At 55.2% G+C, this 57,003-nt stretch carries 54 protein-coding genes, 2 tRNA genes and 1 pseudogene (2 of these 57 running past the window's edge); 31 read left to right on the top strand and 26 right to left on the bottom strand.

The features are described 5' to 3' along the window. Positions 1 to 608 carry the 3' portion of a GntR family transcriptional regulator gene (locus INT32_RS03795; protein WP_193087395.1) on the top strand. Its footprint begins 43 nt before the window's first position, so the window shows 608 of its 651 coding nt (coding positions 44–651); the start codon falls outside the window, past its left edge; the stop codon is at positions 606 to 608. A gap of 173 nt (positions 609 to 781) precedes the next feature. Here the strand turns inward: INT32_RS03795 and icd are convergent, their stop codons facing one another. After that, positions 782 to 2,038 carry an NADP-dependent isocitrate dehydrogenase gene (icd, locus tag INT32_RS03790; RefSeq protein ID WP_193087394.1) on the bottom strand — a complete coding sequence of 419 codons (1,257 nt, stop codon included), beginning with the start codon at positions 2,036 to 2,038 and terminating at the stop codon, positions 782 to 784. A 416-nt stretch (positions 2,039 to 2,454) separates the two neighbouring features. Between icd and INT32_RS03785 the strand changes: the two genes are divergently transcribed. Further along, complete coding sequence (locus INT32_RS03785; protein WP_193087393.1) at positions 2,455 to 2,883, top strand: DUF1841 family protein; 429 nt, start codon at positions 2,455 to 2,457, stop codon at positions 2,881 to 2,883. Positions 2,884 to 3,207: 324 nt separating this feature from the next. Here INT32_RS03785 and INT32_RS03780 read toward each other — a convergent pair whose 3' ends face one another. Further along, positions 3,208 to 3,576 (bottom strand): c-type cytochrome, encoded by a 369-nt coding sequence (locus INT32_RS03780; protein WP_193087392.1) that lies wholly within the window; start codon positions 3,574 to 3,576, stop codon positions 3,208 to 3,210. 13 nt (positions 3,577 to 3,589) lie between these two features. Beyond that, positions 3,590 to 3,943, bottom strand: a complete 354-nt coding sequence (locus INT32_RS03775; protein WP_128394934.1) for a cytochrome c — start codon at positions 3,941 to 3,943, stop codon at positions 3,590 to 3,592. A gap of 163 nt (positions 3,944 to 4,106) precedes the next feature. Between INT32_RS03775 and INT32_RS03770 the strand changes: the two genes are divergently transcribed. Both INT32_RS03770 and INT32_RS03765 read left to right on the top strand, forming a co-directional pair. Continuing rightward, positions 4,107 to 4,979 carry a MoxR family ATPase gene (locus INT32_RS03770; RefSeq protein ID WP_193087391.1) on the top strand — a complete coding sequence of 291 codons (873 nt, stop codon included), beginning with the start codon at positions 4,107 to 4,109 and terminating at the stop codon, positions 4,977 to 4,979. A gap of 34 nt (positions 4,980 to 5,013) precedes the next feature. Next, positions 5,014 to 6,186 (top strand): VWA domain-containing protein, encoded by a 1,173-nt coding sequence (locus INT32_RS03765; protein ID WP_193087390.1) that lies wholly within the window; start codon positions 5,014 to 5,016, stop codon positions 6,184 to 6,186. A 112-nt stretch (positions 6,187 to 6,298) separates the two neighbouring features. Here the strand turns inward: INT32_RS03765 and INT32_RS03760 are convergent, their stop codons facing one another. The 11 genes from INT32_RS03760 to hrcA all read right to left on the bottom strand — a co-directional run bounded on the left by INT32_RS03760 (position 6,299) and on the right by hrcA (position 17,975). Next, positions 6,299 to 7,168, bottom strand: a complete 870-nt coding sequence (locus INT32_RS03760) for a TOBE domain-containing protein (protein ID WP_193087389.1) — start codon at positions 7,166 to 7,168, stop codon at positions 6,299 to 6,301. Further along, on the bottom strand, positions 7,165 to 7,863 hold the full coding sequence (locus tag INT32_RS03755) for a sulfate/molybdate ABC transporter ATP-binding protein (protein ID WP_226816518.1): 699 nt from the start codon (positions 7,861 to 7,863) through the stop codon (positions 7,165 to 7,167). Before INT32_RS03755 ends, INT32_RS03760 begins: the two co-directional genes overlap by 4 nt. A gap of 62 nt (positions 7,864 to 7,925) precedes the next feature. Beyond that, positions 7,926 to 8,597, bottom strand: coding sequence for a molybdate ABC transporter permease subunit (modB, locus tag INT32_RS03750; RefSeq protein ID WP_193087388.1), 672 nt, complete (start codon positions 8,595 to 8,597; stop codon positions 7,926 to 7,928). A gap of 12 nt (positions 8,598 to 8,609) precedes the next feature. After that, positions 8,610 to 9,386, bottom strand: coding sequence for a molybdate ABC transporter substrate-binding protein (gene modA, locus INT32_RS03745; protein WP_193087387.1), 777 nt, complete (start codon positions 9,384 to 9,386; stop codon positions 8,610 to 8,612). Positions 9,387 to 9,646: 260 nt separating this feature from the next. Beyond that, positions 9,647 to 10,537 (bottom strand): methylglyoxal synthase, encoded by an 891-nt coding sequence (locus tag INT32_RS03740; protein ID WP_193087386.1) that lies wholly within the window; start codon positions 10,535 to 10,537, stop codon positions 9,647 to 9,649. 115 nt (positions 10,538 to 10,652) lie between these two features. Then, positions 10,653 to 11,783, bottom strand: coding sequence for a molecular chaperone DnaJ (dnaJ, locus tag INT32_RS03735; protein WP_193087385.1), 1,131 nt, complete (start codon positions 11,781 to 11,783; stop codon positions 10,653 to 10,655). 98 nt (positions 11,784 to 11,881) lie between these two features. Continuing rightward, positions 11,882 to 13,810 (bottom strand): molecular chaperone DnaK, encoded by a 1,929-nt coding sequence (gene dnaK / locus INT32_RS03730; protein WP_193087384.1) that lies wholly within the window; start codon positions 13,808 to 13,810, stop codon positions 11,882 to 11,884. A gap of 226 nt (positions 13,811 to 14,036) precedes the next feature. After that, positions 14,037 to 14,618, bottom strand: coding sequence for a nucleotide exchange factor GrpE (gene grpE / locus INT32_RS03725; protein ID WP_193087383.1), 582 nt, complete (start codon positions 14,616 to 14,618; stop codon positions 14,037 to 14,039). A gap of 232 nt (positions 14,619 to 14,850) precedes the next feature. Beyond that, entirely contained in the window at positions 14,851 to 15,726 is an 876-nt protein-coding gene (locus tag INT32_RS03720; RefSeq protein WP_193087382.1) for an MOSC domain-containing protein, read from the bottom strand. Between the two features lie 37 nt (positions 15,727 to 15,763). Next, the gene (hemH, locus tag INT32_RS03715) at positions 15,764 to 16,756 is read right to left on the bottom strand and encodes a ferrochelatase (RefSeq protein WP_193087381.1); all 993 of its coding nucleotides are present in this window, start codon (positions 16,754 to 16,756) and stop codon (positions 15,764 to 15,766) included. 217 nt (positions 16,757 to 16,973) lie between these two features. After that, a complete protein-coding gene (hrcA, locus tag INT32_RS03710; RefSeq protein ID WP_193087380.1) occupies positions 16,974 to 17,975 on the bottom strand; it encodes a heat-inducible transcriptional repressor HrcA in 1,002 nt (333 codons plus the stop codon). 164 nt (positions 17,976 to 18,139) lie between these two features. Here hrcA and INT32_RS03705 point away from each other — a divergent pair, with 164 nt between their 5' ends. Together INT32_RS03705 and recN are read left to right on the top strand one after the other, a co-directional pair. After that, entirely contained in the window at positions 18,140 to 19,027 is an 888-nt protein-coding gene (locus INT32_RS03705) for an NAD kinase (RefSeq protein ID WP_193087379.1), read from the top strand. A gap of 66 nt (positions 19,028 to 19,093) precedes the next feature. Then, a complete protein-coding gene (gene recN / locus INT32_RS03700; protein WP_193087378.1) occupies positions 19,094 to 20,746 on the top strand; it encodes a DNA repair protein RecN in 1,653 nt (550 codons plus the stop codon). A 141-nt stretch (positions 20,747 to 20,887) separates the two neighbouring features. Here recN and fur read toward each other — a convergent pair whose 3' ends face one another. Continuing rightward, on the bottom strand, positions 20,888 to 21,322 hold the full coding sequence (gene fur / locus INT32_RS03695; protein WP_255509662.1) for a ferric iron uptake transcriptional regulator: 435 nt from the start codon (positions 21,320 to 21,322) through the stop codon (positions 20,888 to 20,890). Positions 21,323 to 21,477: 155 nt separating this feature from the next. On the opposite strand from fur, the gene INT32_RS03690 reads away from it, so the two are divergent. Further along, positions 21,478 to 22,068: an outer membrane protein assembly factor BamE gene (locus INT32_RS03690; RefSeq protein WP_193087377.1), complete on the top strand. Its 591-nt coding sequence runs from the start codon at positions 21,478 to 21,480 to the stop codon at positions 22,066 to 22,068. 137 nt (positions 22,069 to 22,205) lie between these two features. Next, positions 22,206 to 22,997, top strand: coding sequence for a 4-hydroxy-tetrahydrodipicolinate reductase (gene dapB, locus INT32_RS03685; protein WP_193087376.1), 792 nt, complete (start codon positions 22,206 to 22,208; stop codon positions 22,995 to 22,997). A 108-nt stretch (positions 22,998 to 23,105) separates the two neighbouring features. Here dapB and murB read toward each other — a convergent pair whose 3' ends face one another. Next, positions 23,106 to 24,119: a UDP-N-acetylmuramate dehydrogenase gene (gene murB, locus INT32_RS03680; protein ID WP_193087375.1), complete on the bottom strand. Its 1,014-nt coding sequence runs from the start codon at positions 24,117 to 24,119 to the stop codon at positions 23,106 to 23,108. A gap of 299 nt (positions 24,120 to 24,418) precedes the next feature. Between murB and INT32_RS03675 the strand changes: the two genes are divergently transcribed. Beyond that, a tRNA-Gly gene (locus INT32_RS03675) sits at positions 24,419 to 24,494 on the top strand. Between the two features lie 172 nt (positions 24,495 to 24,666). On the opposite strand, the gene INT32_RS03670 is transcribed toward INT32_RS03675, so the two are convergent. Both INT32_RS03670 and INT32_RS03665 read right to left on the bottom strand, forming a co-directional pair. Next, positions 24,667 to 25,077, bottom strand: coding sequence for a carboxymuconolactone decarboxylase family protein (locus INT32_RS03670; RefSeq protein WP_193087374.1), 411 nt, complete (start codon positions 25,075 to 25,077; stop codon positions 24,667 to 24,669). Further along, entirely contained in the window at positions 25,074 to 26,057 is a 984-nt protein-coding gene (locus INT32_RS03665) for an aldo/keto reductase (protein WP_193087373.1), read from the bottom strand. The genes INT32_RS03670 and INT32_RS03665 overlap by 4 nt, the downstream gene beginning before the upstream one ends. A 105-nt stretch (positions 26,058 to 26,162) precedes the next feature. Here INT32_RS03665 and INT32_RS03660 point away from each other — a divergent pair, with 105 nt between their 5' ends. Then, a complete protein-coding gene (locus INT32_RS03660) occupies positions 26,163 to 27,056 on the top strand; it encodes a LysR family transcriptional regulator (RefSeq protein WP_193087372.1) in 894 nt (297 codons plus the stop codon). 353 nt (positions 27,057 to 27,409) lie between these two features. Next, positions 27,410 to 28,375, top strand: a complete 966-nt coding sequence (locus tag INT32_RS03655; RefSeq protein WP_193087371.1) for a glycosyltransferase family 9 protein — start codon at positions 27,410 to 27,412, stop codon at positions 28,373 to 28,375. 194 nt (positions 28,376 to 28,569) lie between these two features. Here INT32_RS03655 and INT32_RS03650 read toward each other — a convergent pair whose 3' ends face one another. Continuing rightward, complete coding sequence (locus INT32_RS03650; protein WP_193087370.1) at positions 28,570 to 29,421, bottom strand: alpha/beta fold hydrolase; 852 nt, start codon at positions 29,419 to 29,421, stop codon at positions 28,570 to 28,572. Between the two features lie 598 nt (positions 29,422 to 30,019). Between INT32_RS03650 and INT32_RS03645 the strand changes: the two genes are divergently transcribed. After that, a complete protein-coding gene (locus tag INT32_RS03645; protein WP_193087369.1) occupies positions 30,020 to 30,289 on the top strand; it encodes a type II toxin-antitoxin system Phd/YefM family antitoxin in 270 nt (89 codons plus the stop codon). Further along, on the top strand, positions 30,286 to 30,696 hold the full coding sequence (locus INT32_RS03640; RefSeq protein WP_193087368.1) for a PIN domain-containing protein: 411 nt from the start codon (positions 30,286 to 30,288) through the stop codon (positions 30,694 to 30,696). The genes INT32_RS03645 and INT32_RS03640 overlap by 4 nt, the downstream gene beginning before the upstream one ends. Positions 30,697 to 30,829: 133 nt before the next feature. On the opposite strand, the gene INT32_RS03635 is transcribed toward INT32_RS03640, so the two are convergent. The 3 genes from INT32_RS03635 to INT32_RS03625 all read right to left on the bottom strand — a co-directional run bounded on the left by INT32_RS03635 (position 30,830) and on the right by INT32_RS03625 (position 33,420). After that, positions 30,830 to 32,185 carry a type II toxin-antitoxin system HipA family toxin gene (locus INT32_RS03635; RefSeq protein ID WP_193087367.1) on the bottom strand — a complete coding sequence of 452 codons (1,356 nt, stop codon included), beginning with the start codon at positions 32,183 to 32,185 and terminating at the stop codon, positions 30,830 to 30,832. Positions 32,186 to 32,189: 4 nt separating this feature from the next. Continuing rightward, positions 32,190 to 32,450 carry a helix-turn-helix domain-containing protein gene (locus INT32_RS03630; protein ID WP_193087366.1) on the bottom strand — a complete coding sequence of 87 codons (261 nt, stop codon included), beginning with the start codon at positions 32,448 to 32,450 and terminating at the stop codon, positions 32,190 to 32,192. A 187-nt stretch (positions 32,451 to 32,637) separates the two neighbouring features. Beyond that, positions 32,638 to 33,420 (bottom strand): DeoR/GlpR family DNA-binding transcription regulator, encoded by a 783-nt coding sequence (locus INT32_RS03625; RefSeq protein WP_226816471.1) that lies wholly within the window; start codon positions 33,418 to 33,420, stop codon positions 32,638 to 32,640. Positions 33,421 to 33,520: 100 nt separating this feature from the next. Here INT32_RS03625 and INT32_RS03620 point away from each other — a divergent pair, with 100 nt between their 5' ends. The 11 genes and pseudogenes from INT32_RS03620 (at position 33,521) to INT32_RS03575 (ending at position 44,793) form a co-directional block, all read left to right on the top strand. Continuing rightward, a complete protein-coding gene (locus INT32_RS03620; RefSeq protein ID WP_193087365.1) occupies positions 33,521 to 34,243 on the top strand; it encodes an HAD family hydrolase in 723 nt (240 codons plus the stop codon). After that, positions 34,236 to 35,372, top strand: a complete 1,137-nt coding sequence (locus INT32_RS03615) for an ABC transporter ATP-binding protein (RefSeq protein WP_193087364.1) — start codon at positions 34,236 to 34,238, stop codon at positions 35,370 to 35,372. Before INT32_RS03620 ends, INT32_RS03615 begins: the two co-directional genes overlap by 8 nt. A gap of 9 nt (positions 35,373 to 35,381) precedes the next feature. Continuing rightward, entirely contained in the window at positions 35,382 to 36,254 is an 873-nt protein-coding gene (locus tag INT32_RS03610; RefSeq protein WP_193087363.1) for a carbohydrate ABC transporter permease, read from the top strand. Then, positions 36,251 to 37,093 (top strand): carbohydrate ABC transporter permease, encoded by an 843-nt coding sequence (locus INT32_RS03605; protein ID WP_193087362.1) that lies wholly within the window; start codon positions 36,251 to 36,253, stop codon positions 37,091 to 37,093. Before INT32_RS03610 ends, INT32_RS03605 begins: the two co-directional genes overlap by 4 nt. Before the next feature lie 15 nt (positions 37,094 to 37,108). Further along, the gene (locus tag INT32_RS03600; protein ID WP_193087361.1) at positions 37,109 to 38,368 is read left to right on the top strand and encodes an ABC transporter substrate-binding protein; all 1,260 of its coding nucleotides are present in this window, start codon (positions 37,109 to 37,111) and stop codon (positions 38,366 to 38,368) included. Continuing rightward, a pseudogene (locus INT32_RS22080) lies at positions 38,268 to 38,681 on the top strand (metallophosphoesterase); the annotation flags it as partial. The gene INT32_RS03600 and the pseudogene INT32_RS22080, both read left to right, overlap by 101 nt. Positions 38,682 to 38,713: 32 nt before the next feature. Next, entirely contained in the window at positions 38,714 to 39,196 is a 483-nt protein-coding gene (locus tag INT32_RS22075; protein WP_226816524.1) for a hypothetical protein, read from the top strand. Between the two features lie 590 nt (positions 39,197 to 39,786). Next, positions 39,787 to 40,914, top strand: a complete 1,128-nt coding sequence (locus INT32_RS03590) for a metallophosphoesterase (protein WP_193087360.1) — start codon at positions 39,787 to 39,789, stop codon at positions 40,912 to 40,914. A gap of 645 nt (positions 40,915 to 41,559) precedes the next feature. Beyond that, positions 41,560 to 42,933 (top strand): APC family permease, encoded by a 1,374-nt coding sequence (locus INT32_RS03585; protein ID WP_193087359.1) that lies wholly within the window; start codon positions 41,560 to 41,562, stop codon positions 42,931 to 42,933. A gap of 22 nt (positions 42,934 to 42,955) precedes the next feature. Further along, on the top strand, positions 42,956 to 43,804 hold the full coding sequence (locus tag INT32_RS03580; protein WP_193087358.1) for a cyclopropane-fatty-acyl-phospholipid synthase family protein: 849 nt from the start codon (positions 42,956 to 42,958) through the stop codon (positions 43,802 to 43,804). 152 nt (positions 43,805 to 43,956) lie between these two features. Next, on the top strand, positions 43,957 to 44,793 hold the full coding sequence (locus INT32_RS03575; RefSeq protein WP_193087357.1) for an oxaloacetate decarboxylase: 837 nt from the start codon (positions 43,957 to 43,959) through the stop codon (positions 44,791 to 44,793). Between the two features lie 128 nt (positions 44,794 to 44,921). Here INT32_RS03575 and INT32_RS03570 read toward each other — a convergent pair whose 3' ends face one another. Both INT32_RS03570 and INT32_RS03565 read right to left on the bottom strand, forming a co-directional pair. Beyond that, positions 44,922 to 45,884 (bottom strand): succinylglutamate desuccinylase/aspartoacylase family protein, encoded by a 963-nt coding sequence (locus tag INT32_RS03570; RefSeq protein WP_193087356.1) that lies wholly within the window; start codon positions 45,882 to 45,884, stop codon positions 44,922 to 44,924. Continuing rightward, complete coding sequence (locus INT32_RS03565) at positions 45,881 to 46,885, bottom strand: tripartite tricarboxylate transporter substrate binding protein (protein WP_193087355.1); 1,005 nt, start codon at positions 46,883 to 46,885, stop codon at positions 45,881 to 45,883. The genes INT32_RS03570 and INT32_RS03565 overlap by 4 nt, the downstream gene beginning before the upstream one ends. 174 nt (positions 46,886 to 47,059) lie before the next feature. Here INT32_RS03565 and INT32_RS03560 point away from each other — a divergent pair, with 174 nt between their 5' ends. Next, complete coding sequence (locus INT32_RS03560) at positions 47,060 to 47,965, top strand: LysR family transcriptional regulator (RefSeq protein WP_193087354.1); 906 nt, start codon at positions 47,060 to 47,062, stop codon at positions 47,963 to 47,965. A 5-nt stretch (positions 47,966 to 47,970) separates the two neighbouring features. Here the strand turns inward: INT32_RS03560 and INT32_RS03555 are convergent, their stop codons facing one another. Together INT32_RS03555 and ada are read right to left on the bottom strand one after the other, a co-directional pair. Further along, positions 47,971 to 49,629, bottom strand: coding sequence for a 3-(methylthio)propionyl-CoA ligase (locus INT32_RS03555; protein WP_226816469.1), 1,659 nt, complete (start codon positions 49,627 to 49,629; stop codon positions 47,971 to 47,973). Between the two features lie 281 nt (positions 49,630 to 49,910). Beyond that, the gene (gene ada, locus INT32_RS03550; RefSeq protein WP_193087353.1) at positions 49,911 to 50,990 is read right to left on the bottom strand and encodes a bifunctional DNA-binding transcriptional regulator/O6-methylguanine-DNA methyltransferase Ada; all 1,080 of its coding nucleotides are present in this window, start codon (positions 50,988 to 50,990) and stop codon (positions 49,911 to 49,913) included. Between the two features lie 271 nt (positions 50,991 to 51,261). Here ada and araD point away from each other — a divergent pair, with 271 nt between their 5' ends. From araD to INT32_RS03520, 6 genes are all read left to right on the top strand, one after another. After that, on the top strand, positions 51,262 to 52,995 hold the full coding sequence (araD, locus tag INT32_RS03545) for an L-arabinonate dehydratase (RefSeq protein WP_193087352.1): 1,734 nt from the start codon (positions 51,262 to 51,264) through the stop codon (positions 52,993 to 52,995). A 13-nt stretch (positions 52,996 to 53,008) separates the two neighbouring features. After that, entirely contained in the window at positions 53,009 to 53,725 is a 717-nt protein-coding gene (locus INT32_RS03540) for a ribonuclease activity regulator RraA (RefSeq protein ID WP_193087351.1), read from the top strand. Positions 53,726 to 53,907: 182 nt separating this feature from the next. Next, positions 53,908 to 54,627, top strand: a complete 720-nt coding sequence (locus tag INT32_RS03535; RefSeq protein ID WP_193087350.1) for a GntR family transcriptional regulator — start codon at positions 53,908 to 53,910, stop codon at positions 54,625 to 54,627. Positions 54,628 to 54,784: 157 nt separating this feature from the next. After that, positions 54,785 to 54,858, top strand: a tRNA-Cys gene (locus INT32_RS03530). A 589-nt stretch (positions 54,859 to 55,447) separates the two neighbouring features. Next, positions 55,448 to 56,674 (top strand): YeeE/YedE family protein, encoded by a 1,227-nt coding sequence (locus INT32_RS03525; protein WP_193087349.1) that lies wholly within the window; start codon positions 55,448 to 55,450, stop codon positions 56,672 to 56,674. Between the two features lie 297 nt (positions 56,675 to 56,971). Then, positions 56,972 to 57,003 carry the 5' portion of a hypothetical protein gene (locus INT32_RS03520; RefSeq protein ID WP_193087348.1) on the top strand. Its footprint extends 469 nt past the window's final position, so 32 of the gene's 501 nt are visible here — the first part of the coding sequence; its start codon is at positions 56,972 to 56,974; its stop codon lies beyond the right edge, outside the window.

The following is a 57,003-nucleotide window of genomic DNA, read 5'->3' as shown; positions in this document are numbered from 1 at the left end:
AAATCATGCAGGGGCGATGGTCGCCGGGGGCCCGCCTCACCGAACGAGCATTGTGTGATTTCACCGGCGCAAGCCGTTCATCGGTCAGGGAAGCCCTGCAATTGCTGCGTCAGGAAGGCTATATTGACATCCGACCCAATCAGGGCGTACGTGTGACCACACTGGACGCCCGGGAAGCCGCGGATATTTATCAGGTGCGATCGGTGCTGGAAGGCCTGGCAGCCCGCAATTTCATCAATATGGCAACGGCAGCCCAGCGCGCTGCGCTGCAAGAGGCACTGACGCAATTGGAAAGCGCCATCGAACGGGAAGATGTGGCAAGCCAGCTCAAATCCATTGAAGACTTTTACGGCGCCTTACTAGACGGTTGCTATAACAGTGTCCTGAAGAGTAGCCTGGAAGAGCTGCATGGAAAAATATCACGATTGCGGGCAACCTCGATCCTAAGCCCGGGCCGCATCCGCAATACGCTTAAAGAAATGCGTCGCATCGGCATCGCCATTGAGCAAAACAATGAGACTGAAGCCTGGCAGGCTTGCGTTGACCACATGCAGCATACATCGGCCGTTGCCATTCGCATGATTGATCATCTGAAAGAGCAGCAGTAATCTGCCCGCCGATACCGGAAAACAAAGCCAGCACATGCAAAACCGAATGAATCTGCACATAGAGAATCTGCATTTTTAAAATCTGCGTATTGAAAATACGAAAAACCACAAACAAAAAACCCGCATGATATAAACCATGCGGGTTTCAGAACGACGTAATACGTCAGTCGATATTACATATTTTCGATCATGACCTGGCCAAAGCCGGAGCAGCTCACTTGCGTTGCGCCTTCGAGCAGACGGGCAAAGTCATAAGTGACTTTTTTGGACAGAATGGATTTTTCCATTGAAGAGATGATCAGATCAGCCGCTTCAGTCCAGCCCATGTGACGCAGCATCATTTCTGCAGACAGGATTTCTGAACCTGGGTTCACGTAGTCTTTGCCGGCATATTTGGGGGCTGTGCCATGAGTCGCTTCGAACATGGCAACGGAGTCGGACAGGTTTGCGCCGGGGGCGATGCCAATACCACCAACCTGGGCGGCCAGCGCGTCGGACACGTAGTCGCCGTTAAGGTTCAATGTGGCGATCACAGAGTACTCGGCAGGACGCAACAGGATCTGTTGCAGGAAGGCATCGGCGATGGAATCCTTGATAATGATTTCCTTGCCTGTCCGTGGATTCTTAATTTTGCTCCATGGGCCGCCATCGATCAGCTCGGCGCCGAATTCTTTCTGTGCCAGTTCGTAGGCCCAGTCACGGAAGCCACCTTCGGTGAACTTCATGATGTTGCCTTTGTGAACAATGGTCACGCTTGGCTTGTCATTGTCGATCGCGTACTGGATTGCCTTGCGCACCAGACGCTCAGTACCCTCGCGTGATACGGGCTTCACGCCGATACCGGAAGTCTGTGGGAAACGGATTTTATTGACGCCCAGTTCGTTCTGCAGGAACGCAATCAGTTTCTTGGCCTGATCAGATTCAGCTTCGAATTCGATACCGGCATAGATGTCTTCGGAGTTCTCACGGAAAATGACCATATCGGTTTTTTCCGGCTCACGTACAGGTGAAGGCACACCCTTGAAGTAACGCACCGGACGCAGGCAGACATACAGGTCCAGCTGCTGGCGCAGTGCCACGTTCAGCGAACGGATGCCGCCGCCAACTGGCGTGGTCAACGGACCCTTGATGGAAACAACGTAATCCTTGACCACTTCCAGTGTTTCTTCGGGCAACCAGACGTCGGAACCATATACTTTTGTGGATTTCTCACCAGCGTAGATTTCCATCCAGTGAATTTTGCGTTTACCGCTGTAAGCTTTCTCGACCGCAGCGTCCACAACCTTGAGCATCACAGGCGTGATATCGGCACCGGTGCCGTCGCCTTCGATGAATGGGATGATCGGCTGGTCAGGGACATTCAGTGAAAAGTCGGCGTTGACCGTGATTTTTTCGCCCGATGAAGGGACTTTGATGTGCTGGTAAGACATGCTGGCTCCGTAACCCACAAGTAAAAAACATAAAGACAATCGTTGGATAAACGAGTCTTATATAAGACATAGTAGTTTAACTGAAAAATGGCTGTTTTGCGGCGGGAGTCCCCCATATTTAAACAAAATATGGTAAGCCTGCCATCCCGTTAATTTAGCGCGCTTATCCGGCCAGCACATCAAGTGCGCATGTTATGATGGCAACAATGTGACCGAATGACTCACCGTGATGCAACCGAATGGCCCACGGTGCGTGCGCAGCAACGAGCCTGACAAGGGATTCGCAAGGACCGCAACAGATGCTGTTGGCGCCCTTATGTCGGCATTTAGCCATTACATCTGGCCCTCACATTTCACACGATCAACCTGTGCGATGCGGGCTTGAAGATTATCTCGTTATTTTATTCCCTATTTTTATGTTCAATCCATCCCGCGATCAGGTTCGCCAGTTTTTTACGGAAACCTGGGCCAAACATCGTCAGAATAAAATCCTCACGCCAATGGAGTCCATGGCGCTGACCTGGATTTTGCAACATCCGGAGTACCACACTGCGCTGGAGAACCCGGATGCCGCTCAGCAGGAGTTCTCGGTAGAAAAGGGACAGGTCAATCCGTTTTTGCACTTGTCCATGCATCTGGCCATCAATGAACAGGTATCCATTGACCATCCGCCAGGCATTCGCGGCATCTATGAGCAATTGGCTGCCCGCAGCGATGAACATCACGCCATGCACGAAATCATGGAATGCCTGGGCCAGGTTATCTGGGAATCACAGCGACTGGGCAAGCCGCTGGACACCGATCATTACCTGGAACTGCTGCGCCAGCATTCAACCAGGCATTGAAATCGCCGATGTGGGGCCAACAGACCTCATCCCTCTTCTACCATCGCACTTGCGCATAACGCACGAAAACAACCAGACCTGCACCCCGGCCGCTTTCCGGCCGAAGTCGAGTGCATTGCGGACTCGTTCATCGAACGCTTTGCGCGATGGGAGATGCGGTCAACGCACCAGACCTCTCGGCCTGTGCACCTGTCGCTCTGGCCAAGACAAAAAAAACCGGAACATATCTATTCCGGTTTTTTTCTGTCTGGCGTTCATGCATGTAATGAATGACGACACCTTTATGCAGCTGCAATATTCCGATCGTGATAACCGGAAGCCAGCTTATTTGCGGTTGTGTGTCAGTGGACCTTCCTGTGCAGAAAGCCATGCTGCGATGTTGACAATATCGGCTGAACCCAATTTCTTGATTTCGTTGCCCATGATCGGATTCTTGCGAATATTGGCAGAATTGGGCGCATTGCTGACGCCACGCTGGTATGCAGTCAATGCATGGACCAGATAGTCGTCATGCTGGCCAGCCAGAATGGGGTACATCGGTGCAATGGTTTTGTCGCCGGCGGCGCCGTGACAGGCCACACAACCGTTCTTTTCAAATGCGGCCTTGCCGGCAGCCAGATCAGCCGCCTGGGCAGATGCCACACCCACAAGTGCGCATATGGCACCTGACAATAAAATAGAGACGCGTTTCATATCAGTTCCCGGATTATTTTACTTGAGAAAAATAGGCTGCGATATCCAGCATATCCTGATCAGACAGGCTTTTTGCGATAGCGACCATGGAAGGGAAAGTCCGGGCACCGGATTTGTATTCTTTCAATGCAGCAACAATGTAGTCCGCATTCTGGCCCGAAATCATGGGAACCCGATAGACTTCGGGAAAGCTGGCACGGTATTCAGGAATGCCGTGACAACCAATACACATGGAGATTTTGCCTTTGGCAGCTTCGATGTCCCCTTTGGGAGCAGCAGCCTGCTGGGCAAATGCCTGACTAAAGAAGGCACAGGGAACCACAATGGCGAGCGCAGCAACTGAGCGCTTGAAAGCGGATAACTTCATATTTTGCTCTTTTGTTAGCGAATTTCGAGATTGAACGTACCGCGAGACTGCCAGCGGGTCGGATCAGCTTTAAAGCTTGAGATTGTACGACATAATTGATCTAGATTAGGGTAGTATTGGGGGTCAGATGCTCAAATCATCCCTATTTTGTTGCAGAATTGAAATGAAACCTAGCCAATCTCCACCGAATCCAAGCCGCTTTGCCGGCACTGAACGTTACGTTGCCACCGACGACCTCAAGCTGGCTGTCAATGCCGCCCTTACACTGCAGCGGCCCCTGTTGATCAAGGGCGAGCCGGGTACAGGCAAAACCATGCTGGCCGAAGAAGTAGCCGGGGCCTTGGGCTATCCACTACTGCAATGGCATGTGAAATCCACCACCAAAGCGCATCAGGGCTTATATGAATACGATGCCGTCTCGCGCCTGCGCGACTCGCAGCTGGGTGACGAACGGGTTCGCGACATTGCCAATTACATCCGCAAAGGCGTGCTGTGGCAGGCCTTCGAATCCGATGTGCCTACTGTAGTGCTGATCGATGAGATCGACAAGGCCGATATCGAATTTCCCAACGACCTGCTGCGCGAACTGGACCAGATGGAATTTCATGTGTATGAAACCGGCCAGACCATTCGTGCCAAACACCGTCCGCTGGTCATTATCACCTCCAACAATGAAAAGGAACTGCCCGACGCCTTTTTACGCCGTTGCTTTTTCCATTACATCCAGTTCCCCGACCGCGATACGCTGCGCGAAATTGTCAAAGTGCACTACCCGGAAGTTAAAACCGATATTCTGCGCGCCGCGATGGATCATTTCTTCATGCTGCGCGATGCGCCGGGCCTGAAGAAAAAACCGTCCACGTCCGAATTCCTGGACTGGCTGGCCCTGTTGCTGGCCGAAGACATCGACGCAGCCCGCATTGATGCGCATGCGGCGACCTCGGTTCCAGTCATGGCCGGCGCGCTGCTCAAGAACGAGCAGGACATCAGCCTGCTGGAACGCCTGTCGGGTCTGTCCCGTCAGACACGGCGCTAATCAAGCGCACTGGTTTCGGGGTGACAAGCAAACTATGTTTATCGACTTCTTCTATCACCTGAAAAATCACAAGATTCCGGTCTCGGTCAAGGAATACCTGACCCTGCTCGAAGTCCTGCGCGAGCGCGTCATGCCGCCGTCACTCGATGACTTCTATCATCTTGCGCGCCTGACGCTGGTCAAGGACGAAACGCTTTTTGACCGCTTTGACCAGGCCTTTGCCCTGTATGTCAAGAAACTGCCCGCCTCCCTGCCCGCAGGCCCCGACATTCCGCTGGACTGGCTGATCAGCCAGATGCAGAAGAACCTGACGCCCGAAGAGAAAGCAGCGCTTGAAAAGCACGGCTGGGACAAGCTCATGGAGATGTTCAAGGAACGCCTGAACGAGCAGAAAGAGCGCCATGCCGGGGGCAGCAAATGGGTGGGCACCGGCGGTACATCACCGTTTGGCAATAGCGGCTATCACCCGGAAGGCATCCGCGTTGGCGGCCCGTCTGCAGGTAACCGAACTGCAGTCAAGGTGTGGGAGGAGCGCCGTTTTCGGGAATATGACGATCAACAGGAACTGGGTACACGCAATTTCAAGGTTGCCCTGCGGCGCCTGCGCCGCTTTGCCCGTGAAGGCGCTGCAGAAGAGCTGGATCTGGATGACACCATTCGCAGCACGGCGCGCAACGCCGGCTTTCTTGATGTCAAAATGGTGCCGGAACGGCACAATGCGGTCAATGTGCTGATGCTTCTGGATGTCGGTGGCAGCATGGATGATCATATCGCGCGCGTCGAGGAATTGTTTTCGGCCTCGCGCACTGAGTTTCGTAATCTGGAAGTCTGGTACTTTCACAATTGTCCCTATGAGCGTTTCTGGCGTTATGACGCTGGCGGACGCCGGGTGTATACCGACACCTGGGAGCTGCTGCGAACTTACAACACCAACTGGCGTGTTATTTTCGTGGGCGACGCCACCATGAGTCCATACGAAATTGTCCACCCCGGTGGTTCGGTGGAACACTACAACAAGGAGGCTGGCGCCGTCTGGCTGACCCGCATCCTGGACGCCTGGCCCAAGACCATCTGGCTCAATCCCGAACCACAAGCCTACTGGCAATATCGGCAGTCAATTGATGTCATCCGCAATATCATGCAGAACCACATGTATCCGGTTACCATGACGGGTATCGAAGCGGCCATGCGGCAGTTGTCGAAATAATCTTTTTCAGTACCATCGGCGTGGCCTGGCATTTTTATATCTGACAACAACATCATTAATCAGCTCGTCCCTGACGGACGAATAAAAAAACACCGGTGCTGTACGCACCCTTTCAATCGACGCCCAGAATTACCGTATCGGGATCGATATGAACCCAGATCCGCTCTCCCTTGCGCAAGGACTGTGCCTGGTCCTGCCCCGCAACAGTGATCAGATGAACATCGGGTGCAATCTGCACCTCGAGTTCCTGCTGATCCTGCACCCGCCGGGTACTGCGGATAAGCCCGCAAAATACATTCTGCTGCATGTGGTGGTGTCGAGCGAACCGGATTGCCGGCGCTTTGATGAGCAGATAGACGGCCACGCCCTTTTTCAGACCCAGCGCCTGCGTGCTGGCGTGCGTAATATTGACGCTCACATGCACCGAGTCGTGCAGCCTGACGCTGATTGCGTCGCGCATGCCATCGCGCTCAATGGCCGCGACCACGCCCTGCAAATGGTTACGCGCACTGGTTTTGCGCAGGGGCAAGGGGCGTGCTGCCAGGCCGCCTACTGCATCGAGTTCAATATCGGGCTCAACGGCATGATCCTGTTGTTTTCGCAGTTGTTCATAATACTGCAGCAGCGCCTGCCCTTTTTCACTGAGCAGTGTTCTTCCGCCGCCGCGCCCGCCCTTGGCGGCAATCACAACAGCATGACCAAGACGGGTCTGCAGATTGCGCAACCTATCCCAGGCCGTCTTGTAAGTCACGCCCGCGGCCTGGGCCGCGCGGGTGATGGAACCCAGGCGATGCACATGACCGAGCAGTTGCAGATCGCGCTCGTCCGCCAGCACGTGGTGCTCCAGCCCGAAACCGATGGCCGTGCGCACATTCAGTCGTGGCTGCGGGCTTTCAGCGACCGTGTCCGTGCTCGCCGAAGAACGGGTTGCAGGCTCAGGGACGCTGGCAGATTCCTCAACAGGTGCTTGCCGCCGTATCATGCTGCCCCCCGCTCACGAATACTGCCATTGTGAGCATGCAGCAGCAGATCTCCAAAAACAGCCACATCGACAGGGTCGTGTGTGACCAGAATCAAAGGCAATTGCAGTTGTGATTGCAATTGGCTGATCTCCTGGCGCAAGTGTTGCCGCAAATTGGTGTCCAGCGCGGCGAAAGGCTCGTCAAGCAACAGCAGGCGCGGATGGCTGGCCAGCGCCCGCGCCAGCGCCACCCTTTGCTTTTGTCCGCCGGAAAGCTGTTCCGGATAGCGATCGGCATAGGCTTGCATATGCATCTTGTCCAGCCAGTAATCCGTTTCTTCGCGCCAGGCATTGCGCGTCGGGTTCAACAAACCGTGCGTAAGGCTGAAGGCCACGTTTTGCCGCACTGTCAAATGGGGAAACAGCGCATAGTCCTGGAAAAGGTAGGATATTTGCCGTTGCCGGGGTGTTCTGGCAATGCCCGCAGCAGAATCGAACAAGACATCCTGGTTCAGCACAACCCGGCCGCTGTCCGGCCTCATCAACCCGGCCAGGGCACGCAATGTCATGCTTTTGCCGGCGCCAGACGGCCCCTGGATCACGATGCGCCGGGTACGTGCAGAAAAGTCGACATCCAGTGTGAAACCATGCCGCGCGGCCGGCAATTGGCGGCGAATGGACACATCCAGCTGAAACGGCGTATGGGGTTCATTCATAACAGAATCTGCACCCAGTCGGCTCTGGTCGGGCGTCATTGCAGCCTCTCTCATTGTGGCTCTCATTGCTGCTCCAAACGGCGCGGCGCCAGATATCTTGCGGAAAACAGAATGATAATGCATACAATGGATATGACCGTCACAATGAAATTGGCCTGCGCATCGGCCCCCGCTTGCACGGCTTCATACACCGCAATGGAAAGCGTCTGGGTTTTCCCCGGAATATTGCCGGCAATCATCAGTGTGGCGCCGAATTCGCCCAACGCACGCGCAAACGCCAAAAGCAACCCTGCAAGAATGCCGCGCCAGGCCAATGGCAATGTGACGCGCAAAAACAGCGCCATCTCATTTAGTCCCAGCACCCGGGCGGCATCTTCATAATTGCTGTCGACACTCTCGAAGGCGGCGCGCGCCGGCTTAAATACCAGCGGAAACGAGACCACGACCGCGGCCACGACCGCGCCCTGCCAGGTAAAGATCAACTGTATGCCAAACCATTGATCCAGATAGCGCCCCAGCCAGCCATAGCGTCCCAGAAGCACAATCAGATAGTAGCCAAGAATGGTTGGCGGCAGCACCATCGGCAGGGTCAAAATGGTATCGAGCAGGTCCCGGCCGGGAAAGGCGCGGCGCGCCAGTAACCAGCCCGTGCCAATGCCCAGCACAAGATTGATCAGGATTGCAAAACCGGCAACCTTCAGGGAAATCAACAAGGGGATCCAGACGGGTTCCATAACTTATTGACGTCAGGGCTTTTTGAAACCGGCGTTGGCAAAGATGGCCTGTGCCTGTTCAGAATCAAGAAACTGCACGAACGAACGGGCTTGCGCCGCGTGGGCCGAAGACTTGATGACTGCAACCGGGTAGCTAACGAGCGTATCGATCGGCAAGGCCTGGACCACGCTGACCTCGTCGCTACGCACGGCAGCATCGGTGGCATAGACAAATCCTGCCTGCACTTCACCGCGGGAGACATAATCCAGCACCTGACGTACGTTCTCGGCCCAAATGAATTTGGGCGCGAGCTTACCCCACTGACCGCTTTTTTCCAGACCTTCCCGGGTGTAACGGCCGACAGGCACGCTGGCCACGTTGCCCACGGCGATTCTCTTGACTGCCGAGGCCTCCAGGCTCTGCAGATCCCTGGCTGAGTCATTGGAGGAAGCCGGGACGATCAGCACCACTTCATTACGTACGAAATTTTTTCGCGATGCCTCATCAAGCAGCCCGCCTTTAGCCGCGTCATCCATGCTTTTCTGGTCGGCAGAAGCGAATACATCCACCGGCGCACCCTGGCGGATCTGCTGCACCAGCGCCCCCGAGGCGGCAAAGTTATACTGAATTTGGGTATCTGGATGGGCTTTGCTGTATGCCGCTGCCACTTCCTTAAAGACATTGGTCAGGCTGGAAGCGGCCGACACTGTGAGCGTGTCGGCGCCAGCCGCAAGGGATGTGACCGAAAAAACAAGGCCGACGGCCAGTGCATGCACCTGGCGATACCTGCGAATATTTTTTTGTTTCATGGCTTCCTGCACAAAATAAACATTGAGGAGGTATCGGGTCCCAGCGCCTGAAACGTTCACGACAGCTGGCATAACCCGATATATAGTCAATTATATATCGAAATTTGCTTGCGTCCGATTTTAACGCAGAGCGTGCCCGCCAAACCCAGGCCCGGTTGCTGCTATCGAACTTGCCGGGTGACTCTGCCTGCTGACGCCCTGCCTCATTCCGCCGCGATCAGCGCTCAGTGCACACGGCTATGTAGTCTTGGCACACGTGCCTATACTGCATTGGCGCGTTGCACGGAATCCGCCCATTTGCGGGCTACCTGCCTTGCGGTTGCACAGGTCGCGTCGTGCGTAGCCACACGCACCGCCCGTTCCAACAACTGAATATCTGCTTCATGCTGTCTGGCAACATGCGGGTCTTCAAAAAAGATCACCCGCTGGCATTTTCTGTCCAGAACCAGATCGGCGATCTGTGCATCACCCCCCAATGGGCCGCTCAGATAACGATCCACCCAGGGTTTGTCTGCCGGCCAGCCCTTGGACCAGGCCAGTTCGTTCAGCAGGCCGCCGGTTGTGCCCGTGGCAACACGACGTTCGAACATCGACAGTATCTCGAAATACTGCGAGGCATAGGCGACCATCTCCGCTTTAAGCGCATCATGGGAAATCAGCGCCATGGTCTGTCCACGAATCACGTCGGACGACAGGCAGTCAGACAGGGGCTCCAGCCCTGCCAATACACGCTCAACTTCCATCCATTCGATGGCGCCAGCCACAGTCGAAATAAATGGCTTGCCGTGGGTAATGCACTGCCGCTTGAGCGCTAATGCCTCGGGGAAAATCGACGAGGGGTCCACCGGATCAATAAGATAAATGGCACCATCCAGTGTAATAGGCGTTGCTTCGTGGACGGTTACGCGAGATACCAGCTTCATCAGCCCCCCTTCCCGCCCATATGGATAACGGATATTTTTCCGGTAACCCGACAAAAAGCCTTCGCGTTGGAGGGCGTCATACGTACGGCCGACGGTATGCAGCTCTATATCCAGTTCGCGAATCGTCTCGGATGAAGCCTTAAGCCAGGTAAACAGACCCGCATCAGGTGTTGCATGGTGCAGGCGATTGGCTGCAAGCGCAAAACGAAGACTGCTTGTTGATGACATATGACATACTCCCCGATATTGAACGTAGCGAACACAAATTCATGCAAAAAAAAATGCACGTAGTGATACGTGCATTCTAAATAGGAACCGCAGCCTGGACAGGCATGTTCAGTGATCAGCTGAAAAAATCTTTCACTCTGTCGGTCCAGGATTTATTCTTTGGGGAATGGCGATCGCCTCCATCGTTAAGCGAGGTCTCGAACTGCCGCAACAGCGCCTTCTGTTCGTCGCTCAACCGAATTGGTGTTTCGACAACGACATGGCAATACAGGTCACCTGGATAGGAAGCCCGAATACCCTTGATGCCCTTGCCACGCAAACGGAAAACTTTGCCGCTCTGCGTGCCTTCAGGAACTGTAATTTCGCCTTTGCCACCCAATGTGGGCACTTCCAGATCACCCCCCAGGGTTGCAGTCACAAACGGCAGCGGCACTTCACAGTGCAGATCGTCGCCATCACGTTTGAAAATACTGTGTTCCTTGATGGAAATTTCGACATACAGGTCACCCGCAGGACCACCATTGACGCCTGGTTCGCCGTTACTTCCCGAGCGAATACGCATCCCGTCATCGATTCCGGCTGGAATCTTAACCTGCAGGGTTTTATTCTTGCGCTTGCGGCCTACGCCGTCACATGCCGTGCACGGATCCTTGATTTCCTTGCCTGTGCCATGGCAGGTCGGGCAAGTTTGCTGAACGCTGAAAAAGCCCTGCTGCATACGCACTGCACCCGCGCCATGGCAGGTGTGGCAGGTCGTAGGCTCGGTGCCGGGTTTGGCACCGGAGCCATGGCAGACATCACAATTTTCCCAACTTGGTACGCGAATCTCGGTTTCCATCCCCTTGGCAGCCTGCTCAAGGGTAATATCCAGCCGATAGCGCAGATCGGCGCCGCGGAATACCTGCGGGCCACCGCCACGCCGTCCACCACCGCCACCGCCACCGCCGAAGATGTCGCCGAAGATGTCACCAAAGACATCCCCAAAGCCGGCACCACCGGCGCCGCCCATGCCTGCATTGGGATCCACGCCCGCATGACCATAGCGGTCATAGGCATCGCGTTTCTGCGGATCGGACAGAATCTCGTAGGCTTCCTTGGCTTCCTTGAATTTTTCTTCTGCCTCATGACTGTCCGGGTTGCGATCCGGGTGATACTTCATGGCGAGTTTGCGATACGCCTTCTTGATGTCCTCGTCCGAAGCGTTTTTGGCCAGACCCAGGGCTTCGTAGTAATCACGTTTTGCCATCGTTATACGCCTTTAGATTTCTTCTTCAATATATAAAAAACAATACCCGGCCCTGTCATTTTTCAGACCGGCCGGGTTTTCTAATCAGACAACCTGCATTATTTGTCGTCGCGTTTCACTTCTTTGAAATCGGCGTCAACGACATTGTCGTCTGCTGCCTGGGCCTGTTCAGCACCAGGCTCGCCCTGGGCTTGCGCCTGGGCCTGCATGTCCGCATACATTTTTTCACCCAGTTTCTGGGATGCGGTTGTCAGCACTTCGACTTTGGCATCGATCGCAGCCTTGTCACCCTCTTTGAGCACTTCTTCGAGCTCTTTGAGGGCCGCTTCGATCGCGTCCTTGTCGGCCGCTTCCAGCTTGTCGCCATATTCAGTCAGTGACTTGCGGGTTGAGTGAACCAGTGCATCGGCCTGATTACGAGTCTGGGCCAGCTCGGCGACACGGTGATCTTCGTCAGCGTGTGCTTCGGCGTCCTTGACCATGCGTTGAATCTCGTCTTCGGTCAGACCGGAGTTTGCCTTGATCGTGATTTTGTTTTCCTTGCCGGTGCCTTTGTCTTTTGCGGAAACGTGCAAAATACCGTTGGCATCGATGTCAAACGTCACCTCGATTTGCGGCAAGCCGCGTGCTGCAGGTGGAATACCCTCCAGGTTGAACTCGCCCAGCCCCTTGTTACCGGCAGCCACTTCACGCTCACCCTGGAAGACCTTGATGGTCACGGCAGGCTGATTGTCATCTGCAGTAGAGAATGTCTGCGTAAAGCGGGTTGGGATCGTGGTGTTTTTCTGGATCATTTTGGTCATGACGCCACCCAGGGTTTCAATACCCAGGGACAATGGTGTCACGTCCAGCAGCAGCACGTCTTTACGGTCACCAGACAGCACCGAGCCCTGAATGGCGGCACCGGCAGCCACTGCTTCGTCAGGGTTCACGTCTTTACGTGGGTCCTTGCCGAAGAACTCTTTTACCTTTTCCTGCACTTTTGGCATGCGGGTCATACCACCGACCAGGATCACGTCGTCGATATCTGACACTTTGACACCGGCGTCAGTGACCGCTGTGCGGCAAGGCGCAATGGTACGTTCAATCAAATCTTCAACCAACGCTTCCAGTTTGGCACGGGTAATCTTCAGGGTCAGGTGTTTCGGACCAGATGCATCAGCAGTGATGTATGGCAAGTTGACTTCAGTCTGCGTTGCGGAAGACAGCTCGATTTTGGCCTTTTCAGCCGCTTCCTTCAGGCGTTGCAGCGCCAGCACGTCTTTGCTCAGATCAACGCCCTGTTCCTTTTTGAACTCGGCAATGATGTAGTCGATAATGCGCTGGTCAAAGTCTTCACCACCCAGGAAGGTGTCACCATTGGTAGACAGCACTTCGAACTGTTTCTCGCCGTCAACGTCGGCAATTTCGATAATGGATACGTCAAAGGTACCACCGCCCAGGTCATAAACTGCGATCTTGCGGTCGCCTTTTTCGGTCTTGTCCAAACCAAATGCCAGCGCAGCCGCTGTTGGCTCGTTGATGATCCGTTTGACTTCCAGACCGGCAATGCGGCCTGCATCTTTGGTTGCCTGGCGCTGACTGTCGTTGAAGTAGGCAGGCACCGTAATAACGGCTTCGGTCACTTCTTCGCCCAGATAGTCTTCGGCAGTCTTTTTCATTTTTCGCAGCACTTCAGCGGAAACCTGTGGAGGCGCCATTTTCTTGCCACGTGCTTCGACCCATGCGTCACCGTTGTCGGCCTTGACAATCGTGTAAGGCATCAGATCAATGTCTTTCTGGACCGCTTTTTCTTCGAATTTGCGGCCTATCAGGCGTTTGACTGCATAGAGCGTATTTGTCGGATTGGTCACTGCCTGGCGTTTGGCCGGTGCACCGACCAGGGTTTCGCCATCTTCCATGTAGGCAATAATGGAAGGAGTCGTGCGTGCACCTTCGGCATTTTCCAGAATTTTGACCTTATCGCCGTCCAGCACTGATACACAGCTGTTGGTGGTACCCAAGTCAATACCAATGATTTTTCCCATTTGAGTCTACCCTATTATCAAATAATTCAAAATAATGGATCCTGCTTGCACATGTTCGCGACACAGGATCTTTCGTTGTCTAGTACGTGGGGCTGGCCGTTTGCGATTTCAAGAGAAAAAAACCGTTTTTTTGTGTTTTTTTTCATTTCTGGCACGTTTTTTGATCACAAACAGCCATTTGGACAGAAAAATGGCCGGTAGACCTGAATCTGCCGGTGCATTATATTTACCCCTGGCCCGCCGAGACGGTCACCAACGCAGGACGCAGGACCCGCTCGGCAATGGTATAGCCCTTTTGCAAGGTATTGGCAACGGTGCCGGATGGCACGTCGGCAGGAACGGTGGAAATGGCCTGATGCACATGCGGATCAAACTTGTCCCCTGCTGCGGGAGCCACTTCTTTCAGATTATTGCGGTCAAATGCCGCTGTCAGTTGACGCAAGGTGGTTTCAAGCCCATCCCTGAGCGATTCGAGCGACTGGTTTTCAATCGCCAGCGCAGCTTCCAGGCTGTCCCGAACAGGAACCAGGCTTTCTGCAAAAGACTCAGTGCCAAATTTTCGTGCCTTGGAGACATCATCCTGGGCGCGACGACGCACATTTTCCATTTCGGCATGAGCACGCAGCAACTGATCATGATACTGGCTGACTTTGGCTTCAAGTTCGGTATATTTGGCTTCCAGATCGTCAGTCGGCGTATTTACCGCGTCCTGGTCAGGCTGTTCAGTGTCGGCAACCTCAGCCTGAGTGGTTTCTTCGTTATCAGCCTTGGGGGCCTGGTTCTTGTTTGGATCAAATTCCTGTGTCATTTCTACTCCTGCATCAAATCAATATAGTTATCCCCCACTTGGGGGCGGCGAAGATAAATTCAAGGGTGAATCTGTGCCCGTGTTGGCGGCGCCCTACCCTCCCGTAATTGGGCCGTTACATCACCGGGGCGGGGGCACGAACGCTGCGGCCTGCTCAATGGGCGAGCGCGGCAAAACCAGGCGCTAATGCGACCGGCAGCCGCAATAACAACGGACTTGCCGTCGTATGGACTTAGAAATCGTATTCTGGCTGCACTTGCTGGCCGATATGCAGTACATCGCTGATTTTGTCGGTCAACACGGCGTTTACGCCAAACAGCACCCCCAGGTCAGCACTGCGGGTTTGCATCAACGTAATACCCGGTTCGTCTGCGATTGCGGCCGATGCCGGGTCAACATTCGGGATCGTGCAGCGGGTACACGGTTTGACGAAGGCAAAATTGAGTTTTCCTGCGGCGAGCCCGAAAACGTAATCCTCTTCGTATTCGGGCAAACCATCCAGCACGATGTTGGGCCGGAAACGGATCATGTGCACCGGCGCCTGCTGCTTGCCGGCAAGCGTTGCATTGAGCGCATCCAGTGAAGCGGTGCTGGCAAACAAAAACGGAAAGCCGTCGGCGAAGCCGAAGGTCTGGTCCTGAGCGTTTAAAGGCTTCCAGTCGCGGTGGCGCTGTTGCCAGCTCTCGGGAAAATCGGGCAGGACGCGTCGTTGCGATTCAGGATGCAGGCGTAGCAGGCGGCAGGGCTGGCCCAGCACCTTGCTGAACCATTGGTCAGCCTGGGCACTGACGGACATGCCTTGCGGCTGGCCGCCCCACACCCTGACGGCAATCGCTTTGTCATCCGCCTGCGGGGCCAGCAGCGAGATCGTGAGTGTCGAGGCACCGGGCGCCTGCAAGAGCAACTGGTTCAGCGCAAGATCAAGTGCCGGCTGGATCAACACCATGCGCGGCACCGTGCGCTGGGTCAGCATCGCGCCGGCGGCATCAACCAGAATAAACTGTCGGTCCCATTGGACCCCTGCCGCGCTGATTTGTGCACGATCGAGCGCGATGCCGGCGCAGGACTTGATGGGATACACATACAGACCACTAATGGTGACGGCCATGATGACTCTCTAAAAGACAAATAAATAAAAGGTTCGGTCAGACCGCATCCAGGTCGGGCCAGCCGGCAATATGTTGCCGGATCAGGCCCGTCATGGCATTGATCCATGCCGGGTGGTCATTCAGACAGGGAATATAGCGAAACTGCTCGCCTCCTGCCTGACTGAACGCACGAGCACACTCAATTCGGATTTCCTCAAGCGTTTCCAGACAATCGGCTACAAAGCCAGGGCACAGCACGTCGACGTGACGAATATTGTCTCCCGGATAGGCCTGCAGTACCGACAGCGTAGAAGGGCCGAGCCATTCGGCCCGGCCGAACCGGCTTTGAAAGGCGATGTCGATCGGCACCCCTTCTGCGGCCAGACGCAGCTGCAGCGCCTCGGCCGTTGCCGTACAATCACGCAGATAGGGATCGCCCTGCTCCACCGAGCGTTTGGGCAAGCCATGGAAACTGAGCAGCAGTTGCTGGGGCTTACCGTGCTCGCGCCAATAGTCGCGCACATTTTGCGCCAGCGTATCAAGATAACCGGGCATCTGATGAAACCGCTTGACGAAACGCAACTCGGGCAAATCACGCGCATCGCGAAACAGCGCCAGCGTTTGCTCGAAAATGGTTGCGGTTGTGCTGGCGGCAAATTGCGGATACAACGGCACGATCAGAATGCGCTCGCAGCCTGCTTCACGCAATTGTGTAAAGGCCTGCTGCATCGACGGTCGTCCATAGCGCATAGCCAGCACCACGGTGGCGGCAATCTGCTCGCGATCCAGCTGCGCCTGCACGCCCTGGGCCAGGCGCTTGCCATACACAAGCAACGGCGAACCATCCTCCATCCAGATCTCACGGTATTTTGGCACCAGTTTGGACGGCCGCAGCGGCAGGACCGCAAGATTGAGAATTGGTTTCCAGACGGCGGGCGCAATTTCAACCACGCGCGGATCGGACAGAAACTCCGCCAGATAGGCCCTGATTGCGCCTGCATCTGGACTGGCCGGGGTGCCCAGGTTAATCAGTACAACTCCTGTATTCATGCTTTCCTGTAGGTTGCGGATACGGTGCCGCCCATCAGACTGTGCGCCAGACACGAACAGCGCGGCAACTCAAAAAAAGCGCCATGTATGGCGGCTTTTACAAATGCATTATCGACATGGGATTGTACCCGGATTGCGCACCGGCCATGGGCCGCAGCACCTGCAACCGCCACAATGGACCGCCCCACGCTGCCTGCACCAGTGGGGCGTGCTGCCCTTACTGATGACTGAGCGCGTTGGACAACAGCCTGGCCGTCAGATCCACAATAGGAATGACTCGATTGTAGGACATACGGCTTGGGCCGATCACACCCAGCGTACCCACGATTTTCCCGTCAACGCCATAGGGCGCAGTGATAACCGAGACATCTTCCATGGGCACCAGGCGTGAATCACCGCCAATGTAGATCTTCACGCCCTGTGATCGGTCTGTCACATCGAGCAGTTGCATCAGATCGGTTTTCTGCTCGAACAGCGAGAACATCTTGCGCAAGCGATCCATATCGGTGGCAAAATCCGTGATTTCCAGCAGCCGACGCTCACCGGAAATAACCACGGACGACTCCTGATCATCGTCATTGCCTGCGTCCACCGCGGCTTGCATCAACAAGGATATTTCCTCTTTGAGTCGATTCAGCTCGGTTCCGAGCTGCTCGCGCACTTGCTCAAAGGATTTCCCGGCGAAATTATGATTGAAATAATTTGCGGCTTCGATGAGCTGAGCTTCGGTGTAGTCGTGCACGGGGGACAGAATCCGATTCTGCACATCGCCATCGGGCGTCACGATAATGAGCAGGATACGCCGCTGCGACAACCGGATAAATTCAATCTGGCGAAATACCTGCGAGCGCTTGGGTGTGAGCACCACGCCGGCAAACTGGGTCAGGTTGGACACCAGCGATGCGGCCACGCTAAGCGCCTTGCTGGGCGCCGTGTTGGAAAAAATATCATGCAGCTCGGGGGGCTCTTCCAGTTCATAGGGCTTGATCACCAGCAGATTATCCACAAACAGGCGATATCCTCGGGGCGTGGGAATGCGACCTGCGGAGGTATGCGGGCTGTGAATCAGGCCCAGATCTTCCAAGTCCGCCATCACATTGCGGATGGTGGCCGGCGAGAGCTCGAACAGCTTGGACAGCGTCCTGGAGCCTACCGGCTGTCCGTCATCAATATACCGCTCGATCAGAGCTTTCAAAAGTGCGTTTGCGCGATCATCCATGGTGGGTCTGTTGTGGTTTGTACCAGAGGATATTTTACGGGCACGTTAATTGTTAAACCTGCAGTCAATGTAGAATAACGTATTATGACGGTTGCCGTAGGTTTCATTTCCGGTACTTCTAGTTACTTTTCATTGTCGTTTCGTTTATTGTATATGGTTTCATTATGCATTTTTCAACCATAGCGCTGGTCGGCAGATATCACGACTCCGGTCTTGATGCCCCATTACGTGCGCTGGCTGGTGTGCTGCACGCAGCAGGCCGACAGGTTCTGATTGAAAAGGAAACGTCCGAGAATACCGGAGTGACCGAATATCCCACGGCAACGACTGCCGAAATCGGCAACCAGGCTGACCTGGTTATTGTCATGGGCGGCGATGGCACCATGCTGGGCGTCGGCCGCAAGCTGGCCCAGTACGATGTCCCGCTGTTGGGCATCAACCACGGGCGGCTCGGCTTTATCACCGACATTCCCGTGCAGAACGCCCTGGAGGCCATCGAATCGGTTCTTGACGGCCAGTACGATATTGAACACCGCTCGCTGCTGCAGGCCTCTGTCGTGCGCGACGGTCAAACCCTGACCTGTGCCCTGGCACTGAATGATGTGGTGCTGAACCGGGCAAGTCGCGGCGGCATGATCGAAATCTGCGTGGAATACAATGAAACGCTCATGTATCGGCAGCGTGCCGACGGGCTGATCGTTGCCACCCCGACCGGCTCTACCGCGTATTCGCTTAGCGCCAGCGGCCCGATCCTGCATCCGGCAGTCAATGCGTTTTTGCTGGTCCCGGTTGCCCCCCAGACCCTGTCGAACCGCCCCATTGCGGTGCCCGACACCGGTATGCTCACCCTGACCCTGACCGAAGTGGGTCGGGTAGAAACAGGCGCCAGCGTGCATTTCGACATGCAAACCTGGTCCGATCTGCAATTGGGCGACAAAATCGTGGTTACCAAGGCAGACCACCAGATCCGTTTTCTGCATCCCAAAGGTTACAGCTTTTTCTCTACCCTGCGCCAGAAGTTGCATTGGAATATCATGCCCGAAGCCGCTTAGCAATCCGCGCCAGGGCCCCAGACCCACACAACCCAGCAATCCCATTCATCACAGAAGTACGTATTCATGCTCCGTTCCCTGCATATCCGTGATTTTGTCATTGTTGAACAGACCGAACTGCACTTCGACGCCGGCTTCTCGGTCTTTACCGGGGAAACCGGTGCGGGCAAATCCATCCTTATCGATGCACTGGCGCTCACGCTGGGCGCCCGCGGCGACAGCGGCGCCATCCGCGAAGGCGCCGACAAGGCCGACATCAGCGCCATCTTTGACGTGCCTGGCTCGCTGCGCGCGCTGCTGGCAGAACAGGAGCTGGAACCAGAAGACGACCAACTGGTGCTGCGTCGGGTCATAGACCGGGCCGGCAAATCCCGGGCGTTCATCAACGGCGTGCCCGGCACGCTCGGCCAGCTCAAGACCATAGGCTCGCACTTGCTGGATATTCATGGCCAGCACGCCCATCAGAAGCTGCTGCAACGCCATGAACAGCGCATCCTGCTTGATGCCCACGGACAACATGAAGCGTTGGCCAAACAGGTTCGCTCCCAGTGGACCGATTGGCAGCAGGCCCAGCAGAAACTGGAGCGCGCCCGTAGCAGCCAGCGTGATGCACAAGCCGAAAGGGAACGGCTGGAATGGCAATTGAATGAAATCAGCCAGATCAATCCGGGCAAGGATGAATGGGCGAGCGTCAACGCCGACTACAATCGGCTGGCCAATGCTTCTGCGCTGCTTGAAGGCGCTTCCGGCGCACTCAACCTGCTCGATGGCGAGCAGACTTCTGCACTGGCAATACTGAACGCCGCACTGCACCACATCGAGCCCTTATTGCGCAATGACGAGCGTCTGCAGGGTGTGCACGATGCCATTGAATCGGCCCGTATCGCCGTCACTGAGGCATCATCCGATCTTGCCAGTTACCTGGACAAGGCCGAACTGGATCCGGACCGCCTGGCCGAAACCGAGGCACGCATGGGCGCCATGTTCGCCACCGCGCGCAAATTCCGGCTCGAACCCGAAAAACTGTACGATCGCCTGCAGGAACTGACTCAGGCCCTGGAAGCCCTTAACAGCGAATCAGACTTGGAAGGACTGGAACAACAGGTAGCCAGACATGAAGTGGCGTATCGCGAGGCCGCCGAAAAACTGACCAAGGCGCGCCAGGCCACAGCAGGCACGCTGTCCAAAGAAGTCAGCAAAGCGCTGCAGACCCTTGCCATGAAAGGCAGCACATTTGAAATAACGATCCAGCCGGCCGAACCCGGCGCCTCGGGCATGGATAATGTGCTGTTTAATGTGGCAGCTCACACTGGCAGTGAACCACGCCCACTGGCCAAAGTGGCCTCTGGCGGTGAACTGGCCCGGATATCGCTGGCCCTGTCGGTCATGGCCAATCGCGCACACCAGGTGCCTACCCTGATTTACGACGAAGTGGATACCGGCATTGGCGGCGCGGTTGCCGAAGTGGTCGGCAAGTTACTGCGCGATCTGGGACGACATCATCAGGTTCTTTGCGTAACTCACCTACCGCAGGTGGCCGCTTGCGCGCATCACCATTTCGAAGTGCAGAAAAAACAGGGAAAAAAAGAAACCGTATCGCGCATTGATCTGTTGGATGACCATGCCCGTACCGAAGAGATTGCCCGCATGCTCGGGGGCGTCAAAATAACCGAAACCACGCGCCAGCATGCCCGCGAAATGCTGACTCACAGCGATTGAGCGCGGCAAACCCACCGGGCAATAAAAAAGGCAGATCGCAATCTGCCTTTTTTTGACAACACCCTACTGAACGGCCATGCCGCCTGACGGATGGTGAGTCGAACCGAAGGGCCTGCGGATTGCCGGCCCTATGCCGCCTGTCTAGCGACGGTGCTTGGATTCGCAGTCACCGCAAATGCCGTAAAGAACCATGGCGTGGCTTTCCAGCACAAAATTGTTGTCTTTGGCAACTTTTGACTGGCGTCTTTCAATTTCCGGATCGGAAAACTCAACAACTTTTCCGCAGACAGAACATACCAGGTGGTCATGGTGTGCGCCATCATCCAGTTCATAGACGGCCTTGCCATTATCAAACTGGCTTCTGGACAGAATTCCGGCCTGCTCGAACTGCGTGAGCACCCGGTAGACAGTAGCAAGGCCAATATCGACGTTTTCGGAAATAAGCAGCCGATAGACATCCTCGGCACTCAAGTGACGAATTTCTGCCTTACGGAAGATGTCCAGGATCTTGAGCCTCGGGAAAGTGGCTTTAAGACCCATGCTTTTGAGTTCACTGGGATCGTGTAATTCGTTCAAGGCGCGCTCGCTGATAAATGGGAGGTGGATAAGATATTGCGGAAAACACGCTTCCGACTAATTTTTGAGATTACCTGGCTAAACAATCCTATTGATTGCCCAGAACTATTATCATAACGCTTTTACGAGTCCAAATACAGGAACGTCGCCAAGTCATGAACCAAACTCGCCTTTTCCCCCGTATCCGGTATGGTCTGGTCGCCTCCCTCACAGCACTTACCGTGCTGGGTGGTTGCGCCTCAGGAGAATGGGGTTTCCCATACAGGCCTTCTGTTCAACAAGGTAACTGGATCACCGCCGAAGATGTCGCTCTCCTGCAAAAAGGCATGACAGAGGATCAGGTGCGCTATGCACTGGGCTCGCCGACGCTCAAAGACATGTTCCACCCCGATCGCTGGGATTACCCATATTATTTCAAACCGGGCTATGGTGATGCCGTACAGCGCAAATTCTCGGTCTGGTTTGTCAATGGTCGGGTAGACCGCTGGGAAGGCGATGAACAGCCGTCCTTCCAGCCCTTCGAGCAAGAAGCGCGCCTGTATCGACCCGGCGACAAAGCACCCGAAACGGAAGTGACCGATCCACAGGCACTGCAGGCAGCGCCGGCAGGCACTGACAGCAACGCGGTCACGACTTATCCGATGGATGATGGCAGCACCCAGGGGGCCGCGGGTTCTGCCCCTGCTGCGCCATCGAATGAACCGATCAACATCGAACCGGCTCCCGGCGCAACCCGCACCCAGTAAAGCGCTCCAATATCCTGTACCCGGGCCAATGGTTCGGGCAGGATAATGCATTACCACGGGCTGCATTCCCGATTTGACTCCCTATTCATTTGCATGCCCGCACCGGGCTGCAACCTTCTTCAGGAAATATCTCCACCATGCGTATTGCCATTTCCGGAGCCAGCGGCCGTATGGGCCGCATGCTTATCGAAGCCGTCCTGGCGCACCCCGAACTCACGCTCGCTGTGGCACTGGATCATGCCGGCAGCGGCCATCTTGGGGAAGACGCCGGCGCCTTCCTGGGCAAAAATACCGGCGTGCAACTGGGCAGTGATCTGGCTGCGCTCAAAGACTGCGATTGTCTGATTGATTTCACCCGTCCTGACGGCACCCTGGCGCACGTCCAGGCTTGCGTACAGCACAATGTAAAAATGGTCATCGGCACAACAGGTATTGACGCCGCAGGCCAGGCAGCGATCGCGTCAGCCGCCCAGAACATTGCCATCGTGTTTGCGCCGAATATGAGTATTGGCGTCAACGCGACGCTACGACTGCTCGAGGCGGCGGCAAAAATGCTCAACAGCGGTTATGACGTGGAAGTATACGAGGCCCATCATAAGCACAAAGTGGACGCGCCTTCCGGCACAGCGCTGATCATGGGCGAAACCGTCGCCAATGCCTGGGGCAAAAAACTGGAAGACATTGCAGACTGGAGCCGCCACGGCCACACCGGCGCACGCAAGGAAGGTCAGATCGGCTTTTCCGTGGTGCGTGGCGGTGATGTCATTGGCGATCATACCGTGATGTTTCTGGGCACCGGAGAGCGTATCGAAATTACGCACAAGTCCTCCAACCGCAGCACCTATGCCCAGGGCAGTGTCCGGGCCGCGCTGTTTTTGCAGGACAAGCCTTCGGGCCTGTTTTCCATGCAAGAGGTGATTGGCGGCTAATGCCCATGAAGGACTGACACCTCAGTGAGATAAGATTTGCGGCTGCCATCAGGCAGCCGTTTTTGCATTTATGATAATGACAGTCATGATAACAACAGGTCCGATGGATCAGTCGAACAGAACCGGCTCGCGCTCCAGCGTAACATCGAATTTCTGCTGCGTGGATGCTATTACCGCATCGGCCAGCGCCAGTACATCTGTTGCCGTTGCACCACCATGATTGACAAGCACCAGCGCCTGGCGTTGATGCATGCCCACAGGCCCGAGCGAGCGCCCCTTCCAGCCGCATTGCTCGATCATCCAGCCGGCCGCGAGCTTATAGCTGCCGTCAGCTTGGGGATAAGAGACGAGCGCCGGGTAGTCTGTTTTCAATTGTGCTTGCTTTGCCGCAGATACGATCGGGTTCTTGAAAAAAGAGCCGGCGTTGCCGATTTTGGCGGGATCAGGCAACTTGGCCTGCCGGATCCTGCAAACCGCGTCAAAAATCTTTTGTGGCGTGGCGTCCTGTGCCAGTTCAGGAACGTTTTTGAGATCTGGATACGAGATGACCGGCGCCCACTGTTTGGGCAGACGAAAGCGCACCGCCGTAATCAGATAGCCCTGTCCTGCCGGTTTCTTAAAGAGACTGTCGCGATAAGAAAACGCACATTCCTGCGTATTGAACAAACGGGGCTGGCCTTGCGCCAGATCCCAGGCGTACACACTGTCGATCCGATCCATGACCTCGACCCCATAGGCGCCGATATTCTGCACAGGGCAAGCGCCCACCGTACCGGGAATCAGTGCCAGATTCTCCAACCCGTACCAGCCATTACGAATACACGCACCGACAAAGTCGTGCCACCCTTCACCGCCCGCCGCTTCCACAACAAAGGCTTCGGGGGTTTCTTCGATCAGCCGGATTCCCTTGAGCAAATTATGCACCACAGGACGGGACAGATGCTCCCGCAGTATCAGGTTGCTGCCGCCACCCAGCACATAGATCAGTCCGTCCGCGGCCTGCCGCCATTGCGTGACCATGGGCAACTGCTGTTCGCTGTCGAGCCGAAAATAATGCGCGGCATGCGAGACCAGTCCCAAGGTATTGAGACCCGTAAGATCCTGAGTTGTATCATCCCGCATCAAAAAGCACCCGCTCGTGTGAAATTAATTTGACATTATAATTAATTTACTGCTATAGTTTCGCCTCTTCGCAAAGAGATTCATGTGGCAGCAGCGATTGTTCCGTTATGGCGACGGAATCACCCCGGTGATGCATAAAAAACACAGAATTGGATTTTTGAAGAACGCAGCAAGAAAATGTGTTGCAAATCTCAAATAGCTTGTATATAATTTATGGCTTAGTTGATCGAGATTGCAAACGCAGTTACCGGATAATTAAACACTATTCGATTAAATGCAAAGTAATTTTCAGCTGAATTGCGGGAATAGCTCAGTTGGTAGAGCGCAACCTTGCCAAGGTTGAGGTCGCGAGTTCGAGCCTCGTTTCCCGCTCCAGAATTTATAAAAAGCCCAAACTTCGGTTTGGGCTTTTTTGCATCTTGCCTATCTATTCAAAGATATCCCGTCTATCACTTGTTCCTGTAACGGCTGAATGCCCAGAAGCATACCCTTCACAATACACATCATTTGCCCCCCGTCCGTACGGACACCCCATCAATAGGCGCCGTCATGTCGCAGCAGCCTCGCAAGACTGAACATAAGCATCAAACGCAAGCTCTGTCGCAGTGATCCCGTTCATACACGCAGGCACGCCGGCATAAACAGCTATTTGCAGAAGAATTTCTATCACTTCTTCACGTGTCACTCCTACATTCAGCGCCGCGCGGATATGAAATTCCAACTGCGATGATGCTGTACCCATTGCCATTAACGCTGCTACGGTCAGCATCTGTCTTGTTTTCAGATCAATGCATGGTCTGGATACAATATCCGCAAACGCAAAGCCCAAAATCAATTCTGCAAAGTCTGGAGACAATCGATCAAGTCTGGCAGCGACCTTGTCAGGCGCTTCGGGATCGAGTGTCTTCAACAGTTCAAGAGCGCGTTGACGCCGATCCGAGAGGTTCGTCGATTTCATACAGCAACCCCCTTCATACCTTCCTCTGTATACCGATCACCTGCAACATGAAGGCTGGATACACTGGATCTCAATAGATCTCTTTCCTGCGCTGTAAGCGTTATAGACGCTGCCGCCATATTGTCTTGCAGGTGTCGCAATGAGTTGGTACCCGGAATGGGCACAATCTTATCTCCTTGCGCCAATACCCATGCCAGGGCAATTTGTGCCGGTGTCGCTCCCTTGTCGCGTGCAAGCTCGGCGAGAATCGTGACATACGATTTATTTTTCTCTACATTTTCCTCCTGAAAACGTGGTAGTTTCGCCCTGAAGTCATCCTGACCTATGTCGTCAGCACTCTGGAAACGGCCGGTTAAAAATCCCCGTCCCAAAGGTGCATACGCAACAAAACCAATACCCAGCTCTGCGCATGTCGGCAATACCGCCTCTTCGACATCCCTGGTCCAAAGAGAGTATTCGCTTTGAACTGCCGTAATCGGATGGACTGCATGCGCGCGCCGGAGCGTGGCAGCACTTACTTCGCTTAACCCGATATGCGCAATCTTGCCCGCTTCTTTCAGCTTGACTAACCCCAGCATGGTTTCTTCTATCGGTCGTTCTTTGTCAACTCGATGGACGTAGTAAAGGTCAATTTGCTCAATACCCAGGCGCCTCAAGGACGCTTCACATGAACGGCGCGCATACTCCGGACTGTTGTCGATCGTTCGACTGTAATGCGTCCCGTTACGCACAATACCGAATTTGGTCGCAATTTTGATATCCGGACGTCGTGTAGCGATGAACTTACCAATGAGTTCTTCATTGTGATACGGGCCATACATATCAGCCGTATCGAACATTGAAACGCCCAAATCAACGGCTCGGTCCATAACGCCCATCGCGGTCACATCATCACGGGGGCCGTAGAACTCACTCATACCCATGCAACCCAGACCGACCGGCGAGACAGTTAAACCATTTCCCAGAACACGATGCTTCATCAGTTTCTCCTTGTGTATAAATCAGATATATACGTAGTATCATGTCCCGATAATGTTCTATCAATCTATATTTACGGCAAACTATTTACCAAAAACGGGACATGAATGACCAATCATCTGCATTGGGACGATGCCAGGGTATTTCTTGCCCTGGCCAGAGCGGGCACGCTGACACGCGCAGCCAAGCAACTTGGCGTGGGAACGGCCACCATGATTCGCCGTCTTGATCGGCTCGAGTCCGCATTGGGTGTAAAACTATTTTCCCGGCATCAAAATGGCTACTTTCTCACTGATGAAGGGCAGAATTTGCTGAATCGTGCAGAAGGCCTGGAACAGGCAGGACAGGCATTTGGGGCGACAGCCATGCATGAAGTCGCGGGACACGTGCGATTGGCAACAGCGGAGAATCTGGCCAACCCGGTCATCATTCCAGCGCTCGAGCCTCTTTATGAAGCGCATCCAGGTCTCACGCTAGAGTTAATAACCGGAACACAAACCGTGAATCTGCATCGCCGGGATGCAGATCTTGCCGTGCGGATGGTCAAACCAACCCATGGCAACGTAACACTTAGACGGATAGGTACATTGGGGTTCGGCCTGTATGGTTCTGCTACTTATTTGGCAACGCGAAGTACCACCGCCACATCTTCCATACACGAATCCGATAGCTTGATCGGGTGGGTGGAAACGCACAATCATCTACCATCAGCGCAATGGATTACCCGGGTGTTAGCAGGTCGCCCTGCCAAACTGATGACCAGTAACCTGAGCAGCCAGTTAGCTGCAGCTCAGGCAGGTCTTGGGTTGGCCGTGCTGCCCCACTTTCTGGCGCGACAGTCTGGTCTTCAATGCGTCATGCCTCAATTGGGAGTGGATCAGCAAATCTGGCTTGTTATGCATAGCGATCTCGTTCATTCAAGAAGGATCAGGGTTGTGGCAGATTATCTAATAACGCATTTTGAAAAAAATGCGGATAGCCTGGCGCATGCTGAATCCTGACATGAACACCCCACCGACACGACACGACACGACACGACACGACACGCAAATTCGAGCACGATATCGTAGTTGGGCGTGTCTTCGGCCAAAGCCCGCCATGTCCCAGTCTTTAAATCGCGCCCGGAGAAATTCAATCATCTGCCGTTATTCTGCCCTTCCATTTCAAACCCGCCTGACACCCACGCCGTAATGAACATGGCGCTCACACGTGGACGAATCGACGCTTTACGCCCATGGTGAATAGAGGCACATTGATGAACGAATCACCCGTCGTGCAGATGCGTAAAATTTATTGCTTTTTTCTCATCGTAACAATATGATACGAGCTGCTCGTATTCACCAGTTCATTTTTCATGATCCCTTCCGAACACATCGCTTTGCTGGTTTCCAATAAACTTGGCGACGCCCTGTTGCTCCTTCCGTTGGCCCACAATCTGGTGCGTAGCGGCCATCGGGTCACCGTGTTCGGACGACAGGCGCATGCACTGGCCTCGTGGTTGCCGGGTCTGGAAGTGCGGCCTCTTCCTTCCGAAGGCGTGTTGGCATTGACTCAATTTGACAGCCTGTTCCAGATGGATATTGATCAGCCCATCGTGCTTGATCCGCACAACTGCCCGCGCCCGCTCAACTCATTGACCTTGTGGTTGCGCCAGCAGCCGGCACAGCCCAGGCTTTTTCTGGACGAATTACGCCATTTTGCCAGAGCCGTTTATGGTATTGAAGACTGGTCCAGCGCCTGCGGCCTGGTTACCCAGCATCCGGAGCGCTGGGGGCGAAACCGCAGACGTATTGTGATTCATCCGACCGCCGGGTCAGCGGAACGCTATTGGTCAGATTCCAAATTTATAGAATTGGCGCGACGCTTGTGTTGCGATGGCCATGACGTTGCCTTTGTCGTTGAAGAACGCGAGGCTGCGGCATGGCAGGCTGCCGCGCAGGGACAACCTTTTACTGTGAATCATTTTGCATCGCTGCAGGCGCTGGGCGATTTCATCCACGAGTCGGGCTATCTGATCGGTAACGATTCAGGCATTGGCCATCTGGCCTCGGCCCTGGGTGTGCCAACCGTCACAATTTCCCACCGGCCCCGTAATATGTTGCGCTGGCGCCCCCAATGGGCGCCGGGTGTGATCGTGCCGCACTTGTGGTTGCCGCTGCGAGCATGGCGTCGCAAGTACTGGCGCTATGCAGTCACGGTCGCTGCGGTCACCCGGTCATTGCGCCAACTGCAGCAAATGGAAGCGCGCAACGACCGGTCAACCGTACCGGCTGCGCCGGAGCTGGTAGAGGCAGTGGCGACCGACATACCGCCAGCATAGCAATACGCCAGATACCCTGCATTCATGCCCATATCGTTACGAGATGAGGATATCGTTCACATACTGGATTTGTCGACGCGTTGTATGGCGTCGCTTATGCCGGTCCTGCGATGAAGCAGACCCATCACGGCATCAGCAACGCGGCAACATCTGCCTCCCTTTGCCCGGCCTTTTCAACGACCTGGCGGCGTGAACTATTCTTTTAAAGTATCGGCCCAGTCTGCAATGACATTGGCCGTCTCGATCGGCTTTTCAGCCGGCAGGGCATGACTTGCATTTTCGATCACTTTGACCGTTACCCGATCGCCAAATTCCTTTTTCAATTCTTCACGCGAGGCTGGCGGACGAAAGGGATCAGCTCCGCCTTGCAGATCGAGCATCGGCACTGTGCCGCCGGCCCACCAGTCATCCCGATTGGTCAGTTTGCGAGCCGCGCGCTGGCTTTTGGTCACCGCCTGATTCCAGCCCTCAAGCCAGGGCTCCGGGTTGCTACCCTGCGCAAAAAAAGCCAGCTTTAAGCCGTCAAGACGTTGCTCGCGCGAGGATGCAGGATCATTGATCATCGTAATGGCTTCGCTCAGCTCTTTCGGCCAGGACTTGGCACCCGCCGCAACAAGAACGACACCGCGCGCCAGCTCAGGGTGGTCCGACGCAATCGTACGGGCAATCCAGTTGCCATATGCATGGCCCGCGACAATGGCTTTGTCTCCCTCGTTGCGAATGACGGCGGCAAAGTCCTTGGCAAAATCATGAAAGGAAACGCCTTGCATTGGACCATGACTGTCGCCGATACCGCGCGGTTCCGGCCGCAGCACGCGGTAACCCCGTTGCGCCAGGCGCTCGGCCAACGGACCAAACTCCTCGGTTCCCCGCCCTGTTGATGCAATCAGCAGAACAAGTGGCCCTTTTCCTTGTGCGTGATAGCTAATCGTCGCGGCGCCGTTCTTCACCGACTTGACGGCAGCCTCCTCTGCGCGCGCAGACCCCATACCGATCATTGCAATGGCGCCAACAGCAAGGGCCGCAGCCCGAAACTTTATTCTCATCTCTACTCTCCCATTATTATGTATGACAATTACTCAAGCGAAGTTAATCCGGTAAAACTTGTGGCTAACCATCTTTCAAGGCAGCAGGAACGCATCGCATCCGGCACCTGATATTGCGGCTCTTTGCTTCTGAAAATGGTTGCTCCGTTTTATTTGTTGATGAGGTCTCAAAGCGTCATGCATATCGCTTATCACGCATGTCACTTGTCATGCCTATCGTTTGTTACTGTTATGAGAACCTGGGTCAAATGCGCCTGCGAGCTCGCGAGCACAGCGGCACCCGCGAACTATCGGATCAGCATATAAAAACCAGACTGGCAATCTCATGACTGTGTGTCCTTTTGCACTTTTCCTTTGCACCGCAGCCCCCGAATTGATCCAAGCAACTGTTGGGCGCTAATGACGGATGGCATATTTATTGATCAATGCGATGCCCGCTCATCCTAACTGCTTCCTGTTTTAATGTCAATAAGCTATGTTATTGACCTTTTTATTGAATAACTGTAATTTCAATATCTGCTATAGCGAAGGTATCTTGTATTTCAATACCGAATTTAGTACCATATTTTCACAAACAGTACTGTTAAAGGAGGCTGTCGTGCAAAATACCGTAACCATTGGCGAAATCAAGCGACGTGGTATGGCCGCCATTGAAGACGGGCTGCGCCACGGTCCGGTACATATCATTAAACGCAACAAATCGGCTGCCGTTGTGCTGTCTGAAGAGCAATACCAATCTCTCGCTGGCGGGCACCAGCCAACAAGCCCCGGCATGACAGCATTACAGTGGCTGTTGATGCAACAATCTACCGGCACCCGCGAAAAGGCAGAAATCGACGCATCGCAAATAGAGGAGCGGGATTGGTGATTGCATTTTTTGATGCCAGCGCCCTTATCTACCTGATCGAGGGAAAAGAACCTTTTGCAAGCCGAGTACGCAGCCAGATTTCTGAAGCAACCCAGGCTCACCCAAATATGAGGGCGGCAGTCAGCCGTCTGTCCTGGCTCGAGTGTCGTGTGGGCCCCATGAAGAACAATGATGCAGCAACCCTGGCGTTATTCGACGCTTTCTTTGCTCGACCGGATCTTGTATGGATTGAACCGAACCAAGCAGTCGTGGAGCTGGCCGCAGCTATTCGTGTGCGTCATGGACTACGTACACCAGACGCCCTGCAGGCAGCAAGCTGTCTTCAACTGGGCTCGCGCCATCTGTTACTGTCTGGCGATACTGTGTTCCAGCAGGTTCAGGGTCTGAATGTCACGGTGCTGAGCTAAGCATAAGTAAAAATTTGCTGCGCTTTGCACGGTCGCAGCATGCAAATAATGGATTTGCGAACACCGGCTTGCTGATGTGTCCTTCAGATTAAACGGGCTCTGGCAAACAAACAACCAGGCCTGTTGCGCAACATCACTCCGCCAGCCTGTCTGCCGAAGCTAGCAGGCCCTGTAAAATACTGTCGGCCAGCACCTGCGAAAACGACTTGGGCAGCCGGGCCCGCACAGCACGCACAACCGCGGGTGTTCGGGCCACAAGGTCATCCACAACCGCTTGTGCGCCGCGCCCGTCAGGCGTTACCACGCCATATCGCTCGCCCACATTCAACCAGTGCCGTCGCTCGATTGTTCGCATCAGGTAATGCGCGTTTTTTGAGCGCACGGCCATCGCCATTTTCACTCTGAAGGGCGACAGCTTGCCCTTGCCTTCTCCCAGAAAAGGCAGAACGGAAAGGATGTCATATAGCGGCGTGAGTTCATAGCCTCCACCAGGCCTGAGAAAAACGCTGAAATTTTTCGCATGACCATCGGACGCCCACAACATCCAGAAGAGTATTTGCGACTGGAAAAAAATACGTTTATCACGTTCAGAATAAAGAGAGGTGTCTAGCATCCTCATGATGCGATCCACGCCAGGCCCGCCGTCGGCTTCATATTTCAAATGCGGTGGGGTTGCCGTGATCTGGCAAAAATCTTCCTGCGGCAGCCGGACCAGCCACGGCTTTTGCTCACCATCGGCAATCCAGGTTCGATCGAATCGCGTCACCGACAACACCTTCATATCTTCGAACTGCAGCGGTTCGCATTCGGCTACTGGCAGCCCGTATGTGCGCAGGATCTCGGCACAAAGCCATTCGTTTTCGACAGACTCGCTCAGATCCAGTTTCATATTCCCGACCAGCCCCATTGGCAGCTTGAAAATATGGGTCGTGGGTGTCGCGCCGTGTGGCCGGCACCATCGGCCCTGGAAGTGCAACAGGGCCGTTTTTTCCTGCGCACCGGCAATGGAGATGCGCAAGTCTTGCGCATCGGAACCGGCTGCGCCAGCCAGGGGACCGGGATTGAGCGTATCGCGCAACAAGCGAGCGACCTCGGCCTCGCTCAAAGGCGTGGCCTGAACAGCGTTTATCGCCTCTGGCTGCATGCCTTCGGGGAGCAATTGCAGGGCACCCACGCAATCGCGGCCCACCTGCATCAGTAAGTCAAATGCATCGGTGGAGCCGGTCTGGTACCGACGCGCCACCCGTTGGCGAATTTCTTTGCTGTCAGGTAACAGATTTTCGAAGTAAGCCCGCACGGCCTCGCCTCGATGTGGCGGATTGCCAGGCGCAAAAGGAAGAGACAGGGAAAGCGCCCGACCGCGCGCCGAGGTCACCCAGCTATCGGCATATTGCAGGACCTCGCCGTCGCCTGGCCGGGTATGCCAAGTCCCCACATAGTCTGCGTTCATCCACAGCCCGAGTGCGCGAGCATGAGAGCGTCTGCCCATGGCGCTACCAGGCCGACGGAGCTACGCCGTCTGAGCTGTTGGGCTCACCACTTTTGCGCAGCACAAGATCCACACCCAGAATGCTGAGCAATCGCAACAATCGATCTGCGCTCACGGTGTCGGCGTGACGCTCCAGTGCAGACAACGTCTGCTGCGTTACGCCCAGCCGAAGGGCGGCTTCACTTTGCGTGAGTCCGGCCTCCTTGCGAAATGCCTGCAGCAGCATGGGCAGCTGTGCCGATGTATGAACAGTATAGTCACGCATGCATACCTCCCTGAGGTTTTACAAATTATAAGCTGTAAATTTAAAATACAGCACTTAGATTGTATTACCAGTATACATATTATAGATTGTATTTTCAATATACAACTTATTGGCTGTATTGTGTATTTAGAGATGCACGCAGGCAAAAGTACGGTTATGTCGCAATTTCGCCTTCCATTGGCAATGATTAACCGCTGATAACCACTTCCACACCCTGTTGCCGAATCGCCTGCAACACCGCCTGATCGGCAGCAGCATCGGTGATCAGGCGCTCTACCTGCGACCAAGGACAGATACGAAAGCTCGCAAAGGCGTTAAGCTTGGTATGGTCTGCCATGACCGTGGTGCAACTGGCTGCAGCGATAAAAGCCCGATTCATGGAAGCATCTTCGCTGTCCCGCATGAAAATACCCGCGGCAGATACCGCATGCACGCCCAGAAAGGCTTCGCGAATCTGAATGCCGGATAACACATCATTATCGGCGCGCTCTATAGTGGCCTGCTTGCGCGGATCCAGGCGCCCGGCCAGTACATACACATGGGCAAGATGACTTTGCCCGGCTGCCGCGGCAACCGTCAAGCCATTGGTAATCACATGCAGATCCTGATGACCGCTGAGCGCCTGCGCCAGCGCGTGGGCGGTCGTCCCGGCATTGATGAGAATGCTGTCGCCGTCAGAAATATATTGCATGGCGCATTCGGCAATGGCTGCCTTTTCAGCCGATTGCTGACGGTGCCTTTCGGCATAGTTGTACATCTCGTAGCGGGCATTGCCTTCGGCCAGCACCTCTTGTGAGGCCACTGCCCCACCGTGGGTGCGTTCCAGCAACCCTTTTTCACCCAACTCAAGCAAATCGCGCCGGATGGTGATCGGCGACGTTGAAAATGCACGTGCCAAGTCCCGCACCGTCACGGCGTTGGTTTCCTGCATACGCGCCAGAATGCGCTGTTGACGTTCGACTTTGAGCATATATGATCCATTTTGGCTGAGAACCACTACCATAACTTGAACAATCGTGATTCTAACCGATAGAAAAAAAGATCGCAATTGATCGTTTATGTTCATATTCATGTCATATTTGATCATTAAAGTGGGCGTCATGACACCACATTCCACATATAAAACGATCATCTTTGATCTGGACGGCACACTTCTGGACACCTGGCCCAGCCTGCTGCAGGCCGTACGCACGGTCACTCCCGGGGTAACGAGCATAGAACCTGCAGCATTGCGCCTGGCACTAAGCCAGGGGATCGGCGCTATGTTCGCGCGGGCTACTGACCAAATGGAACTGGACGCTGACGCGGCGCAAGCAACCATGCGCGACATGGAGCGCGCGTATTTTGGCCATGCACTCTCTGCCGCCGTGCCTTACCCGAACACAGATCATACGCTGACCCAATTGCAAGGGGCTGGCTTCACGCTAGCACTGTGCACCAATCGCGATCGCGCTTCCACGCTGGCCCTGCTGGACCAGGCAGGCTGGCGGTCACTTTTTTCACATATTCACTGCCTGGATGATGGCCTGCCGCCCAAACCGGACCCAGCTGCCATCCTGGCTACCTTAGCGCATCTCCAATGCCCGCTGCGGGATGCATTATTCGTAGGCGACTCCTGGATCGACGCGCATTGCGCGGCACAGGCTGGCGTCGACTTTGCAGCCCATCTTGGCGGCTACCACACTCACCCGGGTGAACTGGCCCCTGCCGTGCTGAGCTACCGTCATACGCGTGAACTCAGTCAATGGCTGGCCGAACGGTTCGCCCTTCTACCGGAATTGAATCATGACTGATATTTTCCTTGACCACATCAGCAAGTCTTACGGCAGTACTACCGTGCTTGACAAGCTATCGCTCACCATACGCAATGGTGAATTTCTAACCCTGCTTGGCGCTTCCGGTTGCGGAAAATCAACCCTGCTCAAACTGCTGGCAGGGCTGGAAATGCCGGATACCGGAACGATCAGAAAGGGGGATGCGGATTTACTGACGCAATCGCCCGGCCAAAGAGACTGCGCCATGGTGTTCCAATCCTATGCGCTCTATCCTCACATGACAGTAGGCGACAATATCTGCACCCCGCTTTATATGCGCATGCTGCACTTTGCACAACGACTGCCGGGAGCACGCTGGATCAGTCCGGCAACGCGCCGCAAAACCCACGACGCGCAAAAACAGGGACGAAAAATTGCCGAGATCCTGGGTATTGCCCACCTGTGGGATCGCAAGCCCGTGCAGCTTTCCGGCGGACAGCGCCAGCGTGTCGCGCTGGCGCGTGCGATGGTGCGGCGCCCCTCCCTGTTCCTGTTCGATGAACCCCTGTCGAATCTGGATGCCAGCTTGCGCCAGTCGTTGCGCAGCGAAATCCGGCAACTGCACGATGAACTGGGCGTCACCTTTGTCTATGTCACGCATGACCAACATGAAGCCATGTCCATGTCAGATCGTATCGCGGTGATGAAGGGCGGTCACATCCTGCAACTGGGCACGCCCCAGGAAATTTATCACACCCCCAGCCATACCGATGTGGCCGCCTTTGTAGGCGCGCCTCGGGTCAACTTCCTGGCAGTCACGCAGAATGCAGCAGGCCATGCCTGCCTGCAGGATCAGCCACTGCACGATTTCTTTCCAAGGCATGCCGCACAACTGGCATTTCGTCCGCAGCAGGCCTTGCTGACTGCCTCGGACGATACGCTGAGCGTCAGAGGCAGAATCACCCTGGTCGAATTCACGGGACCAGAATGCATGGTAACAATGCAGACGCCGGCCGGTGAATCTGTCGTCGTGGTGCTCGATACGGCGCCACATTTGAAAATTGGCGAAGTACTGCAGGTGCATGTGCCACACGAAGCCTGGCACGTGTTCGATGCTCAGGGACACAGTTTGCGCTCAGACAGGCAATGCCTGTCATTGGCAGCCTAGGAGATCCGTATGCGTATCAAGCCACTGCAACTGTCGCTGTTACTCGGCCCCTGCCTGGTTCTGACTGTATTGCTATTGATCGTGCCGCTGCTCATCGTGGCGCTCATGTCTTTGACGGACTGGCAGTTCGGCGCCAGCTCCTGGAACTGGGTCGGGCTAGGCAACTACGTCGATCTCTGGAATGACCCGACCTTTCGCAAAAGCTTTGCCAACACAGTCTATTACCTGGTCATCGTATCGGTGTGCTCAATTGGAGTCGGGCTGGGCGTTGCCTTGCTCATCGAATCCCATGAATCCTTGCGCGGCTTTTACCGCACTGCCTTTTTCATGCCGGTTGCCTCCACGCTGATTGCCATGGCTGTGGTATGGCAATTTCTCATGCATCCCACCGTGGGTTTTCTGAATAAAGTGCTGTCATGGTTTGGCATCGGCCCCCAGAACTGGTTGAACGATTATGACCTGGCCCTGCCGTCACTGGCTGCCATCGGGATCTGGCAAATGTCGGGGCTGGCCATGGTCATGTTTCTTGCTGGTCTGAAAAATATTCCAATGGAGTTGCGCCATGCCAGCCTGCTTGACGGCATGCGCCATCCGCTGGACCGCCTGCTGCGACTGACCCTGCCCATGCTGGGGCCAACCATGCTGTTCGTGGTTACCGTCTGCTGCATTCGTTCACTGCAGGTTTTCGATACCGTGCATGCGCTCACTCAGGGCGGGCCGAACAAGTCGACCGAAGTCCTCCTGCATACGATTTACGCCGAAGGTTTCAATTTTTTCCGCATGGGTTACGCAGCAGCCATCGTGCTGGTGTTCGTCGCCTGCATTTTCATACTCACCTTGATCCAGCAGATTGGCATGGAAAAACGGACCCATTACCAATGAAAAATCCAATGCACGCTTCGCTTTCCTGGCAGATATTCCGACATGTCGTACTGATGGCGGGAGCCGCAGTCTTCCTGCTGCCCTTTGTCTGGATGCTGTCCACTTCCCTGAAACCTGCAGATGAAATTTTTCGCGAAGGTTTTCATTTGTTGCCACAGCATTGGGCAGCAATCGAAAACTATACGAAAGCGCTGACCCAGGTTCCCCTGCTTCGCTATTTATTCAATGGCGTGGTGGTCTGTGCGGGCATCCTGATTCTGCAAATTATCGTCGCGCTGCCAGCCGCCTATTGCTTTGCCAAGCTGCAGTTCCGGGGCAAACGCCTTGCCTGGGGATTGGTACTGATGTCGCTGATGATTCCCTTTCAGGCGACGGCCATCCCACTCTACATTCTGTTATATCACGCAGGACTGCTGGACACCATGGCCGCACTGATCATTCCCTTTATCGCGTCCGGGTTCGGTATTTTTCTGATGCGCCAGTTCTTTATGGGCGTGCCCAATGACCTCATTCATGCTGCCCGTCTTGACGGCATGAGCGAGTTCGAACTGGTCTGGCGCATCATGATGCCGGCAGCCATGCCGGCGCTGATCGCGTTCTCGATATTTTCGGTGGTCTGGCACTGGAACGATTATTTCTGGCCGCTGCTGGTCATCAATACCGCTGACCTGGCCACGCCGCCGCTCGGAACGATGTTCTTTAAGAATGAAGAAGCGGGGACCGATTTCGGACCGCTGATGGCGGGTACCGTCATCATCACACTACCATTACTGCTGTTTTTTCTGTCCGCGCAGAAGCGCTTTATCGAAGGTGTCACCCTCTCGGGTGTCAAAGGTTAAACAAAGGAATTCATCATGCGAACCAAAAATCTATTGCGCGCCCTGGCGTGCCTGTCCCTGACAAGCAATGCGGCCCATGCCGCCAAAATTGAACTCATCGTCGACTACCCCTATCCTGATGTGTTCAATCAGGTACACGCGGAAATTGCCAAACGCTTTACCGAAAAATTTCCCGACTATACAGTCAAGTTCCGTGCGCCTACACCGGAATATGAAGAGGCTACGCAACAGGCATTGCGCCATGCCGTTACCAAACAACTGGCCGACGTGTCCTACCAGGGCCTGAATCGCCAGCGTGTTTTTGTCGATCGCAATATCGCAGTGGAACTGACTCCGTTCATCAATGCGGAAAAAGACTGGGCCCAAAGCGGCTACAGTCCCGCCCTGCTCTCGCTGGGCCAAGTCAACGGCAAACAGGTGGGCATCGGGTTTTCGCTCTCTACCCCCATTGTTTACTACAACATGGATTTGCTGAGCAAAGCCGGCGTCAAAGCGGATGCGCTGCCCAAGACCTGGGACGAGATCATCGCCATCGCCGACAAATCACGCAAGGCCAACCCCGGCACCAATGGGCTGCATTACGACTGGGAAATTACCGGCAACTGGTTATGGCAGGCCATGGTTTTCTCCAAAGGCGGCACGATGCTGAACGCCGATGAAACCAAGGTAATGTTCAACGATAAAATTGGCCAGGAATCCATTGCGCAGATGGGCCGCATGGTCGACAACGACACCATGCAGAATCTGCGATTCAAGGACGCAACCCAATTGTTCGTAACGGGCAAACTAGCTGTCCTTTCATCATCTACGTCGCGGTTGTCGAGCATTGCCGAGCAAATCGGCGACAAGTTCAAAATGGTCACGGGTTACTTCCCCATCTATGGCGAGCAAGGAAAAGTTCCGGCCGGCGGCAACGTGGCCATGATGTTCACCAAAGACCCGGAGCGCCAGAAGGCAGCCTGGGAATACATTAAATTTGCCACAGGGCCCGAGGGCGCCACCATCATGACAAAAGGAACCGGCTACTTCCCTGCCAACACATTGCCCATTGACGATCCGGCCAAGCTCAAAGGCTACTACGATGCCAACCCCAACCAATACACGGCTGTCAAGCAGATGCCCTGGTTAACCGGCTGGTATGCTTTCCCCGGAGAGAACGGCCTGAAAATCACCGATGTCATCAATGACCGTCTGCAAACCGTGTTCGATAAATCGGCCCAACCACAGGCGGCCCTGGAAGCCATGGCGCAAGACGTGCAAAACCTTCTCAAGTGATATGACAATCATGAAATTCATCCATCTGACAGATACGCATCTGGTTGCTGATGCCGGTGTCCTGTACGGCACCAATCCAAAGCAACGCCTGCAACAAGCCGTAAAGCACATGCTCGCGCACCAACCCGACGCGCAGGCCGTTGTGATTACCGGTGACCTGACGCACTACGGGCACGCCCAGGCATACGTCCATTTGCGCGAATGTCTGGCGCCATTGAGCATGCCGGTATACCCCATCCTGGGCAATCACGATAGCCGGCAGCAGTTTCGACATCACTTTGCACATATCGATACCGACGAAAACGGGTTTGTTCAATATGTCCGTGATTTCGGTCCTACCTTGCCTTGTTTCTCGATACCAACGAACCGGGCGTACATTGGGGCGTCTATTGCGAGACCCGGGCCAACTGGCTGCGCGCACGCCTGGCCGAATCGAGCAAACCGGTGCTGCTGTTCATGCACCACCCCTTCTTTCCAATTGGCATTCGAAGTATGGATGCACTTTCGCTCCTGGAGACGGCACCTTTTTTCGGTGCGATTGAGGGTTTTGAACATCGCATCCGACAGGTCTTTTTCGGCCACATCCATCGGCCGATTTGCGGAACCTTCCGAAGCATGGCGTATTCCACCCTGCGGGGCACCAATCATCAGGTGGCGCTTGACCTGCATGGGGATGAAAGCTGCATCCATGGCAGTCATGAGCAACCTCAGTACGGCGTCGTTCTGCTCAATGAAGAACAGGTCCTGATCCATGCCGAGGATTTCCTGGACAGCGACCAGCGCTTTCGGCTGCATGAAATGGCCGACGATACCACCGCTGCCGCCTGATTGCCGAACAGCCTTGCTCATCAAGGCGAGGCCCGGTAAAAGCCGATGTATCTGTAGTTGGCATGTTTGTATATACCTCAAGGGTATATACAAACAGCTATCCCATCCAAGACAATTGACGCCAAGCCCGTGCATCCGTCCTGGGTTGCCCGGCTGGCACATCGGCCATGCCGATCGTGATTGAAGTGCACTGCCTATATCACCGACAACGATATTGAACAATTGTCGCTTCCCTTCCCTGGCCCTGTGAAAAACCTGCAACGTTCTTAAACAACCGCTGGCATCAGGTATCTGCTAATCAGGCATCTGCAATATTGTTCCGTTAATGTTGTTTCCGTTAATGGCCGCCGGATCCTGAACGCCTTTTATTTGCACCACAGGGGATAACATCAAACGGGCACTGCCGTCGGTAAACAAGCCAGTCAGGCCCCGCGCTTGCGTATAATACGATCTCCATTGATATTGTCCATAGCCGTCAGCGTTGGCTGACCATGACGATTGAAATCGGCGTCTGGTTTGACCGGCCTCCGGCTTAACATATGCCAGTTCCGCATCCGTGAATCCACAATCACTTCAACAGGAATTTCCCCGTGCTTCATATCATTATGGCGGTCATTGGTCTATACGTCAGCGCACGCGGCATCTGGCCGCTTTCGCTGAGCCTGACCGCCAAAATCGTGTTGACCCTTGCCGTCCTTTGCATCGCCGAACATCATCTGATCACCCGAACCTGGTTTGGCTCCATGGCCTCGCCGGAGATTCCTGGCGCGGTATTGATGCTGCTGGGCTGGCTATTTAGCACGCTACTTCTGCTGGGTTTTTTCATTGTCATAAAAGACCTGCTGGGGATGGTGACCTATCCCGTATCGGCCGCCACCGGTCGTGTGCTGCTCGCCTCGCCGCGGCTGCTTGTTGCCATCACCATTATCACCCTTGTGATAGCCGCCATCGGCGTCTGGAATGCGGTGAAAGTGCCGAAAGTGAAGACGATTGAAATTGCGTTGCCGGACCTGCCCGCAGCCTTTGATGGTTTTCGCCTTGTTCAATTGACCGATTTGCATGCCAGCCGGCTGCTTCAGCAGCCATGGATGGCCGCTGTTGTTGACCGGGCCAATGCACTCAGCCCCGATCTGACTGTCATCACCGGTGACATGGTCGATGGCTCACCACAGGCCAGAGCCAGCGACGTCAAGCCACTGCAATCGCTGACAGCCAAATACGGTGTACTGGCCATACCAGGAAACCACGAATATTATTCCGGATACCAAAGCTGGCTGTCGGCATTCAATGGCCTCGGGCTACGCATGCTCATTAACCAGCACGTTACCATCACCCACGAAAATCAGCAGATTGTGGTGGCAGGCATCACCGACCACGCGGCCAGCCGCTTTGGTCTTCCCGACCCGGACATCGCGGCGGCCCTGGAGCAGGCGCCGGCAAACAAAACCGTCCTCCTGCTTGCCCACCGCCCGATAGGTGCGTCTGCTCATGCACAGGCCGGCGTGTCGCTGCAACTATCGGGGCACACACATGGCGGCCAGATTTTAGGCGCGCACGTGCTCACCAAAATGGCCAATGACGGATTCGTCAATGGCTTATATGACGTGGATGCCATGAAAATGTACGTCAGCATGGGAACGGGACTGTGGAACGGGTTTCCGATCCGGCTGGGACGCCCGTCCGAAATCACACAGATCGTGCTTCGAACCAAAAGTTGAACAAGGCTGCCAAGTTTGAATAATCCACCGGCTGGCCGGACACACGCAATACATGCCTGGCCATATCGGCACCTTGCGGATACAAGACCGGCTGATGCCTTATAGAACAGATTCCATCATAGCTCCGAATAAAGAGATTGATCAATCTGCTCACCGACCTGCCGTACATTCCGGACAACGTCAACAACATCTCCCCGCCTGCCGCAATCACCTTCCTGAAAGATTACATATGTGAACTGCACGCCGGTAAAGCCTGCGCCTAGCCTGACGCAGTTCATGTCCTCTCTTCATGTCCTTTGCTCATGAAATTGTCATAAATTTCTTTTGTGATTTTTCACAAAATATTACACCGCCTTGTCATTATTTTTATGGTAAAGTGATTTTCAGCTAATTGTAAGATTCAATATTCTGCTTACACTAGGCGCCACCGGTGGATCCATCATTGCCGGTGTAGACAACATTGAGCGCAGCCCTTCTAGGCAACTGCCCAAGCCACGCCAATCATGCCCTTTCTGTCCACGTCTATTGACGGGACATTATCTGCAGCACCCTTCGCAGCACCTCGATATCCAGACGCCACGGCGTATTTGCGCGCAGCATTCGTCTTTGTTTGACATTAATTTTGTTTGACAGCAAGGGATTCAGATGACCAATCTCAGCCAGAACCAGGCCAGCCCCCAGCCCCAGCTTTCTGTTTTTGACGCCGTCACTATTGTTGTCGGATTAGTCGTAGGGATCGGAATCTTTCGTACGCCCTCGATTGTTGCGGCCAATGTTGCCTACGAATGGCTGTTTATCCTGGTCTGGATTGTTGGCGGGCTTATCACACTTGTGGGTGCCCTGTGCTACGCCGAACTGTCTGCGGCGCACCCTCATGCCGGTGGTGAATACCATTTCCTGTCGCGCGCCTACGGTCGCTCCGTTGCCATGATGTTCGGCTGGGCGCGCTGCACCGTGATTCAGACCGGCGCCATCGCGGTGGTCGCCTTCATGCTCGGCGACTACGTGGCGCAGATTGCGCCCCTGGGGCCCTACGGCCCTTCGATCTATGCGGCCGTCTCCGTTATTGTCCTGACCGGAGTCAATTTTATTGGCACAACCGAAGGCAAGAACCTGCAAATTATCGTCACCTTCATCGAAATTGCAGCGGTCGCCGCTATCATTCTGGTTGGGCTTCTGGGCTCGGGACAGGCGCCGGAACCAACGCAGGCGAGCGCCCCGGAAACGGCCGCCCTTGGCATGGCCATGATATTCGTGTTGCTCACCTATGGCGGCTGGAACGAAGCGGCCTATTTGACTGGCGAACTCAAGGACGCGCCGCGCAACATTGCCAAAGTGCTCACGCTGGGCACCTTGATTCTGGTGACGCTTTATGTCCTGACCAACCTGGCGCTGCTCTCGATTCTGGGCCTGGACGGGCTGCGCGCATCCAATGCCGTTGCCGCAGACATGATGCACGTGGTCGCTGGTGAGCCCGGCAAAATCGCAGTAACCCTGGCCATTATCGTCGCGGCAATCTCTACCCTGAATGCGACTATTTTTACCGGCGCCCGGGTTTTTTATGTGATGGCGCGCGACATGACCATCCTTCGGTGGGTTGCCGTCTGGGACAGCCGCGGCAAAACCCCTGCCAACGGCCAGATTCTGCAAGGCACCATTGCTCTGGCGCTCATCGCCATGGGAGCCATCACCCGTGATGGTTTCAAAGCCATGGTGGACTATACGGCACCGGTTTTCTGGGCTTTCATGCTGCTGGTCGGGCTATCGCTGTTCGTGCTTCGCTGGCGCTATCCTGAGCGCGCCCTGCCCTACAAAGTCCCCTTGTACCCCATCACACCCATTCTGTTTTGCCTGACCTGCCTGTACATGTTCTACGCCAGCGTCGTTTACACGGGCGTGGCCGCGCTGATCGGCCTGGGCGTGCTGGCCGCGGGCGCTCCCATTCTCCTGTTCCGGATCAGGGACGATCAGGAGCCGGACAACCCACAAGCACAAACTGAAATTACCGCTCTGAAGTAATCATCTCAACAGGAGAGAATCGATGACTATGCCTGCAAAACCCCTGGTCGCCGCGATACTGCTCACCATAATGGTGAGCTCACCTCTTGCGGCACAATCCGCCCCCTCTGCGTCCGACAACAACGCAGCCGCTGAACAATATACGCCGTCTGTCGGGCAACAGGGCAAGGACGTCATATGGGTGCCGACCTCACAAGCGCTGATTGACCGCATGCTTGAGATGGCCCGGTTGACCGCAAATGACCGGCTAGTTGATCTGGGCTCGGGCGATGGCCGACTGGTCATCACCGCTGCCAAGCGCGGCGCAATCTCGCGTGGCATTGAGTTCAACCCGGACCTGGTCACCATATCAAAACGGGCGGCACAAGCAGAAGGCGTGGCGCAGCAAGCAACCTTCGAACAGGCAGATATCTTCGAATCCGATTTTTCAGATGCCTCTGTGGTCACGCTTTTCCTGTTACCCAGCCTGAATCTTCGCTTGCGTCCGACCTTGCTGGACATGAAGCCCGGCACGCGGGTGGTTTCCAATTCATTTGCAATGGAGGCTTGGGAGCCGGACGAATCAGTAGAAGTAAAAGAGAACTGCACCAATTACTGCCATGCTTATAAATGGATTGTTCCGGCCAAGGTGGCCGGTACCTGGAAACTAGGCGAGCGTGAACTTCAGTTGAAGCAGACGTTCCAGATGCTGGACGGAACGCTGAGCGATGGCGCCGACAAACGGCGCATCAGCAATGCGCGCTTGAACGGGGCGAACATTACCTTTTCCGTTGACGGCCAAACATACTCGGGCAAAGTAGATAATAAACAAATGCGCGGAACGATAAACGGCAAATCTGACTGGACGGCGCGACGGGTATCCATGCAGTAAGATGCGATAAACATCTGAGCTGATAAACACGTTCACGCCTGAGATAGCCGCAAACCGCTAGATCACAAAGGCCCTCACCCCAGCCATCACAGCATGCTAATATTTGCCAAGAGCCAGTATTTCTTCTCTATAGAACAGTAAACAGGTGTCCAATGACTACAGTGCGTACACGCAGCCAGAAGCGTGAAGATTTTTTTCAGTTGCATCAGACCGGCTGCTTCACCATCCCGAATCCCTGGAATATCGGTACCGCAAGGTGTCTGGAACAGATGGACTTTGCCGCGCTGGCATCGACCAGTTCCGGACATGCCTATGCAAATGGCATGCCCGACGGAACACAGTCGCTAGATATGGTTCTGGCCCATCTGAGCGAGTTGGCTGCTGCTGTGAATATTCCGCTGAATGCCGATTTCGAAAATGGCTATGCCGATGATATAGAACAGATGCAGCAAAACATCATCAAGTGTGTTGCGACCGGTGTTGCGGGGCTGTCCATTGAAGACGCGCCGCAGGGTGGCGCTGATGGTTTATATGATGTTACCGTGGCGGTCTCGCGCATCAGCGCGGCGCGCGCAGCCATTGATCAGACCGGAGAGCGGGTGCTGCTCACGGCCCGGACCGAGGGCTTTATACGTGGGGCACCCGATCTTGAACAAACCACCCGGCGCATTGCTGCATTCGTCGAGGCGGGCGCAGACTGCATCTACGCCCCCGGCATAAAAACCGTGGAGCAGATCAGCGCAGTCGTCAAGGCAGCCAATGGCGTCCCCGTCAATGTATTGTGCGGCAGTGCGATGAGCATGACGGTTGCCGAGCTTGAACAACTCGGCGTGCGTCGGGTCAGCGTAGGTGGAGCGCTGGCGCGCGTGGCCATGGACAGCTTTCTGCGGGTCGCACAGCAGATCGCGCAGGAAGGCAGGTTCGACGGCTTCGGCGGCATCATTGGCGGCGCGCAGCTGGATCGCCGGTTTGCGCGTCAATCCGACTAGCACAATTGCAGTGCAGTGCGTATGCGGCCGAAGTAGATATGCCGACCTCGCATGTCATTAAAGATTTCGGATAGGGCATCTAATTAGATCAGCATCGATATGCGCTACCCTTGCCCATATCGATTGGTCTATTCCCGTGCAGTGACAGCCTGCAGTTCATGCGCAAATCGCAGCACAGTCACGCCCACCTTCAACTGACGCAGGGACGGCATGACCAGAACACAATTGTCATAAGGCGTGACGATAGGCTTGTCGTTATCCTTGCCAATCTGCGTGCCTGCATGCGCAATACACTCCATTCCCTGATATGGCTCGGAAAACGACAAGAATTCTGACCTCGCCACGACCGGCGCAGTCACTTGCAACACCGTTTGCGGCCCTTTGTGCGCGAGCGTCCAATGACCCGGCAGGTCGGCGGCACCCACGATGCCCGACTCAAGCAGAAAATGCGCGACCACGTTTCGCGCCGTGTCGACAGAAGACGGATCGCCGTGATACCCGCATTCGATCAGCAATGCCAGCGCCTGCGATTGCGGATCGCCAAATTGGGCGAAGTCGCGCATGCGCGTGCCGTCCTTGTGCCCTGCATCCATAATCACATGTTGCGGCACACCCATTCGCTGTGCCAGATCCACATTGCGTTTCAACATTCCGGTCATCATCAGTGGCAGGCTGGGTTCATGCATGGAATGGATATCAAGCAGCCAGTCTGCCGCCGCAACCCATTTTCTGAGTTCGAGCGCTCGCCGGCGTTCCTGCGTGACTGGCTGCTCCAGTTTGTCGCTGGCCCAGACACGGTTCATGTCTTCGTCAACAAAACGGGCGGCATCGTGCGCGGCCACATCCAGCGTATCGAATGCAGCCAGATTGCAAAACGCCAGCACCAGCCGGCCTTTTTTCGGTCGCAAGCCAGCGGCCAGCAGTTCCTTCAACGCCCAGGCGCCACAGATTTCATTGCCATGGATCAATGCCGTGATCAAGAGCGTGGGGCCGGCATTGCCCGAATCAAACGCCCATACGCCTGGTGTATCGGTATTGCCCAGACGCTCTGCAGACAGGTCCGGCACCGCAATCTCAAACCCTGTACTCATGGCCGCCCCGTTGCAATATGGGCCGTTTCGGCAAGTTTCTTGAATTTATTGTGCTCTGCCTGAAAGAATGAGGCCAGGTCGGGCTGCGCGCGCATGACATTGCTGCCGGTCGTTCGGTATTTCTCCTGAAATGCCGGGTCCGCCAGCACCTGCTGCAGGCTGGTCTGCAATTTTGTGACCACCGCTTCGGGCATGCCTTTGGGGCCGAACAGCCCAAACCAGACGCTGATGTCCATGGCCTTGAGAGCAGGATTTTCAGCCAGTGCCGGAATATCGGAGGCAAACGAAGAACGTTTTGCGCTGGTTACGCCGATAGCCGTTATCTGGCCCGACTGTATTTGCGGCAACGCCGAAGACAAGGCAAACACGCCCAGAGGAAGGCGCCCGCTGGTCAGATCTGTTACCAGGGGGGCAACGCCACGATAAGGCACATGCAGAAACTTGGCCCGGGTTTCGGCGTTGACCATTTCACCTGCCATATGCAACGAGGTGCCTACCCCGGATGAGCCATAGCTGTAGCTGTCCGATTTTGCCGACGTAGCCACTTTGACCAGATCAGCGGTGTTCTTGATATCGGTCTTTTTGGAGGCGGCCAGCACCAACGGCTGATCACCGATCAGGCCAATGGCCTGCAAATCAGTAATACCGTTATATTTAACCGCCGGATTCACCAGACTGGCAATCACAATTTCATTGAGCGAGCCCACCAACAGCGTATAGCCATCCGGTTTGGCGCGAATCACTTTTTGAGCGCCGATTGTGCCGCCTGCGCCACCCAGGTTTTCAACCACCACATTGGCGCCTATTTTTTTGGCCAGCGTTTCGGCCACCACCCTGCCATTAAGATCGACGCTGCCGCCGGCCGGATATCCCACCACAATCGTGATGGGGCGATCCGGGTACGTCAACGCCGCTGCAGCCTGGCCGCTTATTGGCAGCAAAACAAACGCACACAGGGCACAGGATGCCGTTCGCTTAGCTTTATTACTTAACTTTTTCATGACAATGTCTCCGTTGAAATTCTTATTGCCTCTATACTAAAGGCTGAAAAACACCATCATTGTGCTTTTATTGCACAATGACGTGCAAAATAAAACAGCAAGGGCCTGTTGCGCAACGCTCTGTTTCAACCAGTCAGGCACGCTTCGAACCCCTATTGATACGGTGGCTTTCCCATGGCAGAAACCAAACTTCTGAAAGACCTGATCGCTTTATCCAAAACATGCAGTTTTACCAAGGCGGCAGAGTTGCGCAACGTGACCCACCCTGCTTTCAGCCGGCGCATCAGGGATCTGGAACACTGGGCCGGAGCAACACTGGTTGATCGCAGCAAAATTCCCGTCAGACTCACGCAGGAAGGGCGCGAACTGCTGGTGACGGCCGAATACATCGTTGCCAGACTCAACACAGTGAGCAAGAAATTAAAATCACCCGGGCAGGATACGAGCCATGCGTTGCGTATTGCGACCGGCCGCTATCTGGCCAGCACGCTGGTGGCGGACTGGGCCTGCGAAATGTCAGATGTCATTGGCAGGGAACTGTCTGTTGCCGTGTCTGTCCAGATCAGAACCGGGTCAACGCCGGATATGGTCACCCTGCTGCAACGAGAGGAAGTGGATTTTCTGTGCTGCTACGAGCACCCCAATTTATCTATCCCGGTCGCGACCGCCAGTTTCCAGTACCTGCAATTGGGTGCAGACCGATTCGTGCCCGTGTGCAGCGCCGCCAAATACAGTGAGACGGCCTATGATCTGCTTGACGAATTCACGCCCATCCCTCACGTAACCTATCTCAATACATTGTCACTGCACCATATCCTGAGCGACCATCTGCGTGCGAGCAGTTATGCGCTGGCGCCGGTGGCCTATTGCGATTCAGTGGAAGTGGCCTGGGCGTTGATCAAAAAAGGTCGTGGCATCGGTTGGCTGCCCTGGTCCGTGGTTGCGCAAGATTGCACATCAGGAACACTGCGCGTCTTGGGCGGCAGGCAAAATGAAGTGCCTTTCGAAGTGCGCCTGTATCGCTCCAAGGAACCCCTGTCTGTCGCAGCAGAGATGATCTGGGAAAAAACCACGCGCTGACGTAGTTACTGTCGACTGGCCGCAAGTGCGCAATAGGCTGCAACCTCGGGCATCTGCCTGACTTTGGATTTGAGCATTTTTCCTGTAGCGCCCAGAGGGATGGCCTCCACGAATATGACCTCATCCGGTATTTGCCATTTGGCAATCTTGCCTTCATAAAACTGTAGCAGTTCGTCCCTGTCGAGCGCCATTTGCTCGCGCCTGACAACCACGATAACCGGGCGCTCGTCCCATTTGCGATGACTGACACCGATGCAGGCAGCCAGTTGCACGGCAGGATGCGCCATGGCAATGTTTTCGATATCAATCGAGCTGATCCATTCGCCACCGGATTTGATCACATCCTTGCTGCGGTCTGTGATCTGCAGATAGCCATCGGCGTCGATGGTCGCCACATCCCCTGTGGGAAACCAGCCGTCCACCAATGCCGCATTGTCTGTGCCGGGGAAATAGTCGCGCACCACCCAGGGCCCCTTGACATGCAAATCGCCAAATGTTTTGCCGTCCCACGGCAATTCCCCACCATCGTCACCAACAATTTTGAAGTCAATCCCGTACAGCACCCGCCCCTGCTTGCGCCGCAGTTTCATTTGTTCTTCCTCAGGCAACATCAGGGATTTATTTTTCAGCGTACACAGCGTTCCCAGCGGGCTGGTCTCGGTCATTCCCCAGGCATGTATCACCTCGACCCCATACTGCTCCTGAAACGCTTGTATCATGGCCGGCGGGCACGCCGACCCGCCAATCACGGTACGCTTGAGGGTGGAAAATTGCAGGCCTTCGCCTTTAACATGATCAAGCAGCATCTGCCATACGGTCGGCACACCGGCGGCAAATGTCACCCCCTCCTGTTCCATCAGTTGGTAGACCGACTTTCCATCCAACAGCGGGCCGGGGAAGACCAGCGTACTGCCGGCCAGTGCCGCCGCATAGGGAATGCCCCAGGCATTGACATGGAACATAGGGACCACGGGCAGAATTACATCCCGAGCCGATATTGCCATGGAGTCGGGCAGCGCAGCCCCATAGGCATGCAAAAGCGTTGAACGATGGCTGTACATGACCGCTTTCGGATTGCCTGTGGTTCCACTGGTGTAGCACATGCTGGAAGCGGCATTCTCGTCAAACTGCGGCCAGTGATAGTCGTCCGATTGTTCTTCGACCCATTGCTCATAACTGATCAGGCCGGGTATTGCGCTGTCCGAGGGCAACGCGTCACGGTCGCATAGCGCAACATAATGCCTGATCGTCTGGCATTTTCCATGCACCGCCTGCACCAGAGGCAGAAAGCTCAGATCGAAGCATAAGACCTGGTCACCGGCATGATTGGCAATCCAGGCGATTTGATCGGGATGCAGGCGCGGATTAATGGTGTGCAACACCCTGCCCGATCCACTGACACCGAAATAAAGTTCCAGATGCCGGTAGCCATTCCAGGCAAGCGTGGCCACCCGCGCAGAAAGCGGCAAGGCCATGGCGTCAAGCGCACGCGCTACCTGCCGGGAACGGCGTGCCACATCGCGCCAGTGATAGCGATGCAAATCACCCTCAACGCGGCGCGAGACAATCTGACCATCGCCATGATGGCGCTCGGCATGAACAATTAGCGACGATATCAGCAATGGATGCGGTTGCATCAGGCCCATCTGTATTTCATCTGTCATAAGTCTCTCTCTTTTGGATTTATTCTGTCCACCCTCACGTTCGATGCTTGCCCCGGCGAGCCAATTGCCAGATCCGCCCAATGCAGCACCCGCTACGCGATTATTGTCCCACAATTGTTCAATTATTCAATTGCCGATTCCACGACGATCAGCCACCGGCGGGTCATATATGCCGCCGCCAGAGCTATTCCCGACACAGATCAAATAACAGACTTCATCTTCCGACCCTGCGATAGCGATCAATAAGCAGCCACAAGGTAACAACGCCTTCATGCCGCCGATCACGGTTGCGTGATCGCTTCCCGCTCCAGCAACTGGCGCTTGCGTTCTACGCCCCAGCGATAGCCTGAAATATCGCCATCGCGCCTGACCACGCGATGACAGGGAATGGCAACGGCAATGCGGTTGGCGCCACAAGCCTGGGCAACGGCGCGCACAGCGGTGGGCGCCCCGATCCGCTCGGCAATCTGACCGTAACTGACGGTCGTACCAACTGGTACATCCCTTAATGCCTGCCACACTCGCTCCTGAAAAGCCGTACCACGGACATCGAGCGGCAGGTTCAGGCCCACAGACGGCGTCTCTACAAAACCGATCACTTGCGCCACCAGACGCTCAAAGGCGGCATCGCCCCCAACAAGCTGGGCCCTGGCAAACTGATCCTGCAAGTCGCGCAACAACATATCGGGATCATCACCCAGCATAATGGCGCAGATGCCACGGTGGCTTTGCGCCACCAGAATGGCGCCCAGCGAACATTGCGCGATGGCAAACCGGATGACAGCGCCTTGCCCACCAGCCCGATATTCCCGGGCGCGCATACCCAGCAACTGCTCGGACGCTTCGTAAAAGCGGCTGTTGGAATTGAAGCCTGCCGTATAGATTGCGTCTGTAATCGACGTGACTGACGATCCCAGCTCATCGCGCAATTTCCTGGCACGCCAGGCCGATGCATAGGCTTTCGGTGTGACACCGGTTTCAGCCTTGAAAACGCGATGAAAATGAAATGGACTCATATTGGCTTGTGCCGCCAGCTCATCCAGGCTGGGCGGCGTTTGCGCCGATTCAATTTGTCGACAGGCCCTGGCCACCAGGTCAGCACGTTCGTCTGCGGCGGCAGTCCGGTCCGCCCGCGCGCGGCGGCTGGCGCGATAGCCTGCTGCCTCGGCCTCTTGCGCCGTATCAAAAAAAACGACATTTTTTCGCTGTGGCAGGCGGGCCGAAGAACTGGGCCGACAATACACCCCCGTGGTCTTTACACCATAGACAAATTGTCCGTCCGCATCTCGATTGCGACTTTGCACGGCCTGCCAGCGAGCTTCATCGGAAGTAAATTGGGCGTGTGCTTGGGTTGATGTCATGATCGATCTCCTGGAAGTATGGCCGTCATGATCAGAATAGAGGTCAATTCAATCGCAAGCAATCGTTTTCTTGCGATTGAATTATCAGAAAACGGCACGGTCGGCAGCGAACTCTCGGGCGTCCGCCTGCTCGCTATATGAACGCATATCGACAAATGTAATCGCGGCCCGCCGGGGTGCCCTGCTCTCATCGATATCCCGAATATACCAACTGATATATTAATGTTTCAATGGCACCAACCTCATTATTTTGCCCCCAAGGTAACTCACCATGTCAAAACGTACCTATGATTCGCTGCGCAGCGCCCGCTGGTTTGCCCCGGATGATTTGCGCTCTTTCGGACACCGATCCCGCATCATGCAAATGGGCTATGCGCCAGAAGATTGGGAGGGCCGCCCCGTCATTGCCATCCTGAACACCTGGTCGGATATCAATCCCTGCCATTCGCATTTCAAGCAACGAGTGGAAGATGTCAAACGTGGTATTTTTCAGGCCGGAGGCTTTCCCATAGAATTGCCGGCCATCTCCCTGTCGGAAAACTTCGTCAAGCCCACCACCATGCTGTATCGCAATATGCTTGCCATGGAAGCCGAGGAACTGCTGCGCAGCCATCCGGTAGACGGCGCGGTATTGATGGGCGGCTGCGACAAAACCACGCCCGGGCTGTTGATGGGCGCCATCAGTGCGGGACTGCCCTGTATTTATCTGCCTGCCGGCCCCATGCTGCGCGGTAACTGGCAGGGAAAAATTCTGGGATCGGGCTCGGATGCGTGGAAATACTGGGATGAGCGACGCGCCGGCAAAATAAGCAAAACCGAATGGATTGGCGTAGAAGGCGGCATTGCCCGCAGCGCAGGCACATGTATGACGATGGGCACCGCCAGCACGATGACCGCCATCGCCGAATCCATCGGCATGACGCTACCCGGCGCATCATCGATTCCCGCAGTCGACGCCAACCACATTCGCATGGCGGCCGCTTGCGGTCGCCGTATCGTCGACATGGTATGGGAGGACCTAACGCCGGCGCGCATTCTGTCCCGAACCAGTTTTCTGAATGCCATCGCCGTATCAATGGCCATGGGGTGCTCCACCAACGCAGTCATTCATCTGATTGCCATGTCGCGTCGCGCCGACTGTGAAGTCACGCTGGATGACTTTGATGCGGCCAGCCGCAAGGTGCCGGTCATTGCCAATGTACGCCCCAGCGGCAGTACCTATCTGATGGAAGATTTTTATTACGCGGGTGGCCTGCCAGGTCTGATGCGTCGTCTTGGCGACCATGTGCAGGGTGGGACAATGACCGTTACCGGCCAGACACTGGCAGAAAACATCAAAGACGCGCAAGTGTATAACGACGACGTGATTCGTCCCATGGACAACCCGTTGTATCCCGAAGGCGCACTGGCCGTGCTGCGCGGCAATCTGGCGCCGTCCGGCTGCGTGATCAAACCCAGCGCGTGCGCACCGCAGTTCCTGCAACACACCGGCCCCGCGCTTGTCTTTGACGATTATCCAAGCATGAAAGCAGCAGTGGATGACGAAAATCTGGATGTCACGCCCGGGCACATTATGGTGTTGCGCAATGCCGGCCCGCTGGGTGGCCCGGGGATGCCCGAATGGGGCATGCTACCGATCCCGGTCAAGCTGATCAAACAGGGCGTGCGCGATATGCTGCGCCTGTCCGATGCGCGCATGAGCGGCACCAGCTACGGCGCCTGTATTTTGCATGTGGCGCCCGAGTCCTATGTCGGCGGCAATCTGGCGCTGGTGCGCACCGGCGACATGATTACCGTTGATGTTCCCGCCCGTCGTATCCACCTTGAAATCAGCGATGGGGAACTGGCGGCAAGACGAGCAGACTGGATCGCGCCCGAACGCCGCTTCGAACGCGGCTACGGCTGGATGTTCTCGCAGCATATTCTGCAAGCTGATGCCGGTTGTGATTTTGACTTTCTGGAAACCAGCTTCGGCGCCCCCAACAACGAACCCAGCATTTACTGATCAGGAAATCATCATGGCCCTTGACCCACAAGTTCGCAAACAGCTGGCGATCGTCAGCACCGCCACACTGTGTACTGCCTTGTATAAGCGCGGCCTGCGTAATCAGTTCATTCAGGACGTCCATCCGCTCAACCCCGATTTGCCGAACATGGTAGGCGAGGCTTACACGCTGCGCTACATTCCGGCACGCGAAGACCTCAACCCCATTACCGTCTTTCAGGATCGCAGCCATCCGCAACGGGTTGCGGTTGATCAGTGTCCGCAAGGCGCGGTGCTGATGATAGACAGTCGCAAGGATGCGCGGGCCGCCTCGGCCGGCTCCATTCTGGTTTCCCGGCTGATGAAGCGCGGTGTGGCCGGTGTAGTCACCGATGGCGGCTTTCGTGATTCACCGGAAATTGCCAAGTTGCATATTGCCGTCTATCACAATCGCCCGTCTGCGCCCACCAATCTTACCCTGCATCAGGCGCTGGACATCAACGTGCCTATCGGCTGCGGCGACGTCGCTGTTTTTCCCGGCGATGTCATCGTCGGCGATGCCGAGGGGGTCGTTGTCATCCCTGCGCATCTGGCGCAGGACATTGCAGCCGAGGCAATAGAAATGACCGTGTACGAAGATTTTGTCACCGAAGAGGTACTCAAGGGCCGATCCATTATTGGGCTGTATCCGGCTACCGACGAACAGGCAAAAACCGATTTTTCCGCCTGGCGGCAGCGCAACGGCAGATAGCATTTTGAACGCAAAAAAATCAGCAGCGCTGCCAAAGCGGTCTGTGCGCAACAGGTACCGCTTACCGTTGATCAACGGGTTTATTGATCATCTGCGGCCCTGAGCGTATTAGTATTGAGCATGCCATATGACCTATTACATCGCGATTGCAGCGGTCACATTACCGCCCATCGGCATAAAACATGATACCGACCACGCCACTTGATCGCAGCCGCCAGGCAGCGCCGCAACTGTACCAGTTACTGCGCCAGAAAATCATTGCTCTGGAATGGGCTCCAGGCGCCCTGCTTTCACGCGCCGAACTGGCCGACTGCTACGGGGTCAGCCAGACACCGGTACGCGAAGCATTGCTGAAACTGGCTGCAGAAATGCTGGTGGATATCTATCCACAGGCATCGACGCGGGTCAGCCTGATTGACCTCACATTGGCCAGACAAGCCCATTTTCTGCGCCAGTCCCTTGAGCTGGAACTGGTGCGGGAGTTGGCCCAATCGCATGAACCGAGCTTAATCGGATCATTGCAGGCGCTGGTACAGCAACAGGACGCCTTGCGCGCCGCCAGAGATTTGAGCGCTTTCAGCCAGGCCGATACGCAATTTCACCGTGTGCTTTTTCGAGCGGCAGGAAAAGACGCATTGTGGCATCTGGTGCACAGCAATAGCGGACACCTGGACCGACTGCGTCGCCTGCATCTGCCGGTATCCGGCAAGCTGGAACGCATCGTCGGCGATCATCGACTGATTGTGCAGGCCATTTCCGGCCATGCGCCCGAGCAGGCGCAGCAGCGCTTGCGCGAACATTTATCAGTGACGCTTGAATACGTAGAACAGATCCTGCATGCGCACCCGCAGTGGATTCGGATGGACAACGAAGTCACAACAAGGCCGCCTGCAGAGTATTGAGCAGTCTGGCGGTGCCCACATCAAGCCAGTAAAAGCGAAAGCCTTGACGCGCATTCAAGTGGCGCCAAATCACATTTTGATTGCCGATCCTGCCCCCTGCCTTGACTGCGCACGGAAAATCGACCATAATGCTTGACTCTTTGTTTGTTATTACTTAGGCGCAGTAGCAAAGCGGTTATGCAGCGGATTGCAAATCCGTCCAGAGCGGTTCGACTCCGCTCTGCGCCTCCAGTATTCTTGCGGGTTTCAGAGCAATTAAAAAAATAAATCTGCTCCGCAAAAACGGGTTTTTCCGCAAAATGGATCTTTTCCCCAAAAAAATCTCACTTATTAGAGCGAGTCAGAAATAGCTGGCGCCTTGCCAGCGAGCTCACATATCGCTATTACACAACGGGTCGCCAAGCCAGTTCCTGGCTCTGTACCCTGACTCATCAGGCCCTGGCGCAAACCCAACCCCGTTGATACAAACGGGGCGATTTCCTGTCAATGGATTTGCTGATATTAATAAAATACTTAATGATCAGCGGCATATTCCCATATAGTGTCTTAATCAGAAGATACCGCAAATTCCCGAACATATCGGTACGCTAATCTTCGGTGGTAACGGTAGCGCTCATTCCCGCAAGAAATAAGCATATAACTATCTTGCGCCTCGCAGTTCCTGCTTCAATAGTGACGACCCTGCCGGCAGCAAGGTTACCGCGACGCCGCCGCCGCAGACATCCTTAAAATAGTGGGTCGTGCCGTTTGGATTTTATTGATCTGCGGCGTAAGATACCCTTTTCGCACTCAGTGTCGTCACCCGGGCGACTTTTTCATCATGGCCTCGAACCCTTCTACGCTTCCATCTCCTGCGCGATCGCAGATCAACCTGGTTCCCGCCGCAGTATCAGCTGCGCTGATCGTGCTGGGTCTTATTTATCTGAATGGCACCGTCAGTGGCCGGCAGGCCGCGTTGTGGATCGTGGGCATCCTGCTGGGCGCAACGCTGTATCACAGCGCCTTTGGTTTCACATCGGCCTGGCGCGTATTTATTTCAGACCGGCGCGGCGCCGGGCTGCGCGCGCAGATGCTGATGCTGGCGTTTGGCTGCCTGCTGTTTTTTCCGGTGCTGGGCAACGGCACGCTGTGGGGACAGAACGTCAGCGGTTTTGTCAGCCCCATCGGCACATCGGTATTGGTCGGCGCCTTTATGTTCGGAATCGGCATGCAAATGGGTGGCGGTTGCGCCTCCGGTACGCTCTATACCGTTGGCGGTGGCAGCACGCGCATGATTATTACGCTGATCGGCTTCATTATCGGCTCGGTGATCGGCGCAGCCCATCTGCCCTGGTGGGCCAGCCGGCCGTCATTCGCGCCGTATTCCATCGTGCAGGAATGGGGCGCCCCTACTGCATTGCTTAGCAGCTTCGTATTATTTCTGGGCATTGCCCTGTTCACCATCTGGGCTGAAAAACGCCGGCATGGAACATTGATTTCTTCTGCCGTTAGCGCCGGTAAGGCACGCGGCTGGGGCAGACTGCTTTCGGGCCCGTGGCCACTGGTTATCGGTTCTATTGCGCTGGTCTTGCTCAACTTTGCCACGCTGGCCTTGGCCGGACGCCCTTGGGGAATTACCTCTGCCTTTGCCTTGTGGGGCTCGAAAATATTGATGGCCGTTGGCTACGACGTCAGTACTTGGGGCTTTTGGCAAGGACCAGCCGCTGCCTCCCTGGCTGCCCCCGTGCGCAATGACATCACAAGTGTCATGGATATCGGAATCATTCTGGGAGCGTTGCTGGCGGCCAGTCTGGCTGGAAAATTCGCCCCAGTCTGGAAGTTGCCCACTCGATCTGTGCTGGCAGCGATCATTGGTGGCCTGCTATTGGGCTATGGCGCGCGCCTGGCTTTCGGTTGCAATATCGGCGCCTATTTCAGCGGCATTCTGTCGGGTAGCCTGCATGGCTGGCTGTGGCTGGTGGCGGCCTTTGCCGGCAACGTGATTGGGACCAGAATACGCCCCTTTTTCGGTCTCGCGGTAGAGAAAACATCGCAAACTGCCTGTTGAGGGAAATCTTGTGATTTACATTTGATCCGCGTAAAAACTTAATAGAAGTCAACGATTACGAAGACGTGGCGATGTTAACATTGCCACGTCTTTTTTATTTTAAGACAGGGCACGCGGAATCTCTGGGGCGGAGATCTTTGAGACAGGATATTTGAGAGGATCTCTGAGGCGGGATTTTTTGGCGCCGGTTTCGCGTAATAAAAAGAGTCTATCCACTGTGCCGGTAGCTGCAACCAGCAAAATTCAAAACTGGCTGCTGGCTCGGGATGAACAAACCGACTTTTCAAGGCATACAAAATGAACGCTATTTCTTCATTGCTTGTCTTGTG

It is taken from the genome of Advenella sp. FME57 (genome assembly GCF_014897675.1).
Classification (GTDB): Bacteria; Pseudomonadota; Gammaproteobacteria; order Burkholderiales; family Burkholderiaceae_B; genus Advenella.
This window is presented reverse-complemented; position numbering and strand designations above follow the sequence as displayed.

What these genes read in the sequence shown, in the direction of transcription:
- INT32_RS03765 (WP_193087390.1), top strand. Translation starts at nt 5,014, where the DNA reads ATGTTTATCGACTTCTTCTATCACCTGAAAAATCACAAGATTCCGGTC.
- INT32_RS03755 (WP_226816518.1), bottom strand. Translation starts at nt 7,863, where the DNA reads ATGAATGAACCCCATACGCCGTTTCAGCTGGATGTGTCCATTCGCCGC.
- INT32_RS03560 (WP_193087354.1), top strand. Translation starts at nt 47,060, where the DNA reads ATGGCAGAAACCAAACTTCTGAAAGACCTGATCGCTTTATCCAAAACA.
- INT32_RS03540 (WP_193087351.1), top strand. Translation starts at nt 53,009, where the DNA reads ATGGCCCTTGACCCACAAGTTCGCAAACAGCTGGCGATCGTCAGCACC.
- INT32_RS03780 (WP_193087392.1), bottom strand. Translation starts at nt 3,576, where the DNA reads ATGAAACGCGTCTCTATTTTATTGTCAGGTGCCATATGCGCACTTGTG.
- icd (WP_193087394.1), bottom strand. Translation starts at nt 2,038, where the DNA reads ATGTCTTACCAGCACATCAAAGTCCCTTCATCGGGCGAAAAAATCACG.
- INT32_RS03630 (WP_193087366.1), bottom strand. Translation starts at nt 32,450, where the DNA reads ATGCGTGACTATACTGTTCATACATCGGCACAGCTGCCCATGCTGCTG.
- INT32_RS03650 (WP_193087370.1), bottom strand. Translation starts at nt 29,421, where the DNA reads ATGAGAATAAAGTTTCGGGCTGCGGCCCTTGCTGTTGGCGCCATTGCA.
- ada (WP_193087353.1), bottom strand. Translation starts at nt 50,990, where the DNA reads ATGACATCAACCCAAGCACACGCCCAATTTACTTCCGATGAAGCTCGC.
- INT32_RS03665 (WP_193087373.1), bottom strand. Translation starts at nt 26,057, where the DNA reads ATGAAGCATCGTGTTCTGGGAAATGGTTTAACTGTCTCGCCGGTCGGT.
- INT32_RS03625 (WP_226816471.1), bottom strand. Translation starts at nt 33,420, where the DNA reads ATGCTCAAAGTCGAACGTCAACAGCGCATTCTGGCGCGTATGCAGGAA.
- modB (WP_193087388.1), bottom strand. Translation starts at nt 8,597, where the DNA reads ATGGAACCCGTCTGGATCCCCTTGTTGATTTCCCTGAAGGTTGCCGGT.
- INT32_RS03605 (WP_193087362.1), top strand. Translation starts at nt 36,251, where the DNA reads ATGAAAAATCCAATGCACGCTTCGCTTTCCTGGCAGATATTCCGACAT.
- INT32_RS03690 (WP_193087377.1), top strand. Translation starts at nt 21,478, where the DNA reads ATGAACCAAACTCGCCTTTTCCCCCGTATCCGGTATGGTCTGGTCGCC.
- INT32_RS03525 (WP_193087349.1), top strand. Translation starts at nt 55,448, where the DNA reads ATGGCCTCGAACCCTTCTACGCTTCCATCTCCTGCGCGATCGCAGATC.
- INT32_RS03620 (WP_193087365.1), top strand. Translation starts at nt 33,521, where the DNA reads ATGTCATATTTGATCATTAAAGTGGGCGTCATGACACCACATTCCACA.
- INT32_RS03570 (WP_193087356.1), bottom strand. Translation starts at nt 45,884, where the DNA reads ATGAGTACAGGGTTTGAGATTGCGGTGCCGGACCTGTCTGCAGAGCGT.
- INT32_RS03740 (WP_193087386.1), bottom strand. Translation starts at nt 10,537, where the DNA reads ATGTCATCAACAAGCAGTCTTCGTTTTGCGCTTGCAGCCAATCGCCTG.
- INT32_RS03775 (WP_128394934.1), bottom strand. Translation starts at nt 3,943, where the DNA reads ATGAAGTTATCCGCTTTCAAGCGCTCAGTTGCTGCGCTCGCCATTGTG.
- INT32_RS03720 (WP_193087382.1), bottom strand. Translation starts at nt 15,726, where the DNA reads ATGGCCGTCACCATTAGTGGTCTGTATGTGTATCCCATCAAGTCCTGC.
- INT32_RS03580 (WP_193087358.1), top strand. Translation starts at nt 42,956, where the DNA reads ATGACTATGCCTGCAAAACCCCTGGTCGCCGCGATACTGCTCACCATA.
- dapB (WP_193087376.1), top strand. Translation starts at nt 22,206, where the DNA reads ATGCGTATTGCCATTTCCGGAGCCAGCGGCCGTATGGGCCGCATGCTT.
- murB (WP_193087375.1), bottom strand. Translation starts at nt 24,119, where the DNA reads ATGCGGGATGATACAACTCAGGATCTTACGGGTCTCAATACCTTGGGA.
- INT32_RS03600 (WP_193087361.1), top strand. Translation starts at nt 37,109, where the DNA reads ATGCGAACCAAAAATCTATTGCGCGCCCTGGCGTGCCTGTCCCTGACA.
- INT32_RS03610 (WP_193087363.1), top strand. Translation starts at nt 35,382, where the DNA reads ATGCGTATCAAGCCACTGCAACTGTCGCTGTTACTCGGCCCCTGCCTG.
- hemH (WP_193087381.1), bottom strand. Translation starts at nt 16,756, where the DNA reads ATGAATACAGGAGTTGTACTGATTAACCTGGGCACCCCGGCCAGTCCA.
- INT32_RS03705 (WP_193087379.1), top strand. Translation starts at nt 18,140, where the DNA reads ATGCATTTTTCAACCATAGCGCTGGTCGGCAGATATCACGACTCCGGT.
- INT32_RS03575 (WP_193087357.1), top strand. Translation starts at nt 43,957, where the DNA reads ATGACTACAGTGCGTACACGCAGCCAGAAGCGTGAAGATTTTTTTCAG.
- INT32_RS03670 (WP_193087374.1), bottom strand. Translation starts at nt 25,077, where the DNA reads ATGAAATCGACGAACCTCTCGGATCGGCGTCAACGCGCTCTTGAACTG.
- INT32_RS03585 (WP_193087359.1), top strand. Translation starts at nt 41,560, where the DNA reads ATGACCAATCTCAGCCAGAACCAGGCCAGCCCCCAGCCCCAGCTTTCT.
- INT32_RS03565 (WP_193087355.1), bottom strand. Translation starts at nt 46,885, where the DNA reads ATGAAAAAGTTAAGTAATAAAGCTAAGCGAACGGCATCCTGTGCCCTG.
- hrcA (WP_193087380.1), bottom strand. Translation starts at nt 17,975, where the DNA reads ATGGATGATCGCGCAAACGCACTTTTGAAAGCTCTGATCGAGCGGTAT.
- recN (WP_193087378.1), top strand. Translation starts at nt 19,094, where the DNA reads ATGCTCCGTTCCCTGCATATCCGTGATTTTGTCATTGTTGAACAGACC.
- dnaJ (WP_193087385.1), bottom strand. Translation starts at nt 11,783, where the DNA reads ATGGCAAAACGTGATTACTACGAAGCCCTGGGTCTGGCCAAAAACGCT.
- INT32_RS03615 (WP_193087364.1), top strand. Translation starts at nt 34,236, where the DNA reads ATGACTGATATTTTCCTTGACCACATCAGCAAGTCTTACGGCAGTACT.
- INT32_RS03785 (WP_193087393.1), top strand. Translation starts at nt 2,455, where the DNA reads ATGTTCAATCCATCCCGCGATCAGGTTCGCCAGTTTTTTACGGAAACC.
- INT32_RS03770 (WP_193087391.1), top strand. Translation starts at nt 4,107, where the DNA reads ATGAAACCTAGCCAATCTCCACCGAATCCAAGCCGCTTTGCCGGCACT.
- INT32_RS03535 (WP_193087350.1), top strand. Translation starts at nt 53,908, where the DNA reads ATGATACCGACCACGCCACTTGATCGCAGCCGCCAGGCAGCGCCGCAA.
- INT32_RS03760 (WP_193087389.1), bottom strand. Translation starts at nt 7,168, where the DNA reads ATGATACGGCGGCAAGCACCTGTTGAGGAATCTGCCAGCGTCCCTGAG.
- dnaK (WP_193087384.1), bottom strand. Translation starts at nt 13,810, where the DNA reads ATGGGAAAAATCATTGGTATTGACTTGGGTACCACCAACAGCTGTGTA.
- INT32_RS03635 (WP_193087367.1), bottom strand. Translation starts at nt 32,185, where the DNA reads ATGGGCAGACGCTCTCATGCTCGCGCACTCGGGCTGTGGATGAACGCA.
- INT32_RS03555 (WP_226816469.1), bottom strand. Translation starts at nt 49,629, where the DNA reads ATGACAGATGAAATACAGATGGGCCTGATGCAACCGCATCCATTGCTG.
- grpE (WP_193087383.1), bottom strand. Translation starts at nt 14,618, where the DNA reads ATGACACAGGAATTTGATCCAAACAAGAACCAGGCCCCCAAGGCTGAT.
- araD (WP_193087352.1), top strand. Translation starts at nt 51,262, where the DNA reads ATGTCAAAACGTACCTATGATTCGCTGCGCAGCGCCCGCTGGTTTGCC.
- INT32_RS03655 (WP_193087371.1), top strand. Translation starts at nt 27,410, where the DNA reads ATGATCCCTTCCGAACACATCGCTTTGCTGGTTTCCAATAAACTTGGC.
- INT32_RS03660 (WP_193087372.1), top strand. Translation starts at nt 26,163, where the DNA reads ATGACCAATCATCTGCATTGGGACGATGCCAGGGTATTTCTTGCCCTG.
- modA (WP_193087387.1), bottom strand. Translation starts at nt 9,386, where the DNA reads ATGAAACAAAAAAATATTCGCAGGTATCGCCAGGTGCATGCACTGGCC.